We start from the raw sequence: 57,671 nt of genomic DNA, 5'->3' as shown, positions 1-57,671 counted from the left end.
TGTGCTCGGCATGCACGTCAAGACGCTGGATACGCTGATCGCGCTTGGCGCAGCGCAGCGCAATGCCGAGCCGGCCAGCAAGCTGAATATCGATGACCTGCGCAACAAGGTGACCAAGCGAATTGGACAGTTCAACAGCCGTTAGGAACTTTGGCGACCCCAAGACCAAGACGGCAGAGGAACTGGAGACTTTTTACTGCAACTGGGACATCTGGGCGCTCGACAAGCAGCAGCCGCCCGAGGGGGACTGGACCACATGGCTGCTGCTGGGCGGCCGCGGATCCGGCAAGACGCGCGCCGGTGCCGAATGGGTGCGCAAGCTGGCGAAACAGAAGATCGGCCCGATTGCCCTGGTCGGGGAGACGATGACCGAGGCTATTGCCATCATGGTGCGCGGCGAGAGCGGCATCCTGAATGTGCATCCCGATGAAGAACGGCCGGTGCTCAAGGGGCAGCGGCTGATCTGGCCCAATGGCGTCGAGGCCATGGTGATGTCGGCCTCCGATCCGGACCGGTTTCGCGGGCCGCAATTCGCTGCTGCCTGGTGTGACGAGCTGGAGCTGCTGACAGCAGAAAATGCCGGCGCCAAGGGCATGTCGGGGCCGCAGGAAGAGGTGGTAGGCGCGAGCTTTGCCGTGGCGTTCTGCGAGGGCACGGTCAGCCATTTCGGGCGCATCCGGGCCGACGGGCAATTGCTCGATACCGAGGGGCTGACGCTGCGGTTTTATCGCGGCACTGAGGACCAATTGCCGGACGGGCTGATCGAGGCGACGCAGGGCTTTGCGCCGGCCTATCGGGGGCTGTGTTATCTGGTGGTCGAGCAGTTGCCGCTCAACCGATTTGGCAATCGCATTCCGCATCTGAGCGTCGAACTCTGCCGCGTGGTGGGGGATCTGGAGCCCAATATCCGCGCGGTGACGGTGATCCCCGGGGCGACGGAATTTGGTTATGATCCGACCCCGCGCGTGCGGCTGGCCGGACCGGGGCAGACGCTGGGCGAGAATACCCATGTCTCGGCGACGGTCAGCGACTGGACGCTGTCGATGGACGAGTTGGCGGCGCTTTGCCCCAATCTCGAACATGTGGCGCTGGTGGTGAGCTGGTTCGGCAATGACCTGCGCTGCGGGTCGTGCCAGATCGGGCCGCGGGTGGAGGCGGCATCACGCGATGTGCTTGATGTCGACTGGCGGGTGATGGGGCTGGGGCGCGGCGAGGTGCCGGTAGTCTCCTATATCGGTGGCGGTGCGGCCTATGGCGGCACGCCGAGCGATGCCTCGGTTTTGGCGGCGATTGCCGATCTCAAGGCGCGCGGATTGAGCGTCACGCTTTATCCGCTGCTGATGATGGATGTGCCGGCGGGCAATGGCCTGCCCGATCCGCATGGCGGGGCGCAGCAGGCGGCCTATCCGTGGCGAGGACGGATCACCTGCCATCCAGCGCCGGGATTGGCTGGCTCGCCCGACAAGACGGCGGCGGCTGCGGCGCAGGTGGCGAGCTTTGTGCCCTTCTATCGCCAGATGGTGCTGCATTATGCGGCGTTGGCGGTAACGGCGGGCGGGGTCAATACGCTGGTGATCGGCTCGGAAATGGTCGGGCTGAGCACGGTGCGCGGCGCCGGCAATAGTTTTCCGTTTGTGTCGGCGCTGGTGAACCTGGCGGCAGATGTGCGAGCTGTGGTGGGCGCGGCGACCAGGCTGACCTACGCGGCGGATTGGAGTGAGTATTCAGGCTGCCAGTCGGCGGGGGAGAAGTTCTTCCACCTCGATCCACTGTGGGCGTCGCCCAATATCGACGCCGTCGGGATCGACAATTACATGCCGCTGGCCGATTGGCGCGATGGGCAGGGGCATGACGATGCCGCGCTGTCGGCTTCGGGATATGACCTGGATTACCTCAAGGGCAATATTGCCGGGGGCGAGGGGTTTGACTGGTATTATGCCAGTGCTGCCGATCGGGCGGCGCAGCTGCGGACGCCGATCAACGACGGAGCTTATAGTGAGCCCTGGGTGTGGCGGTTCAAGGATATCCGCAACTGGTGGAGCCAGGCGCATCATGACCGGCCCGGTGGGGTGCGCAATGCCGGTGCCACGGCCTGGGTGCCGGGGTCGAAGCCAATCTGGTTTTCGGAACTCGGCTGCGGCGCGGTCGACAAGGGGGCCAACCAGCCTAATATTTTTGGCGATCCGAAAAGCGCCGAAAGCGGGCGGCCGCATTTTTCCAGCGAGCTGCCCGACCCGCTGATCCAGCGGCAGGTGCTGCGGGCGTACCAGAGTTTCTGGCGTGACCCGGCCAATAATCCCCCGGGCATGGTGGATGTGAGCCGGATCTATCACTGGACCTGGGACGCGCGGCCCTATCCGGCCTTTCCGGCGCTGAGCGAGGTCTGGGCCGATGGCCCCAATCATCGCAACGGGCATTGGCTGACCGGGCGGCTCGGCGGCATGGCCAGCGATGAACTGGCGGTTGCGGTGGCGGCCGACCATGATGTGGCGCTGACGGCGGAACCGGCGACGCCGTTTGTTGGCGGCTATGTGCTGGGCAGTGCCGGCACGGCGCGCGAGGCGCTGGAACCGCTGCTGGCGGCGACGGGTCTTGGCCTGCGCAATCGGGTGGACGGGCTGCATCTGGGTGTGGCGCGGCGGGTGGCGGCGCTGACGTTGGAGGCCGAAGCGCTGGTGGCGGGCGAGGAGCCGGTGCTGGCGCGTAAGCGCGGCGATCCGGCCGAGGCGCCGGGGCGGCTGGCGCTGAGCTATCTCGATCGCGAGCGGGACTATCTGACCGGTACGGTGACGGCGCTGGTACGGGCGGATGGTCTGCTGGCGGGCGAGAGCACGGCACTGACGCTGGATGCTTCCAATGCCCGGCGCGCGGCGGAGCGCATGTTGGATCAGCGCTCGGCGCGGCGCGAGGTGTTGAACCTGGCGCTGCCACCGGGCGCATTGGCGCTGGAGCCGGGGGATGTGATCGAGATTGCCGGTCTGGCCGAGGGGCCGTTTGAGATCGCCGAAATCCGGGATGGGTTGGCGCGGCGGGTTACGGCGCAGACACTGCCGGCTGATGTGGCGCAGGTGACGGAGGTGGATCGCCCGGTGGCGGGCGGCAGTGGCGTCGCGGTGCGGGCGTTGCCGCTGGTCGCCGTAGCGCATCTGCCGCCGCTGCCGGAGGATTTTGGTCAATCGCGACTGGTGGTCGGCGCCTATGCGCAGCCGTGGCCGGGATCAGTGCAGGTGGTGGATGACGCGACGGGGGCGTCGGTCGCCGAGCTGACGCGGCGGGGGCCGCTGGGCAGCCTGGCGGCGCCGGTCGGGATGGGGCCGCTGGGTGTTTGGGACCTGGGCAATGTGCTTGAGGCCGAGATGTTGGCCGGGCATCTGGCGTCGGGCGAAGCGCTGGCGGTGCTGGGCGGCAGCAATCGATTGGCGCTGGAGACCGATGCTGGCGACTGGGAGGTCCTGGGCTTTGCCGAGGCTGCGCTGGTCTCGCCGGGGCGCTATCGGCTGAGCCACCTGCTGCGCGGGCTGCAGGGGACGGGACCGGCCATGGGCGTGGCCTCCGTAGGGCGGCGGGTGATGCTGCTCGACGGGCGGGTGGCGAGCCTGCCACTGCAGGCGCAATGGCTGGGCGAGACGCGGGATTTTCGCCTCTATGCCGGGGCGCGTGATGTGGAGGGCACGAGCCTCAGCGTGGCGACTGATGCGGGGCCGGCCCTGCCGCTGCCGCCGGTGCATCTGCGGGCGGTGCGGAATGGGGGCGATATAGCTTTGAGCTGGCTGCGCTGCAGCCGGGCCGATGGCGATGGTTGGGGCGTGGCGGAAAGCCCGCTGGATCATCTGCCAGAGCTATATCGCTTAAAGATTTTCAATGGGGTGACGCCGGTGCGGGTGCTGTCGCCGGAGACGAGCGCGGCGACTTACACGGCGGCCGAGCAGCTGGCGGACTTCGGGGCGCCGCCCGCAAGCTTCGTGTTCACGGTGGCGCAGGTCAGCCCGGTGCTGGGCGTCGGCCATGCGACGCAGGGGGAATTTCATGGCTAAAAGCCGGTTCGATAGCTGTCTCGACGCGGTGCTCAAGCACGAGGGCGGTTATGTCGATCATCCGTCCGATCCGGGCGGGGCGACCAATCTGGGCATTACCCGCAAGACGCTGGCGCGCTGGCGGCAGGTGTCGCCGTGGTGGAGCCTGTCGAAAACGGCGGTGCGCGATTTGCAGCGGGCCGAGGCGGCGCAGATCTATCACGCGCTGTATTGGGATCGTGTCCGCGGCGGGCAATTGCCGCCGGGGCTCGATTTGGCGCTGTTCGATTTTGCCGTCAATTCCGGTCCTGACCGGGCCGTGCGCATGCTGCAAGCCGAGCTGGGCGTGGTGGTCGATGGGCAGATCGGGCCGTTGACGCTGGCGACGATCGCCGGGCGACCGGCTGCAACGTTGGTCAATGCGCTGTGCGACCGCCGGCTGACCTTCCTCAATCGCCTACCAACTTTCGCTGCCTTTGGCAGGGGCTGGACCGCCCGCGTCGCCGTGGTGCGCAAGACGGCGCTGGCCAGTGCCGGCGCGGTGACGACATCAAGCAAACCCAATCATTGGAGAGAGACCATGGATATTCTGAGCGGCTACAAGACCTATATCGTCGCCCTGTTCATGCTGCTGGCCGGCCTGGCGCAGGTGCTGGGCGTGGACCTGCCGGCGCTGGACGGCGGCTCGGCCGGGCATTTGATCATGGAAGCGCTGGCCGTACTGTTCCTGCGCAAGAGGCTGAAGGGGGATATCGGCCGGGCGTAAGGGCTGGTTGGCAACTTGGAGCGGGCTGACCGATATTACTCGGGTCTTGCTTGAGGTCCGCAATGAAGCATTCGTCCATCGTCGTGCGCGCCTTGTGGGATAGCGAAGCCCAGGTCTGGGTCGCGTCGAGCAACGATATCGACGGGCTCAGTGTCGAGGCGGACACGATCGAAGCTCTCAACGCCAAGGTGCTGGGGGCTATTGCCGATCTGATCGAGCTGAATGGCATCGACTCGGATCTGGCAGAAATTCCGGTTCATTTGCTGGCAGAACAGTTCTCTCGCGTCCTGAACCCGTCGCACTGATTGTGGGCGGCTGTCTGCGCGTTGAAAGCCCTGCTGACCGACGCGGGCCGCTACTTTGTTCGTCAGGGCAAGGGTGACCACGAAGTCTGGTACAGTCCGCTTACCGATCGGCACGTTATCGTGGATGCAGGGACCAAATCCCGACATACTGCAAACGAAACACTGAAGCAGGCCGGTCTGCCCAAAGCGTTTTAGTTCCGTGGTGATGTCCTGCAACCTGGAGGTGACGCATGTCTAAGCGTATTTTCAACGTCACTGCGCATTGGGACAACGATACCATGGTGTTCTATTCCCAAAGCGACATCATCGGACTACATATCGAGGCGAAGTCGATTGAAGAGTTTGAGGCGGTCTTGGTTGACGTCAAGCCGGACTTGTTGATTGCGAACCATGCCTGTACCGCGAACGCCATTCTCCGCGATGCTGGCAGTTCCATCAAACTCTAGGTTTTGCCCGCTTTGCCTCATTCATGTCCCATTCAGCAACCTGGCCCTAAGGTGCTGTCATGAAAACCTTGTTCCTCAAATTGCTGACGTCGGTCGCTGTGGCGCTGATGCTGGGTCTTGCCGCGACGGGCGGTGCCATGGCGCAGGCCTGCATCGACAATTCGGCTGAAATCCAGGCGCTGATCAGTGCCGGACAGATTATCAGCCAGTATGATGCCGTGGCCGCAGCAGGCTATAGTGCCGATCAGATTCTGAATTTTCGCCTTTGCCAGGACGGTGGCGGATATGTCTGGATTGTCGGTATTCTGAGTGCCGACGGCACTGCACAGAATATTACTGTCAGCGCACAATAGAGGAAGCCGCAAGGGCTGGGGGCATCAATGCGCATTCTGGTTGTCGAAGACGATACCAATCTCAATCGCCAGCTCAAGGAAGCGCTGACCGAAGCCGGTTATGCGGTGGACGTGGCATTCGATGGCGAGGAGGGGCACTTCCTCGGCGACACCGAACCCTATGACGCCATCGTGCTTGATATCGGCCTGCCGCGGATGGATGGCCTGTCGGTGCTGGAGGAATGGCGCCGGGCGGGCAAGACGACGCCGGTGCTGCTGCTGACGGCGCGCGATCGCTGGAGCGACAAGGTGCAGGGCATTGATGCCGGCGCCGACGATTATGTGGCCAAGCCTTTCCACATGGAAGAAGTGCTGGCCCGCATTCGCGCCCTGGTGCGGCGGGCGGCTGGGCTGGCCTCCAACGAGATCGTTTCGGGTTCGGTGCGACTGGATTCGCGCTCGGGCAAGGTGACGGTGGATGGCCAGTCGGTGAAGCTGACCAGCCACGAATTGCGCCTGTTGAGCTATCTGATGCATCACAAAGGCAAGGTGATTTCGCGCACCGAGCTGACCGAGCATCTTTACGATCAGGATTTCGACCGCGACAGCAATACGATCGAAGTCTTTGTCGGCCGGCTGCGCAAAAAATTGCCAGATGATTGCATCCAGACCGTCCGGGGATTGGGTTACCAGATCGCCGAGGATTAGGCGTGCGTAAGGGCTCCATTGCCGTCAATCTGTTCTGGCTGTCGGCCGGCTGGCTGGTGGTCGCGCTGGTGGCGACGGGCTTTTTGCTGACCGATCTGTATTCCCGTGCGCTCGATACCTCGCTGGCGGAATCGCTGGATTTTCATGTCGAGAGCCTGACCGGCTCGCTGCTGGAAACCGGCGATCCGACCAGCAGCGCCATTGCCCTCACCGATCCGCGCTTCGACCGCCCGCGCTCGGGCTGGTATTGGGCGATCCGCGGTGCCGATGGTACGCTGTATAATCTTTCGACCTCGGCGGTGGGCATCGACCTGCCGGTGCTGATGGGGCCGCCCGACAGCCGGGCCCGGCGCAGTGCCATCATGGATGACGCCTTCGGCACGCAGATGCGGGTGGTCGAGCGCACGGTGACGGTGGCGCCCAACAGCTACCAGATCGTGGTCACCGGCAATCTCAGCGAAATCCTCGAACTGGTCAGCGACTTCCGTGGCCAGACCTTTATCGTGCTCGGCGCAGTGGGTGTCATGCTGGCCATCATGAGCGCCATCGTCGCCCGCTTCGCCATGCGCCCGATTTCCAAGCTGAGCCGCGCCATCGAAAGCGTGCGCGAGGGCGAGAGTGTCACCGTCGCCGGTACCTATCCGCGCGAAATTGCGCCGCTGGCCGAAGAGGTCAACGAACTGCTGCGCTCCAATGCGCAAATCATCGAGCGGGCGCGTAACCAGGTGGGCAATCTGGCGCATGGGCTGAAAACGCCGATCGCCGTGCTGCGCAATGAGGCCGCCACCAAGAAGGGCGCTCTGGCCGAGGTGGTGCTCAGCGAAAGCGAAAAGATGAGCACCATGGTGGCCACCTATCTCGAACGGGCGCGCCTTGCGGCGCGCACCTCGGTGGTCGGCAAGAAATCCGACGCCACCATGATCATGCTGCGGCTGACCCGGGTGATGCGCAAGATCCATCCCGAGGTGACCGTAGCCTTCCAGCGGCCGGATGCCTCGCTGCCCTGGTTCCGTGGCGACGAGGCCGATCTTGAGGAAATGGCCGGCAACCTCCTCGACAATGCCTGCAAATGGTCCAAGGGGCAGGTCGGCGTGCGGCTCGATGCCGAGCGCAGCGATACCGGCACGCTGTTGCTGATCCGTATTGATGACAATGGTTTGGGTCTTTCCGACAGCGACGCCGAAAAAGTGTTGCGCCGCGGTGTCAGGCTGGACGAGAAAACGCCCGGCAGCGGCTTGGGGCTCGATATCGTCAAGGAACTGGTAGATGTGTATGGCGGCAGCCTGCGGCTCAAGCGTTCGGCGCTGGGCGGCCTGCTGGTGGAGTTGCGCCTGCCGACCGCCCGGTTGGGCAGCATGGCGCGACCCAACGCAACCTGACGCACTTTCGCCGCATTACGACAACAAGAGCCACTCTATCCGCCCAAGAGAACGCACACTCATGAACCGCATCGCCCTTATCGCTACGCCCTTGCTTGCATTGACCCTGGCTGCCTGCTCCAGCACCGGCCCGACCCAGGTGGCGAGTTCGGCACCCATGGTGGCGACCCCGGTGATCGCCCAGCCGCTGGTGCCGACCCCGGCGCAGACGACGCAGCAGGCGCTGCTGACGACCAGCGTCTCGAACGGTTTCGTCGATGCGGCAGCGCTGACCGCGATGACGGCCAATGACTCCGCCCAGGCCAACAGCGCCCAGTTTTATGCGCTGCAGTTCGGCCGCCCCGGCGCTCCGCGTGCCTGGACCGGCGACAAGGGCACCACCGGCTCGGTGGCGGTCGGTCCCTATGTCCGCGTCAACAATCTCGACTGCCGCGACTTCACTCATACGGTGAAGGCAAATGGTTCTGAGTACATAAAAAAAGGCACCGCCTGCCGCGAGCAGAACGGCAATTGGGCGGTCGTCAACGGCGCTGCCTGATCCCACTGATCTGCACGGCAGGAATGGATTGTTTACCTAAGACCTATAGGGTTTTAGGATAGGTCCTCCAATTCTGCCGTGTGTATGTCTCAAGCTGCCACCCAATCCGACACCTCGCTGACCCGCCGCACTGGCCGGACAATCGTTCGGCCATTCGCTGGTGCGCTAGACCTCGTCCTGGTGCAGGATCCGCTGCAGTTTTCCTTTCCAGGCTCAATTTCGCGTAGCCATGCCGAGGCCGCCTGGACTTGGGCAGCGCGCGATCTGGCGCCTGAACTGATTGACGCCGAACGGCTGGCCGATGGCAGCTATACCTCGGCCGAACTCGAAGCCATCATGCCCGAGATGCTGCTGCGCATGAAGGCGGGGATCGAGACCGCTGCCGCCGATCCCGAAAAAGATCGCCGCCTGCGCGCCACCCTAGGCAGTCTGGAAGCCCGCGATGCGCTGCCCGGCATTGTGCTGGCGCTGCGCAGCCGGGCCCTGCTGGGCAAGGCCCAGGCTTTCGGCAAGGCGATCAATGCGATGACCGACGACGCAGCGATTGGCGCCGCGCTGCAGTCCATGCCGCTTAAAGACCCGGCGCTGTCGGCGCTGCTGTTTCATGCCGCGCTGCCGCAGATTGCCAATCCGACGCGGCTGGCCACGGCGATCATCAAGCTCAGCGGCAATGCCACCGAAGCCGCGGTGATCCGCATGGGCTTTACCCCGATCATCGAAGCCATTCTGGCGCATGCGCAGAACCAGCTGTTCGTGCTGCAGCCGATGGGGCCATTTGCCGATATCGACCTGATCTGCCGCAGCCTCGACCGCTTCCACCGGCTGGTGCGCTCGCTGACCGGCTATATCGAATTTGCCCGCGGCAGCCGCTGGGCGATGATCCTTTCGGCCGTCACCAAGCAAGTGTCGGACCGCATCGAGCCGCGCCTCCGCGATGTGGTGTCGGATATCAACCAGTCGCTGCGCAAGGGGCGCGAGGGCAGCGATCGGCTCGACAATGACCGCATACTGGCGGCTATCAACGGCATGTATCTGCTGGTGACCATTCGCGAATGCCGCGACTCGCTGGCGCTAAACGCCCTGTTCGACCAGGCCTGGAGCCAGAGCGGGGAAGCGCTGGAACTGCATGTGCAGCGCAATCTCGACCTGATCCGGCAGAACCCGAGCGACAGCAATACCGGCGCGCGGCTCGATGCCGGGATCAAGATGGCCGAAGTGCGCTTCAACCCCGAATATGCCGAAACGCTAAAGCGGGCTCGCGCTGCCGCCGAGCGCCGCGGCTAAATCCATGCCTTCGCTGTAAGCTGCGACCAGCCGGATCGGGATCACTCGGCCCGGTTCGCGGAGGCTTGCGGTCTGGCCAGTTGTGCCGATGACGAGGGCGATGGCGGCTCCATCCATTATGCGAACCACGACACCGATGGCGTTGAGCGGGTCCGCTGAGTCCGGATCGATGTGGATCAGGCTGCCCGGGCTGAGCAGGCGTTGCTCGCTTGGGGCGACGACGAACAGGCTGGCATTGGCGTAGCGGCCGAGCAGATAGGGTGGCGGCAAGGGCAGGGGGCTCTTGTCCGGCGGCGCAAGTTCTTCGACATCCACGCCGACCATGGCGACGCGCTCCTGGGCCACGATGCCGGCGCTAGTGGCTGGCAAAATACCGAGCTGCACGCCGGCGGCGATTTCGGCGATATCCAGGGGATGCGGTGTATCGGCGAGCGACCAGACCTCGGGTCTCGTTGCGAATGGCAGCCAGTTGGGCCAACGGCTTGGCAGGTGACGAGGCCGGGCGAGATAGCCGCGGCCGCCGTCGAGATAGGCGGGCTGGCTGGTCTCGTCAGGTGGCGTGCCGATCGGCGCGGCGGCGTCGGGCGTCTCGTAGAGCGGATCGATCAGGGTATCGACGACAGGCTTGGTCTCCTTGCCGAGCCGGTGCTGCACGGCCTGGGTGCCGCTGGCGAGGCAGGCGGCGCGTGTGAGCCAGCCGGCGGCGCTGCCGGCGAGAGCGATGCCGGGTGGCGCGGTGGTGGGTTCGAGGCGGGCGCTGGCCGCTTTCCAGAGGCTTTCGCCGCCGGCCATGTGCCAGAGGGTGAGGTCAGGCTGCCAGCCGCCGCTGGCGATCAGGCGGTCGGTTTCAATCGACGTTTCTGCCGACGAAAAGCCGTCCAGCGCCAGTTGTGGCGTCACCGTGAGGCGGCGAGTTTTGGGCGCTGGGGCGACGGAGCCGGTAATCGTGCCGGCGGCCTGGGTGATGCCATAAGCCTTGGCGAATTCGATGAAGCGGGACTGCGGCTGTGGGCGGGAATCGAGGATGCGCTGCAGTGTGATGCCGGCGTCGCGCGCCATCAGGGCGAGGCGATAGGCGGGGCTGGAACTGGTGGCGAGCACAGCGCTCTGGCCGGGCCAGATGCCGTAAAGCTGTGCCAGGTCGAAAGCTTCCAGCGAACCGATGACGCCGGGCATGCGGTTGCCGGAGAACACCGGCAGGCGTTCGAATGCGCCAGTGGCGAGGATGATGTGCGGGGCAGTGACGTCGAGCACGCGGCCGCGCGGCACGCCATCCAACAGTTCGACCTGATGCAGGCGGAGCTTGCCGGGACGGAGGGCAAAGACTTCGGCGCTGGTGAGGGTGGTGATCTTGCTCGATGCGGCGACGGCCTGCGTCAGGCGGGTGATCGCCGCGTCGGGCGTTTCCTCGCCCTCCATGGTGCCGAACAGCCGGGCGTGTCCGCCGAGGCGGGTTGAGGCTTCCAGCAGTAGAACCCGCAGCCCGTTTTTGGTGCCGGCCAGAGCGGCTGACATGCCGGCGACACCGCCGCCGATCACCACCAGGTCGCCGGTGGGGCCGGGGTCGCCCGGCCTGCCGAGCCAGGGGCGGGTGAGGGCGTCGGAGGCACCCAGGTCGAGATGGAGCGAATGACTGTCGCGCTTTAGCAGGCGTGTAGGAAGGTTGCGCTTGAGGCGCGGGGCGAGGGTGACGTAGTCGGCGCCATCATGCGCCTGCGTACGCTCCATCGGCAGGGCGGCGTGTGGGTCTTTGGCCTGTACGGATGGGGCTATGGAGGGGGCGTGGCGGCTGGTGAGGGCGATGGGTTGGCCGTCGCGGTGGCCGGCGGTGTCGATGCCGGAGGCGAGGACGGCGCTGAGGACGGTATCGCCGGCAAAGCCGTGGATGACGCGGCGGTCGAGGCGGAACTGGATGGGACGGCTGCGATCAATGGCGCTGCCAGAGAGCAGATGGCCGGTGCCGAGGCGGGCGGAGTGGAGCTTCATGGGCTGGTCACCTCGGCGACCAGCGATGGCGCGATCTGGCGATCCACCAGCCTTGCGCCGAACCAGGCGTTTTCCGCCGGGTTAGCGACGCCGGACAGCCAGCGGGCAATGGCAGGCGCGAAAAAGGCGCCGGTCGGGCCAAGGCCGGCCAGCACATCCGGGCCGGTGGCGCCGAGCCGTCCAACGGCGGGGGCGCTGTCGCTGGTGGCGATGCGTTCATATTGCAACTGGCCGGCCTGGCGGAAGTCGTGCGCGCGGCCGAGCAGCACGCCGAGGCGGGCGGCGAAAGGGTCGATGCGGCCGGCGCCGATGGCGGTAATGCCGCGGCCGGGCTGTTGCGCCAGCGCGAGCCCCGCATCGAGCTGCAGCATGACCGGCGCGGCCAAGGGTTTTGTCGGTTCGGTGACGATGGTGCTGGTCACCTGCCGCTGCAGCAGGCTGGGCCACTGGGCGATCGGCAGGTGGTGTAGCAGGGCCGTGTCATCGGCCAGCACGGTCTGGGTGATGGCCATGCGCTGGTCGCCGGAGTGTAATTCGGCGCTGCCGTCGGGGTGCATGGTCAGCGTTTCCACAGGTGCCATCCGGTGCACTTCTAGCTTGTCGAGCCAGTGGTCGAGCGCAGCCTCCAACCTTGGCCGGTGCAGCAAGATGGCGTCGCGCAGGATCACGCCTTCGCGGCGGGGCCCAAGCGCCTTTTCGCCGACCGGTTCGGCGCCATGGCGGAAGGCCAGCGCCATGTGGCGGATATGGGCCAGCGCTTCCTTGCCGGCTGCGGCCTCGGCGAACAGCACAGGATCCACGCGCGACCAGCTGCCGCGGGCGCCGATGCGGGGAAGCAGTTTCAGCATCTCGGCCACCAGAGGCTTCAGCAGGTCCCAGGTTTCCGGCCGCGTGATCGGCGCTACTGAGAGATCCATGCCGCGTGGCAGGTGGTAGCCGGCGTGGCTCTCACCGGCAAACACGACTGCCTTGCCATGCACAGAGGCTAGCAGCCCCGCGACCAGCCGGGCCAGCGGCGTTGAGCCGATGATAACAAAGTCGGCGTTTTTCAGGCTCATGACCGGCGGATCGCCTGTGGCAATGCGTCCGGCTGACGATCGCGTGTTTTGGTGGTTTTTCGCCGCATTGCGGCTATAGATGGCAACCTCTTGCCGCAGGGCGGCGTCAAGCATCCAGGGCCCATGCTTTTCTGGTCTATCGCCATCGCCATTACCGCCATTGCCTGCGCTGCACTGTTCTACGCAGCGGGCCGGCGCGTCAACGCGGCTATGCCCCAAACCGAGGATGCCAACAGCCATTTTCGCCTCGTGCTGGCCGGGATCGATGCCGATCTCGCGGCCGGCAAGCTGGGCGAGGGCGAGGCCCAGGCTGCCAAGGGCGAATTGGCGCGAGAAATCCTCCGTCTCAAGGCTGAAGCCGGTCCCGCTATCACCAGCGCCAAGGGTCTGGGCCAGGCGCCATTGCTGATTGGCCTCGCCGGTGTCGCCGCCGTGGCCCTGGGCCTTTATGCGGCGCTCGGCAGTCCGAATCTGCCCAGCCAGCCGCTGGCCAGCCGGCCGGAGCTCGCAGCACAGTCGATCGATCTCGAAGACGCCATCACCCGTATCGAAAGCCAGCTCACCGCCAATCCCGATGACCTGCGCGGCTGGACGGTGATTGCACCCGCCTATCTCGAACTGGCGCGCTATGGCGATGCCGCCCGCGCCTATCGCCGCATCATCGAACTCAGCGGCCCGACGGCGGACCTGCAGACCAGCCTTGCCGAAGCTCTGATGCTGGCCGCCGATGGCGCCGGTTCGCCCGAGGCGATGAGGCTGCTGCGCGCCGCTGCGGCCTCCGATCCCACCCACGTGCTATCGCGGCTCTACATCGCCGCCGAATTGACCCGGGCCGAGGATTATCCGGCGGCGGCCAGCGCCTGGCAGGAAGCCCTGGCCCTGTCCAGGGGTGGCGAGCCCTGGCTGCCAGCGGCACAGCAAGGCCTCGCCGTGGCGCAGAATGGCGGTGTGGCGCCGGCCAATGAGGCCGAGTCGGCTGCGATTGCGCAAATGGTCAGTGGTCTCGCTGAGCGCCTGTCCTCCGATGGCGGCAATGTCGAGGAATGGACCCAGCTGATCCGCGCCTATCTGGTGCTGGGCGAGACGGATAGCGCGCAGGCGGCCTATGATGACGCGGTCACGGCCTACCCCCAGGCCTTCGATCGCGGTGAAATGGATACGCTGGCGCTCGGCGCCGGTCTGACGCTGAATGGAGTTGAGCCATGAGCATGTCCGCAACCGTCCGCAAGAAAGGCTGGTCGCGCAAGCAAAAGCGGCTGGCCACGATTGCCGGGCTCGGTCTCGTGCTGGCGCTGGCCACCACGCTGGTACTGGTGGCCCTGCGCGACCAGATCGTGTTCTTTTATTCGCCGTCGGACGTCATCGCCCGCGAGGTTGCAGCCGGCACGCCGATCCGCCTCGGTGGGCTGGTCAAGGACGGCAGCTGGACCCGCGCGGGCCAGGACAACACGTTCACGGTGACCGATACATCCACCGACATCGTCGCCCATTACACCGGCATCCTGCCCGACCTGTTCCGTGAAGGGCAGGGCGTGGTGGCCGAGGGCCGCATGGAGCCCGATGGCAGCTTCACCGCCACCAATGTGCTGGCCAAGCATGACGAAAATTATATCCCCAAGGAAGTCGTCGATGCGCTGAAGGCGCAGGGCGAATGGCGGCCGGAGACGGCAACGCCGTGAGCATAGAACTCGGTCACTTCGCCCTCATCCTGGCCTTTGCCATTGCCGCTGTCTCGACGGTGGGCGGTTACACCTATTGGCGAAGCGGCCAGCGGATCGCGCTGGTGCTGAGCCAGGGCGCGGTGCTGCAATTCGTGCTAGTGGCAGTGGCTTTCGCTGCGCTGATCCAGGCCTTCGTCACGTCCGACTTCAGCTTGCTGCTGGCGGTCAACAATTCCCATTCGCTGAAGCCGTTGATCTTCAAGATCTCCGGCGTCTGGGGCAATCATGAGGGCTCGCTGGTCCTCTGGATCTTCATCCTGGTGTCCTTCGGCGCCATGGTCGCGGCCTTTGGCCGGCGCCTGCCCGATGATCTGCTGGCGCTGGTTCTGGCGACGCAGAGCCTGCTCACGGCGGCTTTTTCCGGCTTTACCCTCTTTACGTCGAACCCCTTTGAGCGGGTTTTCCCGGCGCCGATGCAGGGCAATGACCTCAATCCGGTGCTGCAGGATATCGGCCTCGCCATCCATCCGCCGCTGCTCTACGCCGGCTATGTCGGCTTTTCGATCTGCTTTTCCTTCGCCATTGCCGCGCTGATCTCCGGTCGTATCGACCAGGCCTGGGCGCGCTGGGTGCGGCCCTGGACCATGCTGAGCTGGATCTTTCTCACCCTCGGCATCGCCATGGGCTCCTACTGGGCCTATTACGAACTCGGCTGGGGCGGCTGGTGGTTCTGGGATCCGGTGGAAAACGCCAGCTTCATGCCCTGGCTAGCCGGCACGGCGCTGCTGCATTCGGCGCTGGTGATGGAAAAGCGCAATGCGCTGAAAATCTGGACGATCTTTCTGTCCATCATCACCTTTAGCCTGTCGCTGCTCGGCACCTTCCTTGTTCGCTCCGGAATCCTGACCTCGGTGCATACTTTCGCCAGCGATCCGACGCGCGGCATGGTCATTCTGGCGCTGTTGGCGCTGGTGATCGGCGGCGCCTTTGCGCTGTTCGCCTTCCGGGCCTCCTCGCTGCGGCAGGGCGGCCTGTTTGCGCCGGTCAGCCGCGAAGGCGCGCTGATCCTCAACAACCTGTTCCTCGCCACGGCGGTTGGCGCGGTGCTGGTCGGCACGCTCTATCCGCTGCTGCTCGATGCACTGACCGGCACGACGATTTCGGTGGGTGCACCCTTTTTTGACCTGACCTTCGGAGCCCTGATGGCGCCGCTGCTGCTGGTGCTGCCCTTCGGGCCGCTGCTGGCCTGGAAGCGGGCGGATGTGATCGGTGCGGCGCAACGGCTGATCGGTGCTGCGGCTCTGGCTATCTTTGCTACCATCCTGATCTCGGCGCTGGGCGGCGTCTCGATCTCGCTCGCGCCGCTCGGCCTGCTGCTCGGCTTCTGGGTGGCCTTCGGCGCCATTGCCGAACTGGTCGATCGCTCCAGGCTGGGCAAGATCCCGCTGCGCGAAAGCTGGCGCCGGCTGGTCGGCCTGCCGCGCACGGCCTTCTCGACCGCTCTCGCGCATTTCGGCATGGGCGTCACGGTGCTGGGCATTGTCGCCACCACGGCATGGGAGACAGAGCTGGTCACCACGCTCAACCCGGGCGAGACGGCTGAGCTCTCTGGCTATGTCGTGGCCTTTGACGACTTCCAGCAGGTGCCGGGGCCGAACTATCTGTCCGATGAGGGCCATTTCACCGTGACTGCGCCCGATGGCGGCACGCGACAGATGTTGGCCGATCGCCGCACCTATGTGGCCAGCGGCATGCCGACCACCGAGGCGGCGATCGAGACCTATGGCTTTTCCCAGCTCTATCTGCAGCTCGGCGAACCGCTCGACGACACTCATGTCGTGCGCATCTGGCACAAGCCCTACATCACGCTGATCTGGCTCGGCGCCATCCTGATGGCCTTGGCCGGCGTGGTCTCGCTGACCGACCGCAAGCTGCGCGTCGGCGCCCCGCAACGCGCTCGCAAACCCGTCGCGAGCCCGGCCGAATGACCTGGCTCCGCGCGCTCCTGCTGGTCCTCTGCCTGGTCTCGCCCGTCGCGGCGCTAAGCCCCGACGAAGTGCTGCCCGATCCGGTACTGGAACAGCGCGCCCGCCATATTTCAGCCGGCCTGCGGTGTCTGGTCTGCCAGAACCAGTCGATCGACGACAGCGATGCGGACCTGGCCAAAGACCTGCGCGTGCTGGTGCGGGAACGGCTGGTGGCGGGGGACAGCGACGAGGCGGTGCGGCAGTTCCTCGTCGACCGCTACGGCGAATATGTCCTGCTCAATCCACGGCTGAACAATCATACGCTGCTGCTGTGGATCGCCGCGCCGGGGCTGTTGCTGGTCGGGCTGGGGACGCTGTTAGTATTGGCCCGCAAGAAGCGCGTGGTGACGGCTGGCCTGAGTGCGGAAGAGCAGGCGGCGTTGGACGAGCTGAAGTAGGCCTCCGGAGACAGCACTTGCATCGGGGCTCTCATACCCCCACCCGACCCCTTCGGGGCCACCCTCCCCACAAGGGGGAGGAATAAGAGGCATCGAGTACGCGGAGCGCGGGCTTCCCTCCCCTGAATAGGGAGCGATTGAGGGTGGGGTGATGGTTAGCCACCATTCTCCCATTTGAGCGCTGCCGGCCTTGGGCCTGCCATCCCAATCGCACCACAATCCCCGCCGCAATCGCGCCACCAACATTGCCAAGGTTTAATGTTGGCGCAACTTCCTAGAAAGGCGGCGCATTCCATACCTAGGCCCACAAGCTGTTGAGGGCTTGCCGAAGGAGATCCTCTTAATGCGCCCATCCATTCTGAAGCGTACCAGAAGCCTGCTCGGGGCATCCGCCCTGGCGCTGCTGGTGGGTATCGGCGGTGTTTCGACCGCTTTCGTCATGACCGGCCAGGCGGCCAATGCCCAGGTGCAGAACGCCGCGCAGATCATCGTGCCCGAAACCGTCCAGCCGCATGCCGGCTTTGGCGACCTCGTCGAGGCTGTCAAGCCCGCCGTGGTCTCCATCCTGGTCGAAGCCGAGGAGAGCGCCGAACAGGTGCAGCGCCGCGGCGGTGACTTCAATTTCAATTTCCCCGATCTGCCTGAAGGTCATCCCTTCCAGGACTTCTTCAACCAGTTCGGCAATCGCGGTGGCCCCGGCGCACCCGGCGGCGCTGAGCGTGAAGCCCCACCACCGCGCCAGTTCATGGCAGCCGGCTCGGGCTTCGTGATTTCGGCTGACGGCTATATCGTCACCAATAATCACGTCGTCGAAAACGCCACCAAGGTAACGGTGGTGTTCGATGACGGCACCGAAAAGGTCGCTACCATCGTTGGCACCGACGAACGCACCGATCTCGCCGTGGTCAAGATCGAAGGCGAGAACCTGCCCTTCGTCAATTTCGAAACCGAGCAGAGCCGTGTTGGTGACTGGGTCGTTGCCGTCGGCAATCCATTCGGCCTCGGCGGCACCGTAACCGTCGGCGTCATCTCCGGCCAGGGCCGCAATATCGGCGGTTCCAACTACGGCGATTTCCTGCAGATCGACGCGGCCGTCAACACCGGCAATTCGGGTGGTCCGGCCTTCAACACCAAGGGTGAAGTGGTCGGCGTCAATACCGCCATCTACTCGCCCAACGGCGGCAATGTTGGCATCGCCTTTGCTATCCCGGCTGCCACGGTCAAGGGCATCGTCAACCAGCTGATCGACTCGGGCACCGTGACCCGCGGCTATCTCGGCGTCGGTATCCAGGACGTGTCGCGTGACATCGCCGATGGCGTTGGCCTTGCCGATGCCAAGGGCGCCATCATCAGCAATATCGCTGAAGACGGTCCTGCTGGCCCAGCCGGCATCAAGTCTGGCGATATCGTCACCGCCGTCGATGGCGACAAGATCGACGACGCGCTCGACCTCAGCCGCACCATTGCCGGCAAGTCGCCGGACTCGACGGTGGAACTGACCATCTGGCGCGATGGCGCCGAGACCAAGGTGTCGGTCAAGCTCGGTACGCTGAATGAAGCCGCCGTGGCGCAGAATGACGAGCCTGCCGCACCGACCCCGCCAGCTCCGCTGCCGGCTGAATCCTCGGTCGGCCTGAGCCTCGTGCCGAATTCGGATGGCAACGGTGGCCTGCTGATCCAGGACGTCAAGCCGGACTCGGCTGCGGCTGAAAAGGGTCTCGCCGTTGGCGACGCGATCCTCGAGGTCAACAATACGCCGGTGAACTCGCTCGAAGAGTTCGAAGCAGCGCTTGACGCGGTCAAGGCCCAGGGGCGCAATACCGCCCTGGTCAAGGCCAGCCGCAATGGCAATGATACGTTCATCGGCCTGCCGCTGAGCGAGTAAACCGAAGCCTGGTCAGGCTAGGTCACTGACTTGGCCGCGGCTCACCTCGCCCCTGAGGGGAGAGGTCGATGCGAAGCATGGGGTGAGGGGTTCAGACTCGGGGCTTGAGCCGAGAGGCTGAACCCCTCACCCTGTCCCTCTCCCCTCAGGGAGAGGGGACGATGGACCGGACTTCCGCGCCAAGCGGCGTCCGTCTGTGTAAAGAGTGATGGGAGCGCGGCGTTGAAAATCCTGCTGATCGAAGACGACCGCGAGGCTGCCAGCTACCTAATCCAGGCGCTCGATGAGGCCGGCCACATCACCCACCACGCCGCCGATGGCGAAACCGGTTATGCCATGGCTTCGGGCATGGATTACGAAGTTCTCATCGTCGACCGCATGCTGCCGCGCCGCGATGGCCTCTCCATCGTCGAATCCTTACGGGCCGAAGGCGACAAAACCCCCGTTCTCATTCTCTCGGCGCTCGGCGAAGTCGATGACCGCGTGACTGGCTTGCGCGCCGGCGGCGACGACTATCTGACCAAGCCCTACGCTTTCACCGAGCTTTTGGCCCGCGTCGAAGTGCTGGCGCGACGCTCCAGCCCTTCGGAAGCCGCGACCGCCTATGAGGTCGCCGGACTTTCGCTCGACCGGCTCTCCCGCAAGGTCGAGCGCGATGGCGAGACTATCCTCTTGCAGCCGCGCGAATTCCGCCTGCTCGAATATCTGATGAAGAATGCCGGCAAGGTGGTGACCCGCACCATGCTGCTCGAAAACGTCTGGGACTATCATTTCGACCCCCAGACCAATGTGATTGACGTGCATATGTCGCGCCTGCGCTCCAAGATCGACAAGGGCCACGCCACCCCTTTGCTGCAGACCGTGCGTGGCGCCGGCTATATGATCCGTGAGTAGGGCGTGAACCGCTTCCTGCAACTCTGGCGCACCTCCACGGTCAGGCTGACGGCAACGTTCATCCTGATCTTCGGCCTCTTCGCCATCCTGCTGCTGGCCTTCATCACCTGGCAGTCCTCGGTGCAGATCCAGCGCCAGCAGGCCAATGACATCGACCGCGAAGTGCGCGTCTTCCAGCGTATCGATGCCAACCAGGGCGTGCGTGCGCTGGCCTTTGCCGTGCAGCGCGTCGCCTCCTCGCCGGGGCCCGGCGTCTATTATCTCGGCGATGCCTCGGGACAGTTCCTGCTCGGCAATGTGACCGACGTGCCGGCCAATGTGCTCATCGAGCCCGGCATCTATAGCTTCGACTATGAGCGCGCCAATCCCTTCATCGACCCGCCCGAGGATGGCCCGCAGGGCGGCCCGCCCCGGCCGGAAAAAACCGGCTATGCCGTAGTCCGCTCGGTGGAGCTGAGCAATGGCATGCGCCTGGTCGTCGGTCGCGACGTGGTCGAGCGCCGCGGCTTTTCTGCCATTATCGTGCAGAGCTTCCTGTTCGGCGTGCTCGGCATCATGCTGTTTTCCATCATTGCCGGCGGCGTCACCGCCCGCCGCGTGCTGCAGCGCATCGACACCATACGCGACACCTCCACCAAGATCATGTCCGGCAATCTCAGCGAGCGCGTGCCGGTCACCAAGCGCAATGACGAATTCGACGGCCTCGCCACCAATCTCAACGCCATGCTCGACCGCATCGAGCAGCTGCTGCAGGGGCTGAAGGAAGTCACCGACAATGTTGCCCACGACCTCAAGACGCCGCTGACCCGCCTGCGCAACCAGGCCGAGAGCGCCCTGCGCGAAGGGGCGGGTGAGGAAACCCGCGAGCGGGCTCTCGAGGCGACCATTGCCGAAAGCGACCGGCTGATCCAGACCTTCAACGCGCTACTGATGATCGCCCGCGCCGAGGCCGGTGCCCCATCGGGCGCGCTGACCGATGTCGACGTCAGCGCCGTGGTCGCCGATGTGGCCGAGCTCTATGGCCCGGTGGCCGAGGACGAAGGCATCGTGGTCGAGACGGCGATCGCCGAGGGCGTGCATCTGCATGCCAATCGCGAGCTGATCGGCCAGGCCATGGTCAACCTGCTGGAAAACGCCGTGAAATACGCCAAGCCGGAAGGCGACGGGCAGGGGCGCATCATGGTCGGCCTGCGCCGCCATGAGGGCAGGGTCCTTATCGAAGTCGCCGACAACGGCCCCGGCATTCCCGCTGAAGAGCGGACCCGCGTGCTGCAGCGCTTCGTCCGGCTGGAAAAGAGCCGGTCAGAACCGGGATCGGGGCTCGGCTTGTCGCTGGTCAATGCGGTTGCAACCTTGCATGGCGGGACGTTTAGGGTCGAAGACAATGCGCCGGGTGTGCGCGCAGTGGTCGACCTGCCGGGGTCCTGACCTTGCTCCGCAGTCGGGGCCACGCTATCCCTCACCCATGACCATCTCGCTCAATGCCCTGCCGTCCATCGACACGCCGCGCTTTGATGCGTGGCTGGCCGAATTGTCCCCTGAGCAGCAGGCGACGCTGACCGCCTCGCGCGCAACGCTCGGCCCGCTGCTGGAATCCGCGCCCTATCTGCTTGACCTAGCGCGCACCAACGCCGAATGGCTGGTCGCCACCTTGGCCGATACGGCCGATGGCGCCTTCACCGACATTATCGATATCGTCGATACGCTGGGCGGTACCGCCACCAGCGAGGAGGCCTTGGCGCCGGTACTGCGCATCGCCAAAGGCCGCACGGCGCTGCTGGCGGCCGTGGCAGAAACCGGCGGCGCCTGGACCACGGCGCAGTCGACCGCCGCCCTTTCCGACCTCGCCGATGCAGCGCTCGACGCCGCGCTCAACCTTTTGATGCGCCAGGCCGCTGAAAAGGGCCAACTCGCCATTCCCGCCAGCGAGGCCACTGCGGCCAATTCGGGCCTTGCCATCTTTGCCCTTGGCAAGCATGGCGGGCAGGAGCTCAACTATTCCTCCGATATCGACATCGTGGCCTTCTACGATCTCGAAAAGCAGGTGCTGGCCGACCCGTCGGAAGCCACGAAAATCTATTCACGCATGGTGCAGAAGCTAGTCACCCTGATGGAGGACCGCCAGCAATATGGCTATGTCTTCCGCACCGACCTGCGCCTACGCCCCGATCCCGGTTCCACGCCGGTCGCCATCTCCTTTGAGGCCGCGCTGGCCTATTACGAAAGCCGCGGCCAGAACTGGGAGCGCGCCGCCTGGATCAAGGCCCGCGCCTGCGCTGGCGACAAGCGCGTCGGCGAGGCCTTCCTGCGCGAACTGGCGCCTTATGTCTGGCGCAAGCATCTCGACTTCGCCACCATCGCCGATATCCAGGCGATGAAGCGCCAGATCAATATTTCGAAGAATGTCGGTGACATCCGCGTCGAGGGCCACAACGTCAAGCTCGGCCGCGGCGGCATTCGCGAGATCGAATTCTTTACCCAGACCCAGCAGTTGATCGCCGGCGGTCGCGACAAAACGCTTCGCGTCAAGCCAACTGCCCATGCTTTGGCCGCCCTGGCTGACGCCAACTGGATCACGCCACGCGCGGCAACCGAGTTGACCCAGACCTACTGGTTCCTGCGCGCCGTCGAAAACCGCCTGCAGATGCTGCGCGACGAGCAGACCCATGTCATGCCCGCCTCATCTGCCGAAGTGGCCGTCATCGGCCGCCTGATGGGCGAAGACGACCTGCGACAGTTCGAGCGCGACTATCGCGCTGCCCTCGAACGCGTCGTCGGCTATTATTCCGAGCTGTTCACCGAAGGCGAAAGCCTCGGCTCTGGCGAGGGCAATCTGGTGTTTACCGGCAGCGACGACGATCCGGGCACGGTTGAAACGCTTTCGACCATGGGCTTTGCCGATCCGTCCAAGACCATCGAGACGGTGCGCAAGTGGCACTATGGCAGCTATCCGGCCACCCGCGCCGCCGCCGCCCGTGCCCATCTCACCGAATTGCTGCCGGCGCTATTGACCACGCTGAGCACAGCCGGCAATGCCGACGAAGCGCTGCAAAAATTCGACGATTTCCTGTCGCGCCTGCCCACCGGCGTGCAGCTTTTCGCTTTGCTGCGCAGCCACGCCAACCTGCGCACTCTCCTGGTACAACTGATGGCCTCGGCACCGCGCATGTCGGAAGCGGTGATCCACCGTGCCCATGTCATGGACGGGCTGATCGACCCCGCCTTTGCCAATGACGTCACCCATCGCGACGTGCTGATCGCCAAGGTCGACGCCTTCCTCGCCGAAGCGCGCTCCTATGAGGAAATCATCGACCGCGCCCGCATCATCGGCCAGGAGCAGAAATTCCTCATCGCCGCCGGTCTGCTCTCCGGCACGGTCAGCGCCACCGGGGCAGGGGAGCAGTTCACCGCCCTGGCCGAGACGCTGGTCAACCGCCTGTTCGACAGCGTTCGCGCCGAATTCGTCCGCCGCCATGGCAGACTGGGCGGCGGCAAGGTGGCATTGCTGGCCTTCGGCAAGATGGCCAGCCGCGAGATGACGGTCACCTCCGACTTGGATTTCATCCTGCTCTATGACGCCCCGGACACCGAGTCCGACGGCGACAAGCCGCTGACCACCAATCACTATTATACCCGCCTGACCCAGCGCCTCGTTGCCGCCGTCACTTCGCCGACCGGCGAAGGCGTGCTTTACGAGGCCGACATGCGGCTGCGCCCCTCGGGCAATGCCGGGCCGCTGGCCACCAGCATCACCGGCTTCCGCGCCTATCACCGCGACAATGCCTGGACCTGGGAACATCTGGCGCTGAGCCGCGCCCGCGTCATCGCCGCCGATGGTGCCTTCGGCCATGAAGTGGATGCCGCCATTGCCGAGGTGATGCAGCGCCATCGCGAGGCCGGCAAGATCGTCGACGACGTCGTCTCGATGCGCGGCCTGATGGCCAGGGAACGCCCGGCGCGGCATCCGTTTGATTTGAAGCTCGCCGAAGGTGGCCTGGTCGATCTCGAATTCATCGCCCAGTCGGCTCAATTGCTGGCCGGCAAGACCGTCGGCCTGCCACAGGCTTTGACCGCCCGCGTGCTGTCCCGCCTGGCCGAGACAAAGCTCGTGCCGGAAGGAGCCCGCCTCGCCGAGATCCACGAAATCTATTCCACGGTGCTGCAAGTGATGAGCTCGGCCTTGGTCAGCCCGTTCAAGGACGAAGCCTGGACCGATGCTTTCAAGGAATTGCTGGCCGGCTTGACGCATTACCCGAGCTTCGAGCTGCTGGAGCTGGACCTCAGGACCATGCGGGCCGAGGTGAGTGCGGCATCGGCAAAATGGTACGAGACGGCGCGGGGGCTGTAACCAGTATAGCTGGTGCTTAGCCATCACCCCACCCGACCCCTTCGGGGCCACCCTCCCCATTCAAGGGAGGGAATTGAGAGATTAGCGATCTCGGTCTTTCTTATCCCTCCCCCTTGTGGGGAGGGTGGCCCCGAAGGGGGCGGGTGGGGGTAGGTTTAGGCACAATGCCAGAAAGCCTACTCGCTTCTTCTCGGCGGCACGGGAGTGCCGCGTTGTTCCAGCGCCCGCTTCACGCTGTCCGGAATCTCGCGGCAGCCGCAGTGTTCGGCATGTTCGATATGCCATTCCACCCGCTGTTCGAGATTGGCATTTTTGGGCATCCGGTGTGCCTCATGCCAGTCCCGGTTGATCATTCTGCGGCCTGCATGCCCAACACGCCAGCCAGCGGCAGCGAGATCGCCACCGTGGTGCCGATCATCGGCGTTGAATCGATGGCCAGGTGCCCGCCGCTGAGTTCGGCAATGGCGCGCGAGATGGAAATGCCCAGCCCCGGGCCAATGCCCTCGCGGGTAAAGGTGGCGTCGCCCAGGGCAAACGGCTGCGACAGGCTGGCGAGGCGTTCCTCGGTCATGCCGAGGCCGGTATCGGTGACCTCGATCACCACGCCATCGCGCGCCGCAAAAGCCGCCAGCTTGACCTGTCCACCAGACGGGGTGAAGCGCAGGGCGTTTTCGACGATATTGGAAACCATGCGGCCGAGGCCGAGCTGGTCGCCCTGCACGATCGCGTCGGAATGCTCGCCCAGCACGAACAGCACGCCGGCGCGATTGGCCTGGCCCTTGAAGCGCTGCACCACGCCATCGAGCAGCGCGTCCAGATCGACGGGATCGCTGCGCAGTGGCTTCTGGCCGCCTTCCAGTTCGGCGAGATCGAGAATGGTGGCAAAGCTGGCCAGCAGATGTTCGCCCGATTGCTTGATCGACTGTACATAATCGGCATAGCGCGCATCGCCCAGCGGTCCATAGGTCTGGTGCCGCATCAGCTCGGCAAAGCCGATGATGTGGTTGAGTGGGGTGCGGATGTCATGGCTGAGATGGGCGAGGAAATTGGTCTTGGAGCGGCTGGCAGCCTCGGCCTTGAGCTTTTCCTCGTGATAGCGGCGGGCCAGCAGGCGCTGCTCCTGGCGGATTGTATGCAGCATGGTGTCGGTGCGCTTGGCCTCGGTCACGTCGCTGATCAACGTCATGAAGGCACCATCGCCCAAAGGCCGCTCATCGATCAACAGGCACGAGCCGTCCTCGCGATGCAGTTCCAACACCCGGCTGCCGTCATCATCGTTGAGCAGCTTGATATAGCCGCCCATGCTGAGTTTTTTGACCGCATCCTGATAGGTCATATTGCCTTTGCCGAGATGCAGCCGGTCGCGATATTGCTCGTTGCAGACGATCAGCTTGCCGCTGCGCGTCCAGCAGGCCACGCCGAGCGGAATGGCGGCGGCCAGCGTGCTGTAATTATGCCTTTGCACGAGGTCCGGCATGTCGTCGCGGCGCTTGCGCGCTGCCATCAGCGTAACGAGGCCGGCCAGCACGATGGCGATGCCACCGCGCAAAAGGATGCCCGACCAGACATTGGCTTGGTGGCTTTCTAGCGCCAGCACGCCATGCGGCTGAGCCGGCAGGGTCAGCCCGGTCAGCATTGGCCCCTGCGGCGCGACTTCTGCCGGAATGATGCTGGCCCGGCCGACGGTGATAAACTGGCGATTGCTGGTGTCCAGCACGGCATCGGCCTGCTCCGGCGACAGCGCAGCGATATCGCGCGCCAGGCTCGAGCCGATGATGGCCAGCTCGCGCCGGGCATCGTCGAAGCTGCGGGCGGCGTCATGCAGGATGAAGAGGGTGGCGGCGATGACGGCCGTCAGCGCGACGGCCTGGGTGAGCGGGGTAATAGTGAACTGGAAGTGCCGGTTGCGGGCCGTGGCCCGGACCTTGGAATGCCTATCTGCCTTGACCTGGCCAGCACCGAATCCGGTAACGCTGGCGCCGGATATCTCCGCCGACCGCATAAAAGTCTCCAGTGTTGAAAAAGGGGTGATTTGCCCGTCGATTTGCCCTTAACAAACAATGAATCATGGCGACTCTACTGTCCATCCCCCTAACGGGAGGGCAGGGCGCGTCAGCCGGAATTGCCGAGTCAAAAGAGTCACTTAGCGGCGAAGAAAAAATTCTTCCACAGACCCGCTGATTTCCGGGTGCCCTTGCGCCGGCACTGCAGAATTCTGTGGGCCGGCGCGAGGTTGCGTATGGTCTTTGAAGGCCCTAGCTGGCCAGCATTCGGGTCAGGATATCACTCACATTGCGGCTGAGGCTCTGGCCCTGCAATCCGCTCAACGCCGCCTTGGCCGCCTCGCGCCGTGGGGCATCGAGCATCGGCCAGATGCGGAAGCCGGTCAAAACGCGCGACGCCACTTGCGGATTGATCTTGTCCACCTCGGCCACGAACTCCGTCACGAAGCGGAAGCCGGCGCCATCGGCCCGTGCGAACTGGGTGATGTTGTTCATGGCAAAAGTCGCCACCAGCGAGCGCAGCCGGTTCGGATTGGTCTTGGGGAAACTGGGATCGGCGAGGATCGCCTTCATCTCATCGATCACCCCGTCGCGCGGCGCCGCAGCAGTGACCGCCAGCCACTTGTCGAGCACCAGCGGATCGCCGCCAAAGCGGGCACGGAAATCGGCCAGCATGCCGAGCGATTCCGGCGTATTGGCATAGGTGGAACTGGCCAGCGCCGCCATCCGGTCGGTCATATTGCCGGCACCGGCATATTGCTGCGCTGCCAGAACCTGCGCCCCGGCAGCCTCGCCTGCCAGCAGAAGACCCAGCGTCCGGTTGCGCAGGGCACGGCGGCCCGTGCTGGCCGCATCCGGCGAATAGGGGGCCGTACTGGCCAGCGCGTTGTAGGTCGCCAGCAATTGCGTCGCCAGCGGCTCGAACACCGCCCGCAACAGCGCGTTGCGGACCAGGTGAATAGCATCCGGATCGATATCCCGCCCGATCTCGCGGCCGATCGACTGTTCATCGGGAATGTTCAGGGCGAGCGCCTTGAAGGCATCGTCCAGCGTCTCGCTGCCGAGCGTATCGCCCATCGCCTGGCTCAGCGCCGTCACCGACGCATCGCTCCACGGCGTGCCCTTGACCGCCGCAACAGCCAGCGCCATGCCGACATCCTGCAGTGCCTGCCAGCGGTTGAACGGATCGCTGTCGTGACGGGCGAGGAACAGCTGATCCTCCTGGCTTGACTGGCTGTCCAGCACCACCGGCGCCGAGAAACCGCGCAGCAGCGAGGCCACCGGCCGATTGGCAATGCCTGTGAAGGTCACCTCGGCCGTCGCGCCATCCAGCACGATCAGCTCGCCGCGCACTTCGGCGCCGGACACACCGCTCCAGCCCATCGGGCTTCCATTGGGGCCCAGCAAGCCGAACTTGATCGGCAGAACCAATGCCTGCTTGGTCGCCTGGCCCGGCGTCGGCAGCGTCTCCTGCTTCAGCTTGAGCGTATAGGTCTGCTTCTCCGCATCGTAGCTTTCGTCAACGCTGAGCTTGGGCGTGCCGGCCTGCAGATACCAGGTCTTGAACTGGTCGAGATTGACGCCATTGGCATCGGCAAAGGCAGCGAGGAACGCCTCGATCGTCGTGGCCGAGCCGTCATGCCGTTCGAAATAGAGGTCCATCCCCTTGCGGAAACCGGCTTCGCCGAGCAGCGTTGCCAGCATGCGGACGATCTCGGCGCCCTTTTCGTAGACCGTGGTCGTGTAGAAGTTATTGATCTCGCGATACTGGTCCGGCCGCGGCGGATGGGCCAGCGGGCCGCCATCCTCGGGGAATTGCGCGCGGCGCAGCGTCACCACGTCGGAAATGCGCTTCACCGCACGCGAACGCTCGTCCGACGTGAACTCCTGGTCGCGATAGACCGTCAGCCCTTCCTTGAGGCAAAGCTGGAACCAGTCGCGGCAGGTGACACGATTGCCGGTCCAATTGTGGAAATATTCATGCGCAATGACGCGCTCGATGCCGTCATAGTCGCCATCGGTGGCCGTGTCCGGCTTGGCGAAGACCAGCCGGTCATTGAAGATATTGAGCCCCTTGTTCTCCATCGCGCCGAAGTTGAAATCACTCACGGCGACGATGTTGAACACGTCGAGATCATATTCCAGCCCGAAGCGGCGCTCGTCCCAGGCCATCGAGCGCTTGAGGCTGTCCATGGCCCAGAGGCACTGCGCTTCCTTGCCATGGCTGCAATAGATGGCAAGGTCCACCTTGCGGCCCGAGCCGGTGGTAAAGCTGTCGGTGATCGAACCCAGATCGCCCGCCACCAGCGCGAAGAGATAGGCCGGCTTGGGGAAGGGGTCTTCCCACACCGCATAATGCAGCCCGTCGCCGGCATCGCCCGTATCGACCAGATTGCCATTGGCCAACAGCACCGGTGCCACGTCCAACGGCGCGGTCATCCGCACCTTGAACACCGCCAGATTATCCGGTCGGTCGAGATAATAGGTGATGCGGCGGAAACCCTCGGGCTCGCATTGCGTGCACCAGGTGCCGCTCGAGCGGTACAGCCCCATCAGCTTGGTATTGTTCTCGGGCTGGAGCGTCACTTCGGTTTCCAGCACGAATTTCCGCAGCGGCGGCTCGAACAGCGTCAGTCCGTCATCATTGGCGGCATAGTCCGACAGCATCAATGGCGCCCCGTCGATGGCGATCGACCCCAGCACCAGCCCGTCGCCATCCAGCACCAGCGGCGTACCGGGGGCCGTGCCCTCGATCGGCTCCACCGTCAGCAGCGCCCGCACCCGCGTGTTCTCGACTAGGATCTTGAAGTCGAGATCGACCGAAACAATCCGGTAGGGGCTGGGTGCATAGTCCTTGAGATAGATGGTATGCTCGGTTTCGGTGCGCATGAACGGGTCCGTCAAATCGTCGGTCTGAAAATTACTGTGGCTGCGCCGCAACAGCAGACTCGGCGCTTTCGTGTATCCTAACGAGCCTGCACCCGTTTCGGTCCACTTTTCTACGCCAATTCACGCCGGCGTGGCGAAGCGGGCCGACCAAGGCTTTATCGAGCGTTCCTCTGCGCCAATCTGGGCGTATCGAACGCCACTCCAAATTTCCGGTCGGCACCGCCACGACCCTGTCGCAACTGCCCCTTGGAGGATCGGGCAGCGGCGATGTTTCGGCGATGCGATCGGCACACTCTCGGTGACTTTTATGCTGCGTTGGTTTGAACAGCGTCTCAATCCCTATCCGGCCGGCGATCCGGTCGAGCCCCCCAAGGGCCTCTTGGCCTTCTGCCTTTATTACAGCCATGGCGCCAAGAAATGGCTCGGGCTGATGGCCTTTGCCGCGGCAGCTGTTGCCATTGGCGAAATCGTCGTCTTCGGCTTCATCGGCGATGTGGTGAACTGGCTGGCTGCGGCAGATCCAAAGACCTTTCTCGCCACCGACGGCTGGAAGCTGGCGCTGATGGGCGCCATGGTGGTCTTCATCCTGCCCGGCTTTGCCCTGCTCTCGACGCTCACCATGCACCAGACGCTGCTGAGCAATTTCCCCCAGCGCATCCGCTGGATGAGCCATCGCTACCTGATCCGGCAGTCGATGAGCTATTTCCAGGACGAATTCGCCGGCCGCATCGGCGCCAAGCTGATGCAGACCTCGCTCGCCGTGCGCGAAGTGGTGATGAAGCTGCTCGACATGCTGGTCTATGTCGTCGTCTATTTCACCGGGGCGGTGGTTTTGGCGGCTTCGGCAGACTGGCGCCTGGCCATTCCCTTCCTCGCCTGGCTCGTCGCCTATGTCTCGCTGATGGTCTATTTCATCCCGCGCATGGGCAAGATTTCCGAGGCCCAGGCCGATGCCCGCTCGCTGATGACCGGCCGCATCGTCGACAGCTATACCAATATCGCCACGGTCAAACTCTTCTCGCATTCCAATCGCGAGGAGACCTATGCCAAGGAGGCGATGGACCAGTTCCTCGACACCGCCTACCGGCAGATGCGGCTGTTCACCGTGCTCAACATGCTGGTGCTGTGGTCCAACGCGCTGCTGCTGTTTGCCACTGGCGCCACCGGCATCTGGCTCTGGCTCAACGGTCTGATGAGCCCCGGCGCGCTGGCCGTCTCGCTCGGCCTTGTCATGCGCTTCCAGGGCATGAGCCAGTGGGTGATGTGGGAAATGTCCTCGCTGTTCGAAAATATCGGCACGGTGCGCGACGGCATTTCCTCGCTCTCGGTCTCCCGCGTGGTATCCGACCACAAGGAGGCCAAGCCGATCGGCACGGTCAAGGGTGACATCAAGTTCGAGAATGTCAGCTTCCACTACGGCAAGAAGTCCGGCGTCATCGACAACCTGAACCTCCACATCAAGCCGGGCGAAAAGATCGGTCTTGTCGGCCGCTCCGGCGCCGGCAAGTCGACGCTAGTCAACCTGATGCTGCGCTTCTACGACCGCGCCGACGGCCATGTCCTCATCGACGGGCATGACATTGCCAAGGTCACGCAGGATAGCCTACGCGCCAATATTGGTGTCGTGACGCAGGATACCTCCCTGCTGCACCGCTCGGTGCGCGACAACATCATCTATGGCCGCCCCGATGCGACCGAAGAGATGATGCGCGAAGCCGCCGATCTCGCCGAAGCCACCGACTTCATCCTCGGCCTCAGCGACCTGCAGGGCCGCAAGGGTTTTGACGCCCATGTCGGCGAGCGTGGGGTGAAGCTCTCCGGCGGCCAGCGCCAGCGCATTGCCATTGCCCGCGTGTTGCTCAAGAACGCGCCAATCCTGGTGCTTGACGAAGCGACCTCGGCACTGGATTCCGAGGTCGAAGCCGCCATCCAGGGGCAACTGCAATTGCTGATGAAGGGCAAGACGGTCATCGCCATTGCGCACCGGCTTTCCACCATCGCCATGATGGATCGGCTGGTGGTGCTCGATCAGGGCAGGGTGGTCGAACAGGGCACCCATGCCGAACTGCTCGACACCGATGGCATCTACGCCAGCCTGTGGAACCGGCAGTCCGGCGGCTTCATCGACGCCGATGCGCCCGAAGAGGCCGCACAGTAGCTTTCTTTCTACCCGGACGCCGCCGGCGTCCGGCCAACAACCAAAGGAGACCCCAGATGGGTGACAATATCGAAACGGCCATTCTCGCGAGCACCAGCCGACCCGCGCTTGCCTTTGCCCTCCGCAAACCCATGGACCGATTCCGAACCTGACCTGAGCGTTTCAACGCATCGCCCGGAAAAGTGGCTTCCGGTTTTCCGACAAGGCGATGCGCAGAAGTGTCTCGGTCAGGCGCGGCTCAAGATAACGAGCTCAACAATGTTCAACCGCGTCATCACCTATTTCGACCATCTCTATTCGCCCACCGCACTGGCCAAGAACCGCCAGCCGCCGATGGGCCTCCGGCCTTTCGTCAACTATTTCATCACCCAGTTCCGCGCGGCCTTCATCGTCCGCATCGTGCTGGTCGCCATCGGCTCCGTCGCCGATGCGCTGATGCCGGTCTTTGTCGGCCTCGTCGTCGGCATGCTGGCCACCACCAATCCCGGCGATATCTTCACGGTCCACGGCCAGACCTTCCTCTGGATGATCGTCGTCGTCGTGCTGGTTCGTCCTCTCACCTTTCTGATGGATACGCTGATCCGCAACCACGGCATCGTCCCCAATCTGGTCGACTTGGTCCGCTGGCAGAGCCACTATCACGTCATCCGCCAGAGCTGGACCTTCTTCCAGAACGACTTTGCCGGCCGTGTTGCCAACAAGATCATCCAGGCCGGCGAAGCCATCGAAATCGGCGTCAACCTGACCATCGACGCCGCCTGGTATGCCTTGGTCTTTGTGGTGGTCGCCATTATCGTTCTGGCCCAGCTCGATCCGCTGCTGCTGGTGCCGATCGGTGTCTGGCTGCTGCTCTATGCGGTGTTGTTCTCTATCACCATGCCGCTGATCGCCCGCTATTCCGAGGAGCTCTCGGAGAGCAAATCGGTGATGACCGGCCGCATTGTCGACAGCTACACCAATATCCAGACGCTCAAGACCTTCTCGACCGGCGAGCACGAGGACCTGTATGTCTCGGACTCGATCAATGACCACGCCGTCAGCTTCCGCAAGCTGATGCGGGTGTTCACCTACATGTGGTCGACCCTGTTCCTGCTCAATGCGGGGCTGGTGGTCTCGGTCACCTGGCTGGCACTGATGGGCTGGAACAATGGCACGCTGACCGCCGCCGCGGTGGCCACAGCCATTCCCTTCGCCTTGCAGATCATGAACATGAGCGGCTGGATCCTTGAAATCGGCTCCAACATCTTCCGGCAGATCGGCAATATTCGCGATTCCATGGATACCATTGCCCAGCCACTGACCATGCTGGACAAGCCGGAAGCCAAGCACCTGACCGTCAGCAAGGGCGAGCTGAAGTATGACAATGTCAGCTTCAACTACTGGCGCGGCAAAGAGGGGAGCGTGATCGACGAGTTCAGCCTCACCGTGGCGCCGGGCGAAAAGATCGGCCTCGTCGGCCGTTCCGGCTCGGGCAAGTCGACGCTGGTGAACCTGGCCCTGCGCATGTTCGACGTGCAGGACGGCGGCATCCGCATCGACGAGCAGGACGTTCGCGACGTGACGCAGGAAAGCGTGCGCGCCGCCATCGGCCTCGTCAGCCAGGACACGTCCCTGCTGCATCGCTCGGTCCGCGAAAACCTCAAATATGGCCGCCAGTCGGCTACCGACGAGGAAATGATGCGGGCCGCAGAGCAGGCCAAGGTGCATGACGTGATCATGTCGCTGGTCGATCCCAAGGGTAATCGGGGCTATGACGCCCATGTCGGCGAGCGGGGCGTCAAGCTTTCCGGCGGCCAGCGCCAGCGCGTCGCCATCGCCCGTGTCCTGCTCAAGAATGCCCCGATCCTGGTGCTCGACGAAGCCACCTCGGCCCTCGATAGCGAGGTCGAGGCGGCGATCCAGGAACAGCTGACCACGCTGATGCAGGGCAAGACGGTGATCGCCATCGCCCACCGTCTCTCCACCATCGCCGCCATGGATCGCTTGGTCGTGCTGGAACAGGGCAAGATCGTCGAAGAAGGCACCCACGCCCAGCTGCTGGCTTCAGGCGGCCACTACGCCCATCTCTGGGAACGTCAGTCGGGTGGCTTCCTCGATTTGGATGCAGCTGCGGAATGAACTGAACCTCTCCCGGTTGCGGGGGAGGACCTATCCAAAGCGTTTTCCCACACTCGATGTCATCCCGGCCTTGAGCCGGGATCCATCTCGAGATGATTCCGCAGCCGCAAGGTCGAACGATCTGGCGGCGTAAGACGAGATCTCAGGATGGGCCCCGGCTCAAGGCCGGGGTGACACCGTGGGTGTGGGCAGTGCAATTGCCAAAAAAATTAGCTCGCGGCGCCGAACATCCGGCTGCGATGGAATTGCCAGGTCTTGTTCTGGCCAGCCAACCGCTCCAGCATGTCGGCCTCACTCATCGGCCGCCCGAACAGATAGCCCTGCATCACCGTGCCGCCGAGGCCCAGCAGCACGTCGAGCTGTTCCTCGGTCTCGATGCCCTCGAAGACGCAGGAAATCCCGAGGTTCCGGCACAACTCCACCATGGTCTTGATGATGGCACGGCTGGTCGCGTCACTGGTCACGTCCTTGACGAAGCTGCGGTCAATCTTGATCCGGTCGAGCGGCAGTTTCTGCACATAGGTCAGGCTCGAATGACCAGTGCCGAAATCGTCCAATGCAATTCGCGAGCCCAGCGCCAGCAGCGCCACCAAGCCATCGCTGGCCTGCTTCATGTCGCGCATCATCGCCGTCTCGGTAATCTCGAAATCCACCCGGCAGGGCGTGCCATAGCTTTCCACCAGATCGACGATCGCTTCGACCGCGGTGGTGGATGCCAGGTCATTGGCCGAGAGATTGACCGATAGCCGCAGCGATCGCGGCAGCTTGGCCGACACTAGCAGCGCCTTGCGCAGCACGGTCTGGGTGATCTTGCTGATCATGCCGATCCGCTCGGCCATCGGGATGAATTCGACCGGAGAAACCACGCCCAGAACCGGGCTGGTCCAGCGTGCCAGCACTTCATAGCCCGTGGTACGACCCAGCGAGACATCGAACTGCGGCTGGAACAGGATATGCATCTCGGCATCGAGATCGGCCGTATGCAACGCATGTTCCAGCTTGCGCACGCGGCTCAATTCATCGGCATGGCGTTCGGTGAACACCACGGCCTTGCCACGCGCCTCGCGCTTGGCCACCCAGGTCGCATAATCGGCCCGGTCATAAAGCGTGTCGGCTGTGTCGCCCGGCCGCGATGCGGCAAAGCCCGCCGAGGCCGACAGATGCACGATACCGAGGTCGGTCTCGAAACTGGGCCGCATCGCCGCCGTCAGCAGGTCGCCGCAGCCCTGCATTGCCACTTCGCTGGTCTTTTCCAGCATGATCAGCGCAAAATTGTCATTGCCGAGCCGCGCCACCATCGTCGACGGACGGCGCAAGCTATTAATGCGCTGGGCCACCTCAGCCAGCACACGATCGCCGGTGATCTGTCCGAAAATGTCATTGACCGATTTGAAGCTGTCGAGGTCCAGCCGCGCCACGGCAATCTGCCGTCCCTCGGCCTTCGCCGTCTCCAGCGCCTCTGCCAGATGGCGATCGAACCAGCGCCGGTTTGGCAATCCGGTCAGGCTATCCATATTGGCCAGCCGGTTATTCTCGTCCGACAACCGCTGGGTTTCCTGCTGCTTGCGCTCCATTTCGGCGCGTGAGGCGACCAGCTCGGCAAAATCGCGATAATTGCCGAGCAGGATCCACATCAGGGCTGTAATAACCACGGCAAAATTGAACGCCAGCGCCACGAACACCGGATTGCCACTCATCACGAACACTAGCGTAAACGGCGTCACCACGCAGAGCGCCACGATCATCGCCGCGCCGCGCAAATGCATCAGGCAGAACACACAGCAGATACCAGTAATCGCCATGTAAAAGGCGACATGCGACCGCTGGAACGCATCGCCATAGTTATAGAGGCTGAGCGCCCAGAGCGGAAAGCCGATGCCCAGCAGGCCGGCGACCTGCACCGTGCTTCGCAGCATGCGCCGCGCCTGGTCATTGGAGATCGGCTTGTTGCGGTTATGCAGCCACATGACAATGCGGAAAATGCAGGTCAGTGCCAGCAGTCCGGGAATATAGAGCCGCAGCAGATCGGGCGCCGTATCATGCGTTGCCGCCAGCACCAGCGTGTTGACCAGCAGGATGCCGTACATCAACGGGACTTGCCGAGTGAAGGCGCGCGCCTGTGCCTGCACCAGATGCGGATCATCCGGAACAGCAAAAAATCGCGCGATGGTCTTCAGACCTGACATTGCCTTCTGGCGTCCTCGATTATCGCTCAACTAACCGCATAAACCCTAATAGACCGGTAAAGAGCGCCATTTGATGGTAGCCACCATCGATTGTACCAAATAGTACAAAATACATACAAATATTGTCTCGGATTTACTTGTTGAAGCGGCGCCGGTGCCTCCCAGAATTTTGGCCGTCCCGCAGATGCAATCGATTGCACGTTGTTGCGAACACTGTAAAATTCATGACGACCGCGGTCCAAACCGCGCCGTGAGGAGACCGCTATCGCTATGCCTGCCACCTATTCTGCTCTCGACCTCTCGGGCCAGTTCACCCTGACTTCACCCACTCGCGACATCACCGCGCCAATCGCCCTGCCGGGCGACGTCCACACGGCCCTGCTGGCCGGCAACCACATTCCCGATCCCTATTTCGGCGAAAACGAAAAGCAGGTGATGTGGGTCAACGAGACCGCCTGGTCGGTCGAGCGCAGCTTCACAGCCAGCGCCGCCGACCTCGATGGCTACCTGACGCTGACCCTTTCCGAGGTCGATTGCATCGCCACCATTCGGCTCAATGGCGAAGTCGTGGCCCAGACCCAGAACAGCTTCCTGCGCCATGATATCGACGTCACCGGCAAGGTCCGCGAAGGCGACAATACGCTGCGCGTCGACTTCGCCATCGCGCCGGATGTCGCCAAGGCCCGCGCCGACGCCCATCCTTTCCCGATCCCCTTCACCAAGAATTACCAGACCAATGGCTTGAAGGGCATCCACATGAACTTCATCCGCAAGGCGGCCTGCCATGCCGGATGGGACTGGGGCATCTGCCTGATGCCCGTGGGCATTTATGGCACCATGAGCCTGCGCAAGTCGCGGCTGGCCCGCCAGGACAGTGTCCAGGTCGATCAGGCCCATGGCGAGACTTCGGTCGAACTCTCGATAAAGACTCGCCTTTTCGCCTTTGCTCACGGCGAAGTGGAACTTGAACACGTGATCGACGGCCAGGTCATCACCGACAAGGTCTCGGTGCAAAAGGGCGAGAATGTCTTCACCCACAACATCACCATCCACAACCCAAAGTTGTGGTGGCCGGCAGGGCAGGGGGAGCAGCCGCTTTATGAACTGACCACAAATCTCGAGGGCGAAAAAACCACCCGCCAGATCGGCCTACGCAAGCTGGAGTGGATCGTCGAAAAGGACGAGATCGACCACAGCTTCAAGTGCCGCATCAACGGTCGCGACATTTCCATGCTGGGCGCCAACTGGATCCCGGCCGACGCCATCCCCTCGCGCATCACCCCCGCCGTTATCCGCGACCTGCTGGAGAGCGCGAAGGCCGCCAATATGAACATGCTGCGCATCTGGGGCGGCGGCCAATATGAGCCCGATTATTTCTACGAGCTCTGCGACGAACTGGGCATCCTGATCTGGCATGACTTCATGTTCGCCTGCATGAGCTACCCGTCTGATCGCCCATTCCTCGACAATGTCCGCCAAGAAATCACCCAGCAGGTCCGGCGCCTCAGCCACCACGCCTGCATTGCGCTCTGGTGTGGCGACAATGAAGTGATCGGCTCGCTGCACTGGTATCCCGAAACCAAGGCCGCGCCCGAGCGCTATGTCGCCAACTACGACCGGCTCAATTCCATGCTCGGCAATATCGTCGAGGACGAAGACCCGATCCGCCGCTTCTGGCCGTCCTCGCCCTCTCAGGGCTATCTCGATTTTTCCGACGGCTGGCAGTCCGATACTCGCGGCGACACCCATTATTGGGACGTCTGGCACTCGGCAAAACCCTTCGAAGCATATCGCACGGTCAATCCGCGCTTTGCCTCCGAATTCGGCTTCCAGAGCTTCACCTCGATGAATGTCATCGAAACCTTCGCCGACAAAAAGGACCGCAATCCATCCTCCCCGGTGATGGAAAACCACCAGCGCAATGCCGGCGGCAATGCCCGTATCCTTGAAACCATGACGCGCTACTTCCGCTTCCCGCGCGACTTCGACCAGATGGTGTTTCTGTCCCAGATCCAGCAGGGTCTCGCCATCAAGACCGCCATCGAATATTGGCGCTCTACTAAGCCGCGCTGCATGGGCACGCTGTTCTGGCAGATCAACGACATCTGGCCGGTCGCTAGCTGGTCTAGCCTCGACTACGGCGGGCAGTGGAAGCTGCTGCAATATATGGCCAAGCGCTTCTTCCTGCCCGTCAATGTCGTCGCCGTGCCGCAGCATGACGAAGTGCCGACCAATTCGCGCGGCACGCCGGTCGAAAATGCGCCGCCAACATCGATCAACTTCCGTGGCATCAACGATAGCGGCCGTCCTGCCAGCATTGCGCTCGAAATCCGTGCGGTAAAGATCGCCGGTGGTGACCGCGTGGTCTTCTCCGGCAACTGCGCGATCGGCCCCGATGGCGCCATCACCGTCGCCACCATCGCCTATGCAGACTTGGCAGAAGACGAATTCCTGTTCTTCTCCTGGCGCGACGCCAAGGGCAATCTGCTCGGCGAAAACGACTTCTTGCCGAAACCCTACAAGGCCTATGAACTTGTCGAGCCCAAGGTCCGCGCCGCCTGGTCTGACAGGGACGGGACATTCGTCTTGACCCTCACCGCCGACCAGCCGGCGCTCTTCGTCACCGCCTCGGTCGATATCCCCGGCTACTTCTCCGACAATGCCGTGACGCTGCTGCCGGGCCGCCAAACCGAACTGATCTTCACCCCACGGCATGGAGCAACACCATCGGCAGCGGAACTGGTTCAGTCGCTCAAGGTGAGGAATTTGAGCGAGACGTTTTGAACGACCAACGCAAGCAAGAATACCCCCTCCTAACCTCCCCCTGAAAAGGCCATGAGGGCTATGCCCGAATAGCCCAGATGCGCCACAAACTCGATCTGTTCCTCCCCCTATCAGGGGGAGGCTAGGTGGGGGTCTCCAACAAGGACTCTTCCAGCCACCTCCAATAAATCCCCACCCTTCGCATTGACTCCGCCCCCCGCATCCCCCAACCCTAAACGCATCCCGCCGCATTCTCCCGCGCGCCCTCTCGGAACTGCCATGTCGACCACCACCGCGCCCATCATGGAGCGCCGCCTTCTCGGCATCGGCCTCGCGCTCGCGGCCTACTTCCTGTTCGTCTGCCTCGACAGCTCCGCAAAATGGCTGGGTCTTGTCGGCATTCCGGCACTGCAAGTGATCTTCGTTCGCTATGCGGTGCATCTGGGAATTGCGGCAGGCATCAACCTGCCGCGCAAGGGCCTTGGCCTGCTGCAGACTAACAGTTTCAAGTTGGAAATGTTGCGCGCGGCCGGGCTGATTGGCGCCACGTTGTGCAATTTTACCGCTGTGCGCTACCTGCCCCTCACCGTTACCGGCGCCATCGGCTTCACCGTGCCGCTGATCATCACTGCCCTCTCGGTTGTCTTCCTCAAGGAACAGGTCGGCTGGCGCCGCTGGACGGCCATCGCCGTCGGCTTCATCGGTGTGCTGATCATCGTCCGTCCCGGCACCGAAGTGTTCAACCCAGCGACCCTGCTTTCGCTTGGCGGCGCCTGCTCCTATGCCGTTTACGCCATGATGACCCGCCGCCTGGCAGGCGTGGATTCCGCTGCCACGCAGCAGTTCTTTGGCGCCGCCGTGCCCACCGTCATTCTCGCGCCTTTCGCTCTGGCCAATTGGGTCTGGCCGACCACGCCGATCGACTGGACAGTGCTGTCGCTGATCGGTGTCATCGGCTTTTGCGGCCACCAGTTCATCACGGTCGCGCACCGTTTTGCGCCCGCTTCGACGCTGGCCCCCTTCGCCTATGTGCAGATCGTGTTCTTCGCCGCGGTGAGCTGGCTGATCTTCAACCAGCCCCCCGACATCTTCCTGTTCATCGGCGCGCCCATCGTCATGGCCAGCGGCCTCTATATCTGGCTGCGTGAGCGCAGACTGGCCAAGCCGGTCACGCCCATCACCGAGGAAACCTGATGGCTCGCCTCGTCGCTGCCGTGGAGCACAATGCCAATCGCGCCATCCTCATCCTGATCCTCGCGCAATCGGTGCTGATCTTCCTCGATGTCTCGGCCAAATGGCTGGCCATCACCGGCATGCCGACCGGCGAGATCATGTTCGCCCGCTATGGCGTGCATGTGTCGCTGCTGCTGGTCTTTGTCCTGCCCCTGCGCGGCTGGAGCCTGTTCGCCACCGGTAATTGGAAACTCGAAGTGGCGCGCGGCTTTTGCCTTCTGGCTTCGACCGGTGGCAATTTCCTCTCCATGCGCTATCTGCCGCTGACCATCACCGGCGCTTTGCTGTTCACCTCGCCGCTGATGATCTGCGCCCTGTCCGGCCCGCTGCTTGGCGAAACTGTCGGCTGGCGCCGCTGGCTGGCTATCGCGGTTGGCTTTGTCGGCATTCTGATCATCATTCGCCCCGGCACCGAGGCCTTCCATCCGGCGGCCCTGCTCAGCCTGATGGCGGCCTTTTTCGCGGCGCTGTTTTCCATCGTCACGCGGAAGCTGGCCGGCGTCGATGGCGCCATGACGCAACAGATCTATGCCGGCGGCATCGCCTTGATCGTGGTGACGCCCTTCGCCTTCACCGACTTCGCCTGGCCGAGCCAGCCGATTTCCTGGGTCGCCTTCTTCACTCTCGGCACTGCGGGCGTGCTCGGGCACCTGTTGATCTCGGTAGCGCATCGCTACGCCACGCCGGCAACGCTGGCCCCGTTCAACTATCTGCAATTGCTCTATCTGGCGCTCGCCAGCTGGCTGGTGTTCAACCAGCCGCCCGACAACTGGTTCGCCCTGGGCGCCAGCATCATCATCCTCAGCGGCCTCTACATCTGGCTCCGCGAAAGGGCTCTGCACAAGGCCACGACCTCGGTCGATGAAGCGGTGGAACGCTAAAAGCCGTAGAGGAGGTAGTCGATGGCCCGAGAAATTTGGTCGCCTTGTCTCAACAGAAGCCACCCGTCGGCCAAGTATAGTGCTACGAACGGCTGACATTTGCTGCGCCATCAGCACGTAGGTATAGCCGCCGACCTCAAATGTGGGATTGAGACCCTCAACTGTGCGGGCCGCAAGAGGTGCTTCCGTGAGTGGAATAACAAGCCGCGTTGCCAGAGGTGGCAGCAGGTCGGACTGGACGTCTACGACCAGCCACTGCCGCCGAACTGATAGACGTCAAAACGCCCCATTAAAATGTTCGACACTTCTCGATCGGTAGTCCGTGCTCTTCAACATGACGATTGTAGTCAGCGATCGCTTCGGCAAATTCTTCTTGATAGAGCCGGTTTAGTTCCTGCTGCTCTGCCTCGCTACGTTTCGCCCGTGCAGCGCGAAATTCCTCTAGCGGCAGATCCATGATCCGCAGCAGTTCTGCACGATCGATCACCGGCTTGTCTTGCTTCTGCAATGGTGTCGCTATCCGGGCCTCCTAGGCACACGCACCCTACGCCCAGAACAACCCGCCATCAACTGTCCGCGCTCTCCGTCACATCCTTGATCGGAGCCCTCTTCTCGGCATTGCCCTGGGTGATCAGTCGCGCGCTGCGGCGTCCGCTGAGGAAAATCCATAGCCAGCTCAGCGCCACCGCCAGCCGATTCTTGGTGTCGATCAAGAAATAGATATGGGCAATGCCCCAGACCCACCAGGCCACCCAGCCCTTGAGCTGCAGCCAGCCGAAATCGATCACCGCCGCCCGCTTGCCGATCGTCGCCAGATCCCCGGCATGCTTGTACTGGAAGGGTAGGGGCGTCGTGTCTCCCGCCAGCCGCGCCTTGATCACCGCCGCTGCATGCTTGCCGCCTTGCTTGGCCGCATCGCCTACGCCCGGCACTGGCTTGCCATCCGGCTTGGCAATCGTCGCCGTATCGCCGACGACAAAAATCTCTGGATGTCCAGCAACGCTGAGATCGGCCTCGACCTTCACGCGCCCGGCCCGGTCCGGCTCGACGCCGAGCCATTTCGCTGCCGGCGAGGCCTGCACGCCTGCCGCCCAGATGATGCATTCGGCATCCAGCCGCTTGCCGCCATAAACCAGCCCATCGGCATCGATCGCTTCCACCGGCTCGCCGAGTATTACTTCCACCCCCAGATCGCGCAGCGCCTTGAGGCTGTATTCCGACAGCTCCGGTCGGAAATTGCCCAGCACCTTATTGGCGGCCTCGATCAGCATCACCCGGGCGCTGGCCGGATCGGAGCGCCTGAATTCGCCCTTCAGCGTTTCCCGAGCCAGCTCGACGATGGCGCCGGCCAGTTCCACGCCGGTCGGGCCAGCGCCGATGATGACAAAGGTCAGCAGCGCGCGGCGCTTGTCTGCATCGGGTTCACGCTCGGCGGCTTCGAAGGCCAGCAGCAGCTTGCGGCGAATGGTGGTGGCGTCCTCGAGCGTCTTGAGGCCGGGCGCAAACTGCTCCCAGTCGTCATGGCCGAAATAGGCATGCCGCGCGCCAGTGGCGAGGATCAGGCTATCATAGGGGACTGGCGCGCCATCGGCCAGTTGCACGGTCTTGCCGGCGACATCGACACCGGTCACGGTCGCCAGCAGCGTCGTGACATCATCGCGCTTGCGCAAAATATGCCGGATCGGCCAGGCGATTTCCGACGTGCTGAGCGAGGCCGTCGCCACCTGGTAGAGCAGCGGCTGGAACAGGTGGTGATTGCGCCGGTCGATCAGCGTCACCTCGACATCGGCGCCCGCCAAAGCCTGTGCTGCCGACAATCCGCCAAAGCCGCTGCCCACGATGACGACGCGATGCTTTTGCCCAGCCATTTCGGTCTCCTATGCACTGCCCTGCACTAGGCCCGCACGGACTCCACGGCAATCGCCCTTCGTGCAGGGCTCCAATGTCTAGTCAATTTGGCTGCGCCAGGCTGTCGCATAGGCATCAAAGCCGGGGACGTCGAGCGCTTGCACCGGCTCTCCACCCGCCGCATGCCCATCGCCCGCGCCAAACAGCATGCTGGCCCCCAGGCTTGTCCCCGTCGCATCGCCCGATACCGTTACCTTGACGCCGGTCAACCGTGCCAGCGCCTGAGCAAACAAGGCGTTGCGCGCCAGCGGTCCCTCGATGATGATCTCCTTGCCCAGCCCGCACAGGCCGAGGCAAGCCTCGGTCACCAGCGCCAGATAGAGCGACACCGCCGCCGTCCGCTCGCCAGCCGACAGGTCCTCCGGCGCCCGCGTCCAGCGCCCCTTGGCATTGGGGAACGGCCCGACGCCCGGATTGAAGTTCGGCTGCACGCGGATGTCGTCACCAATCACCCGCGCAATATCGGCGTGGCTCGGCGTCTGGATTTCCGGCACCAACTGGTCGAACTCCCGCCCACCCATGAAACGCGCCGTCGGCACCGCGCGGCCGAAGGCATCCACATTGGCCAGACTATCCCGCGCCGGATCGAGATGGCTCACATCCCCGCCCACCGTCATGGCAATGGTCCAGGTGCCGGTCGAAATGATGGTGAACGGCGCCTCATGCGCCCCCAGATGCGGCAGCAGCGACGCATTGGAATCATGAATGCCGCAGGTGACCGGAATATCCGTCGTCAGGCCCGTCTCTTCGGCAGCCTCCGGCGTCAGGTAACCGATTACCGAAGCGGCCGGCTTCACCGCTGGAAACAGTTTCGCCCAGCCCTGCGCCGCCACCATGCCGGAAAAATCCGACCGTGGCGGCGCCCAGAGGTCGGTGTGGCAGCCCAGCGACGTCACTTCGCTGGCCAGAGCGCCGGTTAGCCGCCAGGCCCAATATTGCGGATAGGTCAGGATCGCGGTGACCCCGGCAAATTCCGGGAAAGTCTGCGCCTGCCAGAAAATTTGCGCCCCTAGGTTCAACCCGTTCGGCAGCCGCGGCGACAGCGTCTCGGCAAAATCCGGCCGCGCCTTGGCATATTCCGCAGCCGTCTGCTCCGGCCCATTATGCTCATAATCCAGCACCGGCAGCGCCAACGCATCGCCCGCCATCAGCGCCGCCGTCGCGCCATGCGTGGTGATGGAAATCCCCTCCACCCGATGCTCGGCATGCAGCGTGGTCAGGCTGTCGAGAATGAAGCGCCACAGCATCTCGACATCGGCATGCGGATAGACGCCCTCGCGCCGCACCACGTTAGGCGTAGACCGCACCGCCACCTGCTGCCGCGTGCCCGAGTCAATGAGAACCACCTTGGCATTGGTCTTGCCAATGTCGATGACGGCGATATGGCGGGGCAGGGACATGGCGGACGCTCGCGATGGATGACCCAGCGCAAATACTGCAAAACCCGCCGGTAAGCTAGGCTAACATGTTACAAACCGGCCGCAGGCAAAATAGCCCCGGCGGGGCGATTTTAGGTTTGGAAGCCATGAGGCCTGTGGCCGAATGGCCCAGACGCTCCACAGCCCCGATCTTACTTTACCACCAACACCGGCGTCGTCGATCGCGCCAACACTTCCGCCGCCTGGCTGCCCAGCAACAGGCGCCCCAGCCCGCGCCGCCCGTGCGAACCCATCACGATCAGGTCGGCGCCGCGCTCCTTGGCAGTATCGACGATGGCATCCGCCGCAATGCTGGACGAAACGTGCACCGTCTCAAGCATCACGCCGTCCGCCTCGGCCACCATGCGCCCCGCGTCCAGCGTCTCCTGCGCCGCCTTGGCCTGGATTTCCTCGAGGTCGGCAATCCAGCTGGTCGAATCCATCGCCCCCATGAATTCCGAGCCGGGCGTGATCAGCACGGCCGGTTCGGTCGCCGTCACCGCTGTCAGCGTGGCGCCCATTTCTCTGGCCAGCACCAGCGCATGGCGCAGCGCCTTGCTGGAGAGTTCCGATCCATCAATCCCGACGACAATGCTCTTGTACATGGCGACTCTCTTCCTGTTCAGAACCTATTCTATGCGCTCTGTGCGACACTGCAATTGACCTGGATCATGCCGCACGCATTGCCCAAATGCCCGTTCGGCACTATTTAGGCCGCATGCAGCAGCCCATTCCCGACCCCATTCAGCGCTCCCGCCGCTTCAGCGTTGCCCCGATGATCGATTGGACCGACCGGCACTGTCGCCAGCTCCATCGTCTGCTGACGCGCGACGCGCTGCTGTACACCGAAATGATCACCACCGGCGCCGTGGTGCATGGCGATGCGCAGCGCCACCTGCGCCTCAATCCCGATGAAGGCCTCGTCGCGCTGCAGCTCGGCGGCTCCGATCCGGCCGAACTGGCCCAGGCGGTGCGCCTCGCCGAGGCCCATGCCTATGCCGAGATCAACCTAAACGTCGGCTGCCCCTCAGATCGCGTACAGTCGGGCAAATTTGGCGCCTGCCTGATGGCCGAGCCCGAGCTCGTCGCCGATTGCGTCCGCGCCATGAAGGCCGCCACCGACCGCCCTGTCACCGTCAAATGCCGCATCGGCATCGATGACCAGGACGTCGAGGAAAGCCTCGATCGCTTTGCCGATGCCGTGGTCGCGGCTGGCGTCGATGCGCTCTATGTCCATGCCCGCAAGGCCTGGCTCAAGGGCCTCAGCCCCAAGGAAAACCGCACCATTCCCCCGCTCGACTACGACCGGGTGCATCGCCTCAAGGCGCGGCTTGCCTCGCTGCAGATGATGATCAATGGCGGCCTCGAAACGCTGGAGATGGCCGAAGCCGAAATGGCCCATATGGACGGCGTGATGCTCGGCCGCGCCGCCTATCACACGCCGATGCTGCTCGGCGAAGTCGACCGCCGCTTCTTCGGCGGGGACCGTGACGCGCCCAGCCTCGAGTCCGTCATGCTGGCCATGGCCGATTATGCCACGGCCGAGCTGGCCCAAGGCACGCGTCTCAACAACATTGCCCGCCATATGCTCGGCCTCGCCAATGGCCTGCCCGGCGCCCGCCAGTTCCGCCAGATCCTCAGCGTCGACGCCTGCAAGCCCGGCGCGGATGCGTCGGTTATGCTGCGCGCGCTGGAAGCCGTGCAACGCCCACGCCTCGCCGAAGCCAGCTAGTCTCTGCTGTTCCAGAAATCGGCTTGCAAGCCTGTCGCTTCAGCCTCCAGCAGCGGTCCCACCACCTCGGTCGGCCGCTGCCCTGCGGCAAACACTACCTCGCAGGGCAGGTCCAGCGTCGGGTTTTCGGGATTGTCGCCGGTCATCGCCTTGAGCCCGCGTTCGGTCTGGCCAAAAACCACCCGGCCGATGCCTGCCCAGTAGATCGCCCCGGCGCACATGGCGCAGGGCTCGGCCGAGGTGTAAAGCGTCGCGCCAGCCAGCACATGTAGGGCATAGGTCTTGCCGGCCCGCGTCGCCAACAGCTTTTCCGCATGCGCCGTCCGGTCATGGCCTTCCGCCGAAAAGCCATTGCCCTGTTCCATCAGCACCATGCCATTGCTGTCGGCCAGCACCGCGCCAAATGGATGGTCGCCCGCCTCGCGCGAACGCTGCGCCACGGCAAAGGAACGCCGCAGCAGATCTTCATCATAGGGACGGCTGGGCATGGGAATATCCTCGCAGCGTGATGCCATCAGGCTAGCGTCACCAGCAGCCTAGTCCAGCGCCATTCTTCGACGGCAAAACCTAGTCCGCCAGCTCCAGCGAATTCTGCGTCACCGAATAGCGGCTCAGCGTTTCAAGAAACGTCATGCCGAGCAAGCTCTGGCTCAGCGCATTTTCTTCGGTGACAAAGGCCACCACGCCCTCGCGCACGATGCCGCCGACCTCGATCCGGTCGAGCCGCACCCGCGCCGCGCGGCCCCTACCATTGGCCGTCGAGACGGGGATCGTATAGTTCAGCCGCTTGGTGGAAATTCCCGCCGCCTCGGCATCGGCCACCGTCAGCACCACGGCACTGGCGCCCGTGTCAAAAATCATCGGCGTGGTATGGCCATTGACCGTGGCATTGATCTCGAAATGTCCGCCCACACCGCGCCGGAAGGTCGCCAGCCCTTGGCTGGCATCGACCATGGCGACCCCCGGCTGGAACTCGCCGGCCACGCGCCCGGCCATGCTGGTCAGCTCGTCGCGATAGGCATAGGTCAGCGTCGCCACGCCAAAAATGCCGACCCAGAGCAGCAGGCTCCCCACCAGCTCGCCGAGCTTGCGCCGTCGCGTGAACAGCCCACCCGCAAAGACGATCAGGATCACCAGCAGCGGAATCAGCTGCGCCGTCTGTGCCTGCGTCAGGCCGACCAGCGTGCCCGCATCGGCACTGATCAACAGCGCCAGCCCCACCGCCACCACCAGCGCAATGCCGATAAAGATCATGCCCGCGCCCTCGACTTTCCCAAATCCATCAAGACGATAAAGGCATCATCGAAGTCAATTTCAAGGCTTCTGAATGGCCCGAGGGGACAAATCGCTCCTGTGGAGCAATTTGAGTGAAGAAGGCTATTAGAGCTACGCTCGCATGGCGGTAGCCATCCTTTTGGCTCTACCTTCCTGCTGTGGTCATTCATCACCCCACCCTCAATCCCTCCCCATTCAGGGGAGGGAAGCCCTCGCTCAGCGAACGCGATCTTTCTTATCCCTCCCCCTTGTGGGGAGGGTGGCCCCGAAGGGGTCGGATGGGGGTATTGGAGGCTCCCGTTCAGGCTAAGGGCAACAACACCGCCAGCACCGCAATCTCCACCAGCGCCCCCAGCGCCCCGATCAGATCCCCGGTTTGCCCGCCGACCATGCGCCGGCACAGCGCCGTCCAGCCGGCAATCACCATCACAGCCGCCAGCAGCGCCGCACCCAGTCCCAAAACACTCGTCGCCGGTCCCGCCAGCAGAAACAGCAGCACCACAGCAAACACCGCCCCCACGGCAAAGCTCCGCCCTGGCACCTGTCCCGCCGTCGCCGACGCCCCATCGCGCCGCACCGGCGGCAGCGCCACCGCCAGCCACAGCGCGCCCGATCGTCCGGCAATGTTCGCCGCCAGCCAGATCGCCCCCGCCGTCAGCGGATTGATCGCCGCAATCGCCCCGAGGCCCGTCACTCGCAACAGGACGAAAAGGCACAGCGCCGCCACGCCATAGGTGCCATGCCGGCTGTCCTTCATGATCTCCAGCCGCCGTTCGATTGTGTGCCCGCCAAACAGCCCATCCGCCGCATCCGCCAGCGCGTCCTCGGCCATTGCCCCGCTGGCAACAACCATGGCCCCCACCGCCAGCGCCGCCGCAAAATAGGCCGGCAGCCCGACCAGCGCCCCGCCGATCAGCAGCAAGACCGGCCCAAGACCGATCAGCACGCTGGCCAGCGGCAGCGCCATCGCGATCCGCCCCAGATCGGGCACCTGATGGGTCGAATCCCCCGTCGGCAGCCGCGAGAAAAACCGCAGCGCCATGATGACATCGGCCTTGAGGCCCAGGCCTTCGGTCACCGCGCGCTGGCGGGTCGGTTCCGCGGGTTCGACGGAAGGGTCTTCGGGGTTCAATTGCTTTTCATCCTGCAATCGGCAACAAGTCGGCCAACTCCTATCCCGAACCTCCGTGACACGCCATGCCCACGCTCAACCCTGCCTATGCCGATGTGATCGAGCTCCTGACGCTGCCCCCCGATGGCGACGAATCGGCCGTTGCCGCCGTCCGCGCGCGCGACGCACAGCTCACCAAACCGGCCGGCTCGCTCGGCGCTTTGGAAGGTCTCGTCGAATTTCTCGCCCGCTGGCAGGGCAGGGCAAAACCCCGTCTAGACAATCCCATGGTCACGATTTTCGCCGCCAATCACGGCGTCACCGATCAGGGCGTCTCGGCCTTCCCGCGCGAAGTCACCGCCCAGATGGTCGCCAATTTCACCAATGGCGGCGCTGCCATTTCCCAGATTTGCGCCCTGCATGAAATCAACCTGCGCGTCTTCGAACTAGCGCTGGAACTGCCCACCGGCGACATTACCCTCGAAGCCGCGCTCGACGACAAGATGTGCGCCGCCACCATTGCCTATGGCATGGAAGCCATTGCCGGTAAGCCCGACCTGATCTGCCTCGGCGAAATGGGTATCGGCAATACCACCGTCGCCGCCGCCATCTATGCCGCTCTTTATGGCGGCACCGGCGCCGACTGGGTCGGTCGCGGCACCGGCGTCGACGACCACGGTCTCGCCCGCAAGGCCGATGCCGTCGACCGCGCCCTGGCCCGCCACAAGGGCGAACTCGACCACCCGCTGTCCATTCTGGCTCGACTCGGCGGCCGCGAAATCGCCGCCATGCTCGGCGCCCTGATCGCCGCCCGCCACCAGAAGGTCCCGGTCATCATCGACGGCTTCGTCGCCACCGCTGCAGCCGCCATCGCTCACGCCGTCAACCCGGCCAGCATCGACCACTGCCTCTTCGCCCACGTCTCCGCCGAAACCGGCCACGCCCGCGCCCTTGAAGCCATGGGCCAGAAAGGCCTCCTCGACCTCGGCATGCGTCTCGGCGAAGGCTCCGGCGCCGCCCTGGCCGCCGTCCTCGCCAAGACAGCGCTCCACCTCCACAACAACATGGCGACCTTCGAAAGTGCAGCGGTGAGCGGCAAGGAAGGCTGACGCTGCAAGGCACGACCATGGCCGAGACCGACCTCTACCTCCCGCTGAAAGCCTTCATGGAAGGCGCCGGCTATGCCGTCAAAGGCGAGGTCAATGGCTGCGACCTCGTCGGCGTTAGGGATGGCGAGCCGCCGGCGGTCGTCGTCTGCGAGATGAAGCTGAGCTTTAATCTCGAACTGGTCATGCAAGGCGTCCAGCGCGCCGCCTATTGCGATGAGGTCTGGTTGGCGGCCCGCCTGTCTCGGTCCGGCAAGGGACGCGAACAGGATGCCCGCTTCCGCAATCTCTGCCGCCGGCTTGGATTCGGTCTCATCACCGTCGCCGAATCCGGCGATGTGGAAGTGGTGGTTGCCCCCTTTGCCGCCACGCCCCGCCGCGATGCCAAGCGCCGCTCCCGCCTGCTCGACGAACACAAGCGGCGGGTCGGGGATCCGCAGAAGGGCGGCGGTCGCGGCAAGCCCATCATGACTGCCTACCGGCAGGACTGCATTCTCTGCGCCACCGCGCTGCTCTCCGGATCACAAAGTCCCAGCCAGCTCAAAGCCATCGTCACGCGAGCGCCGACCATCCTGCGCAGCAATGTCCATGGCTGGTTCCAGCGCGAAAGCCGGGGCATCTACGGATTGACGGAACTGGGCCGGACAGCGGTGACGCCGCCAGCCGGAGGCGCCGCCTAGCCCGCTTCCGAGAAGATCTCGAGCCGATTGCGCTTTTCCACTACCGGTGCCAGCGCATCCATCACGCGTGCGCGGGGGAAGGTTGCGATCACTTCCGTGCCGAAGCGCAACTTGCTGAACAGGTCGAACCGCCCCTGATGCAGTTCCATGATCTTCTGGACGATCGGCAGGCCGAGGCCCGCGCCCTGTTCGGCTGTCTTCTGGGCCAGCGAGCCCTGACCGAACGAGGAGAGCACTGTCTCGATCTCGTCCTCCGGGATGCCCGGGCCATTGTCCTTGACCGACACCATCTGCCCGCCGTCGCCGCTGCGCGTGACCACCAACGTCACTTTGCCGGCCTGCGGCGTGAACTTGATGGCATTGCTCAAAAGGTTCAGCACCACCTGGCGGATGGCGCGCTCGTCGCCCCATAGCCGCGGCAGGTTGTTGCCCACATTATAGACCAGCTCGATGCCCTTGGCCTTGGCGCGCAATTCCATCATACGGCGGCAGTCTTCAGCGATATCGACCAGCGACACCACTTCTTCGTTCAGCTCATACTTGCCCGCCTCGATGCGGCTGAGGTCGAGCAGTTCGTTGATCAGGTTCAGCAGATGCTGGCCGCTGCCATGGATATCCCCGGCATATTCCTTGTACTGCGGCACATGATGCGGCCCCAACAGTTCCGATTTCAGCACTTCGGAAAAGCCGATGATGGCGTTCAGCGGCGTGCGCAGCTCATGGCTCATCGTGGCAAGGAACTGGCTCTTGGCGATATTGGCCTGCTCGGCATGGCGCCGCGCCTCGTCCGACATCTGCCGCGCTTCTTCCAGCTCGCCGATCAGCGCATCTTTTTCCGACTGGTGCGAAATGGTCTCGAGCTCTGCCGCATGCATCTGCCGCGCCAGATAGACAAAGAAGATCTCGCCGAACAGCACCACGGCGCCCAGAGTGTAATTGAGCGTACCGCCCAGGGCGATCAGATTGCCCGAAACGGTTAGCGTCACCGGCAGCGTGCTCATCAGCGTCGCGCTGGGCAGGGCGTGGCTCGCCACCGAATTGGCCGCCACCGAGACCAGCACCATGGCAAACATCACCGGTGTCAGCGTCTGTGCATCAGTCACCAGGGTAAACAGCGCCAGCGTCGACCAGGCCATGCCATAGACGGTCTCGCCGATGATGAAGGTCGTGGTCCATTGCCGCGCATTGAACTTGGTGGGGTCGCTGTTGCGGAAACGCTGCGCCATCAACACGACGATGAGCAGGCTCAGCACCACCAGCCCGGCCCACAGCGTGGTGAACACCACCGGCACCCAGAAGCTGGCCACCACGGCAAGAATGGAGACGATGCCGGCGATCGGCAGCGCGGCATTGAGCCGGCCCTGCGCATAATCCTGCATCAATTCGAAATCGAAATCGGCGCGCGTACCCGTGCTGGACGTCAGGCGCTGGCGCGCATCCAGCACAGTTTTCTGTGCAGCGCGCTTGCTGTCCCGTCCCATCTGAGAACGGACGTCATCGATGACAGCCGGCTGGGACGTCATGTACTCGTTACTCATTACTAACAATGCGAACTTAGGACGCGTCCGCTACTCTGGTTGTGACACTAGCGAGCGCGTAGTTAACGGGCGGTGAAATCCTGGCGCGACAATTCCGACGCATTGGTCTTTTCCGCACCCGCTTCGGTGCCCTGCTGGTCATCCTGCTGCTCGCCGGCATAGCCGTGCTGGTCGCGGCACTTGAGCCGGCTTCGCCGCCGCTGATCGGTCAGGCCCGTGCCAGCGACGGCGACAGTTTCCGCATGGGTGACATCCGCATCCGCCTGCTCGGTATCGACGCGCCCGAACTTGCCCAGCTCTGCGATGATGCCAAAGGCCAGTCAAGGCCCTGCGGCCGCACCGCCCGCGATCGCCTGGCGGGTCTGCTGGCGGCAGCGTCGGTGGATTGCCAGTCCGACGGCCACGACCAATATGGCCGCACCCTCGCCACCTGTTCGGTGCAGGGCCGCGACCTCGGCAGCATCATGGTCAGCGAGGGCCTCGCCATCTCATCCGGCGGCTATTGGCACGAAGAGGGCGAAGCACGGGCAGAGGGCAGGGGCATCTGGGCCGGCGGCTTTGACACGCCCAGTCAATGGCGCCGCGACAACGCCCGGCCGTCTGGTCTGTTCGACTGGTTGGGCAGCTTCTGGCGATGATATGGTTCACCGATGGTGAATCCGGTCGCATCACATAATCTGCGCAAGATTATTGCTAGTTCACCGCGGGTGTGGCAGGTATTCGTTCGAATTATCGGCGAATTAAGCCGAAAAGAGAAATCTGATTTCACGGGGGCATGATGGCACTGGACAAGATCGACCGCAAGATTCTCACCCTTCTGCAGAAGGATGCGACCATGCCGGTGGCAGAAATCGGCCGCAAGGTCGGCCTCTCCACCACGCCCTGCTGGCGCCGTATCCAGAAGATGGAAGAGGATGGCGTCATCCAGCGCCGCGTCGCCGTGCTCGACCCGGTCAAGGTCAATGTCGGCGTCACCGTCTTCGTCTCGGTCAAGACCAACGAGCACAATGAAGCCTGGATGCGCAAGTTCGCGGGCGTGATCGACGAATTCCCGGAAGTCGTTGAATTCTATCGCATGAGCGGCGATGTCGACTACCTGATGCGCGTCGTGGTGCCCGATATCCATGCCTATGACACCTTCTACAAGCGCCTGATCAGCAAGATCAATCTGACCGATGTGAGTTCGGCTTTCGCCATGGGCCAGATCAAATACACCACCGCCCTGCCGCTCGATTTCGCCATCGTCGTCGACGACGACAAGTAGCATTTCGAGGCGAACGTGCTGCTCGGTTTCGAACATATCGGCATGACCTCCGGTAATCTCGACCGGACCGTGGACTTCTATTGCGGTCTGCTCGGGCTGACCCTGGCCCTGCGCCAGAAAAGCCCGCGCGGCGAAGTCGCCTTCCTTGATACCGGCAGCGGCATGCTCGAAATATCGTGTCCGGTGGCCAACATAGCCCGCTCCCGCGACGTGCCGCCCCACGAAGCCGGCATGCGCCACCTGACCTTCGCCTTCGACGACATCGACGCCATGGTGGAAAAACTCGCCGCCGCCGGCATCGACATCGTCGAAGCCCCACGCCCCGCCATCTTCACCGACATGCTCCGCCGCGTCGCCTTCGTGCGTGATCCCGACGGGATCATCGTGGAACTGGTGGAGCGCGCCGACGGCCGGTAGCTAGAGCCCCGCCATCGCCTCCGCGACAATCGCCAGCATAGCCCGCCGCGTTCCGTCTGACGCCACCACCGTCAGCCGCTGCACGCTGTGGTCATTGTAGAGGCTGACCATGAAGTCCTCCACGGCCAACGCGCCATAGTCGGCGATCGGCACTTCGACTGCCTCCGTCACCAACCGCGCCCGCCCGGAACACAGGTCCATGATCTGCCCCAGGGCAGGGGACGCCTCTGCAACATCCGCCCGATAGGCCAGGATATCCTCGGCGGCTGGATCATTGGCAAAATTTCGATCCACATAGGCATCCAGCAGAGCCGCAACCAGCATGGCCTTGCGCGCCGAGAGTGGCGCGGCCTGCAGGGCGCGCCACTCGGCGTCGAGATAGTCCCGATGCTGTCGAAGGTTATCCAAGATGCTGGCTGAAGAAGGCGAGCGTACGCGCCTGGGCCTTTTCGCAGGCCGCGGCATTAAAGCTCGCCGGGCGGCCGCTGTTGCAGAAGCCGTGGCCGGCTGGATAGGTGTATATGTCAGCTTCGGGATGCCGGGCCTTCAGCGCCTCGATCTGCTCCAGCGGAATACCGCTGTCCTGATCGCCGAAATGCATCTCGGTCGGAATGCGCGGCGCCAGCTCGACATAGTTCGGCACGCCACCGCCATAATAGCCCGAGGCCGCGCTCAGCCCCATGCCCTCATGCGCGGCAGCACGCCAGCTAACGGCGCCACCAAAGCAATAGCCCGTGATGCCGACCTTACCGCCTTCGGAGGCTTTGCCAATCGCTGCGGCCACGTCGAGCAGCGCCGTCTTGTGGTCGAACTTCTTCATCAGCTCGCCGATCACGGCGAACTGTTCCGGTCCATAATTATTGCTCTCATAGCCAAACTCGACCCGGTCGAACATGGCCGGCGCCACCGTGAGAAAGCCCTCGCTCGCATAGCGGTCGACTTCGCTGCGGATCCAGTCGTTAAGACCCCAGACCTCCTGGATCAGCACGACGGCGCCGCGCGGCTTGCCCTCGGGTTTGGCCACATAGGCATTGAGCGTAAAGCCATCGCTGGCCGTAATCGTCGTCCGTTCGCCCATTCTAGCCTCCTGTAACACTCATATGCCGCCCCAGCGCCGGCTCAGTCCGGCTGCGGTCGATAACAAAATCATGCCCCTTGGGCTTGATAGCCATGGCATGGTCCATCGCGGCGTCCAGCGCCTCCGGGCCACCATCGCGCAAAGCGTCGCGCAGGTTGACCTGGTCTTCCTGGCCCAGGCACAGGAACAGCTGGCCCGTCGCCGTCAGGCGCACACGGTTGCAGCTTTCGCAGAAATTATGGCTCATCGGGGTGATGAAGCCCAAAACGCCGCCGGTTTCGGCGACATGGGAATAGCGCGCCGGTCCGCCGGTCTTCTTGTCCAGCCGGGTCAGCGTATAGCGCCGCGAAAGCGTGTCATGCAGCTCGCGCAGCGGCAAATAGCTGTCCACCCGGTCGATGCCCACTTCGCCCAGCGGCATGCCCTCGATCAGCGTCAGGCCCATGCTCCGCCCATGTGCCCAGGCCATCATGGGCTCGATCTCGTCGTCATTGACGCCGCGCATCGCCACCATGTTGATCTTGATCGCCAGGCCTGCGTCCTGCGCCGCGTCGATCCCGTCGAGTACATCGGCAATCCGCCCGCGCCGCGTGATGTCCTTGAAGCGCTGCTCGTCCAGCGTATCCAGCGACACATTGAGCCGCCGCACACCGGCGTGGAACAGGCCCTGCGCATGCTTGCGCAACTGGCTGCCATTGGTGGTGAGCGTCAGCTCATCCAGCCCATGGCCGATACGCTGTCCCAGCGTGTCTACCAGCTTCATGATATCTCGCCGCACTAGCGGCTCGCCGCCGGTCAGCCTGATCTTGGTCGTGCCCCGCGCGATGAAGGCGCCGGCGATCGCCTCGATCTCCTCAAAGCTCAGCACGTCCCGTTTGGGCAGGAAGGTCATGTCTTCGGCCATGCAATAGACGCAGCGGAAATCGCAGCGATCCGTCACCGAAATGCGCAAATAGGAAATCTGTCGCCCGAAACGGTCGATCAGCGGTCGGGCAGGGGTGGCGGCAGCGGTCATCGGACAAATCTATAGCCTGCCGTTCGGCTTTCAAAGCCCGGCACAAACAAAAAGGACCACCCGAAGGTGGTCCTCTCTAAATTTTGCACGAATGCAGAAGGGCTTAGTGGTTGACGACGATGCGGGCGCCGACCGCGACACGTTCGTAGAGGTCGGTGACGTCTTCATTGGTCAGACGGATGCAGCCCGAGGAAACGGCCTGGCCGATCGACCAGGGCTCGGACGTGCCATGCACGCGATACAGCGTCGAGCCGATATAGAGGGCACGCGCGCCGAGCGGATTGTCCGGGCCGCCTTCCATATAGGCGGGCAGGTCCGGAACGCGCTTGCGCATCTGTGCCGGCGGGGTCCAGCCGGGCCATTCCGCTTTGCGGGTGATGCGGTGGGTGCCGGCCCAGGTAAAGCCGTCGCGGCCGACGCCGATGCCGTATTTCAGCGCCTTGCCGTCTTCCAACACCAGATAGAGCCGGCGCTCGCCGGTCTCGATCACGATCGTGCCGGGTGCCTGGCTGGTCTCGTACTCGACGATTTCCTTCTGGATCGGGCTGCCGGCGCGCGGGCTGCGCTTGGGCAGCTGGCTCGAATCAATCCAGTTGGCATTGAGCGGATCGTACACCAGCGCTGCCGTGGCAGGCATCACGCTGGTTGCCGACAGGAGTATCGACAGCCCGAGTGCTGCCACTGACTTGATATTGAGCATCTGACGACTTGGCCTCTGAAGTAGAACGGGGAATCGTTTCGCCCGCTCCAAGAATTTCGGTTGCTTACGCGTATTGCAGTGGTGCGGAAAGGCCACCCTGCCTCTGAATCGCCACACTCTGAGCACCTTCACTAAAATGTGTTGCTAGCCGGTTACACTCCGCGGTCACCAATCCGTGATCTTGCGCCCAAGGCAGCATTGACAGGCCCGGCGCACCCTGCAATTTCCAGCCCAACACCAGCGAGAGGGCAATCATGAGCGAGGATCTAAAACGGCAGGCGGCCGCCATGGCGCTGACCCAGGTCAAGCCAGGCATGCGCCTCGGCCTCGGCACCGGCTCCACCGCCCGCCATTTCGTTGATCTGCTCGGCCAGCAAGTTGCCCAGGGCTTTGATTGCCTCTGCGTGCCCACCTCCGAGGCCACGGCGGAGCAGGCCCGCTCGCTCAACATTCCGCTGTCCGACCTCGACGCACTTGATCGGCTCGACCTGACCATCGACGGCGCCGACGAGATCGATCCCCAGCTCAACCTGATCAAGGGCGGTGGCGGCGCGCTGCTGCGCGAAAAGATCGTCGCTGCAGCGTCAGACGCGATGATCGTCATCGCCGACGTCTCCAAGCTGGTCGAGACGCTCGGCCGCTTCCCTCTGCCCATCGAGGTCAACCGTTTCGGCCTCGGCGCGACGCATCACGCGGTGGCCGAAACCATCGCCCGCCATGGCGCCGAAGGCGGCTTGAAGCTGCGTGAAACCGCCCCCGGCATGCCCTTGATCACCGACGGTGGACACCTGATCCTTGATGCATTTTTTGGCCGCATTTCGCAGCCAGAAGCGCTATCACGCGACTTGCTCGATATCGCGGGGGTAGTGCAGCACGGCCTGTTCCTCAAAATGTGCAAGACGGCTTATGTGGCGACCCCGGATGGCGTAAGAACGCTGGCGGCTGATTGATTGATGGATCGGGACAAGATGGCTTTTTCGACGATGACCTCTGTTATGACGCGCGCCAAGGCGCTGCTGGCTATGGCCCTGGGCGTGGCGATGCTCGCTGTTGCCGCCCCTGCCATGGCGCAGGAAGTGCCGCCCGAGCAGCTGGCTCTCGCCCGCAAGTATATCGACCTGACCGACCGCGCCTCGGTCTATGAAATCACCCTGGTCGAAATCGGCATCGGCACCATGCGCCAGATCGTGACGCAGAACCCAGAAATCGTCGACGAGACCGATGAAGCCGTCGGCAAGATCCTCGAGGAATATCGCGACCGCAAGGGCGAGCTGCTCGACCAGTTTGCCCGTATCTATGCTGTCCGCTTTACCGTCGAAGAGCTGCAGCAGATCGTCGCCTTCTACGAGACCCCGACCGGCCAGAAGCTGGCCCAGGCCAATACCGAGGTCAATTCGGACCTCCAGGCCGTGTTGCAGGTTTTTACCAACAACACCCGCCCGGAATTTTTCGCCAAGGTCCGCGCCGAACTGCGCGCCAAGGGCTTCGAACTCTAGTATTTGTGCCAAACGCATGGCAGCTATCGGACCCCGCCTTGTGCGGGGTCTTTTTTTATGCGACGCCCATGCCGATATCCATCGTCATATACCGATGAAGCAACAGGAGCCCTGCCATGACCTATGATTATGATCTTGTCGTCATCGGCGCCGGCTCCGGCGGTGTCCGCGCCGCGCGCATGGCCGCTACCTATGGCGCCAAGGTTGCCATCGTCGAAGAATTCCGCGTCGGCGGCACCTGCGTCATCCGCGGCTGCGTCCCCAAGAAGCTCTATGTTTATGCCAGCCGCTTCAAGGACCTGTTTGACGTTGCCGGCAGCTTTGGCTGGCAGGTCGGCGCCAGTTTCGACTGGCTGACCCTGGTTGCGGCCAAGGAAAAAGAGATCACTCGGCTCGAGAATGGCTATACCGCCAATCTCGAAAAGCCCGGCGTCGAGATCATTAAGGACCGCGCGGTCGTGACGGGCCCCAATTCCGTGCATCTGGTCAGAGGCGACCGTGACCTCAGTGCAAAATACCTTCTCATAGCCACCGGCGCCCATCCCAATATCCCGCATATTCCCGGCGCCGAACTTGCCATCACCTCCAACGAGGCCTTCGATCTGCCAGAGCTGCCGCATTCCATCCTCATCGAGGGCGGTGGCTATATCGCCGTGGAATTCGCCACCATTTTC

The 57,671-nt window shown here is 63.7% G+C and carries 51 protein-coding genes (2 of these 51 only partly in view); 33 read left to right on the top strand and 18 right to left on the bottom strand.

Annotated features, from left to right (window positions below; genetic code table 11):
* From BM045_RS04060 to BM045_RS04010, 11 genes are all read left to right on the top strand, one after another.
* A protein-coding gene (locus BM045_RS04060; protein ID WP_092179877.1) for a hypothetical protein crosses the window boundary here: on the top strand, nucleotides 1-145 show its end. Its footprint begins 266 nt before the window's first position; 145 of the gene's 411 nt are visible here — the last part of the coding sequence; its start codon lies off the left edge, out of view; it ends in the stop codon at nucleotides 143-145.
* Entirely contained in the window at nucleotides 123-4,034 is a 3,912-nt protein-coding gene (locus BM045_RS04055) for a baseplate multidomain protein megatron (RefSeq protein ID WP_092179875.1), read from the top strand. Before BM045_RS04060 ends, BM045_RS04055 begins: the two co-directional genes overlap by 23 nt.
* Nucleotides 4,027-4,779 (top strand): glycoside hydrolase family 108 protein, encoded by a 753-nt coding sequence (locus tag BM045_RS04050; protein WP_092179873.1) that lies wholly within the window; start codon nucleotides 4,027-4,029, stop codon nucleotides 4,777-4,779. Before BM045_RS04055 ends, BM045_RS04050 begins: the two co-directional genes overlap by 8 nt.
* A gap of 62 nt (nucleotides 4,780-4,841) precedes the next feature.
* Entirely contained in the window at nucleotides 4,842-5,084 is a 243-nt protein-coding gene (locus tag BM045_RS04045; protein WP_092179871.1) for a DUF1902 domain-containing protein, read from the top strand.
* A complete protein-coding gene (locus BM045_RS19140; protein WP_092179869.1) occupies nucleotides 5,085-5,279 on the top strand; it encodes a type II toxin-antitoxin system HicA family toxin in 195 nt (64 codons plus the stop codon).
* A 35-nt stretch (nucleotides 5,280-5,314) separates the two neighbouring features.
* Nucleotides 5,315-5,530: a DUF1902 domain-containing protein gene (locus BM045_RS04035; protein ID WP_092179867.1), complete on the top strand. Its 216-nt coding sequence runs from the start codon at nucleotides 5,315-5,317 to the stop codon at nucleotides 5,528-5,530.
* Between the two features lie 59 nt (nucleotides 5,531-5,589).
* Nucleotides 5,590-5,883, top strand: coding sequence for a hypothetical protein (locus BM045_RS04030; protein ID WP_092179865.1), 294 nt, complete (start codon nucleotides 5,590-5,592; stop codon nucleotides 5,881-5,883).
* A gap of 27 nt (nucleotides 5,884-5,910) precedes the next feature.
* A complete protein-coding gene (locus BM045_RS04025) occupies nucleotides 5,911-6,570 on the top strand; it encodes a response regulator transcription factor (protein ID WP_092179863.1) in 660 nt (219 codons plus the stop codon).
* A 2-nt stretch (nucleotides 6,571-6,572) separates the two neighbouring features.
* Entirely contained in the window at nucleotides 6,573-7,949 is a 1,377-nt protein-coding gene (locus BM045_RS04020; RefSeq protein ID WP_092179861.1) for a sensor histidine kinase, read from the top strand.
* 61 nt (nucleotides 7,950-8,010) lie between these two features.
* A complete protein-coding gene (locus BM045_RS04015) occupies nucleotides 8,011-8,487 on the top strand; it encodes an RT0821/Lpp0805 family surface protein (RefSeq protein ID WP_092179859.1) in 477 nt (158 codons plus the stop codon).
* 84 nt (nucleotides 8,488-8,571) lie between these two features.
* Nucleotides 8,572-9,771 carry a hypothetical protein gene (locus BM045_RS04010; protein ID WP_092179857.1) on the top strand — a complete coding sequence of 400 codons (1,200 nt, stop codon included), beginning with the start codon at nucleotides 8,572-8,574 and terminating at the stop codon, nucleotides 9,769-9,771.
* On the opposite strand, the gene BM045_RS04005 is transcribed toward BM045_RS04010, so the two are convergent.
* Together BM045_RS04005 and BM045_RS04000 are read right to left on the bottom strand one after the other, a co-directional pair.
* The gene (locus BM045_RS04005) at nucleotides 9,733-11,757 is read right to left on the bottom strand and encodes an FAD-dependent oxidoreductase (protein WP_092179855.1); all 2,025 of its coding nucleotides are present in this window, start codon (nucleotides 11,755-11,757) and stop codon (nucleotides 9,733-9,735) included. The two genes, BM045_RS04010 and BM045_RS04005, sit on opposite strands and share 39 nt — an antisense overlap.
* A complete protein-coding gene (locus BM045_RS04000; protein WP_092179853.1) occupies nucleotides 11,754-12,815 on the bottom strand; it encodes a hypothetical protein in 1,062 nt (353 codons plus the stop codon). Before BM045_RS04000 ends, BM045_RS04005 begins: the two co-directional genes overlap by 4 nt.
* A gap of 123 nt (nucleotides 12,816-12,938) precedes the next feature.
* On the opposite strand from BM045_RS04000, the gene ccmI reads away from it, so the two are divergent.
* From ccmI to BM045_RS03960, 8 genes are all read left to right on the top strand, one after another.
* A complete protein-coding gene (gene ccmI, locus BM045_RS03995; RefSeq protein WP_139198693.1) occupies nucleotides 12,939-14,021 on the top strand; it encodes a c-type cytochrome biogenesis protein CcmI in 1,083 nt (360 codons plus the stop codon).
* Nucleotides 14,018-14,494 carry a cytochrome c maturation protein CcmE gene (ccmE, locus tag BM045_RS03990; RefSeq protein ID WP_092179849.1) on the top strand — a complete coding sequence of 159 codons (477 nt, stop codon included), beginning with the start codon at nucleotides 14,018-14,020 and terminating at the stop codon, nucleotides 14,492-14,494. The genes ccmI and ccmE overlap by 4 nt, the downstream gene beginning before the upstream one ends.
* Nucleotides 14,491-16,464, top strand: coding sequence for a heme lyase CcmF/NrfE family subunit (locus BM045_RS03985; RefSeq protein WP_092180921.1), 1,974 nt, complete (start codon nucleotides 14,491-14,493; stop codon nucleotides 16,462-16,464). The genes ccmE and BM045_RS03985 overlap by 4 nt, the downstream gene beginning before the upstream one ends.
* Entirely contained in the window at nucleotides 16,461-16,901 is a 441-nt protein-coding gene (locus BM045_RS03980; protein ID WP_092179847.1) for a cytochrome c-type biogenesis protein, read from the top strand. The genes BM045_RS03985 and BM045_RS03980 overlap by 4 nt, the downstream gene beginning before the upstream one ends.
* Before the next feature lie 343 nt (nucleotides 16,902-17,244).
* Nucleotides 17,245-18,786 (top strand): Do family serine endopeptidase, encoded by a 1,542-nt coding sequence (locus BM045_RS03975; protein ID WP_092179845.1) that lies wholly within the window; start codon nucleotides 17,245-17,247, stop codon nucleotides 18,784-18,786.
* A gap of 222 nt (nucleotides 18,787-19,008) precedes the next feature.
* A complete protein-coding gene (locus BM045_RS03970) occupies nucleotides 19,009-19,680 on the top strand; it encodes a response regulator transcription factor (protein ID WP_092179843.1) in 672 nt (223 codons plus the stop codon).
* Nucleotides 19,681-19,683: 3 nt separating this feature from the next.
* Entirely contained in the window at nucleotides 19,684-21,108 is a 1,425-nt protein-coding gene (locus tag BM045_RS03965) for a sensor histidine kinase (RefSeq protein WP_092179841.1), read from the top strand.
* 37 nt (nucleotides 21,109-21,145) lie between these two features.
* On the top strand, nucleotides 21,146-24,028 hold the full coding sequence (locus BM045_RS03960) for a bifunctional [glutamine synthetase] adenylyltransferase/[glutamine synthetase]-adenylyl-L-tyrosine phosphorylase (protein ID WP_170848359.1): 2,883 nt from the start codon (nucleotides 21,146-21,148) through the stop codon (nucleotides 24,026-24,028).
* Between the two features lie 176 nt (nucleotides 24,029-24,204).
* On the opposite strand, the gene BM045_RS18830 is transcribed toward BM045_RS03960, so the two are convergent.
* From BM045_RS18830 to pepN, 3 genes are all read right to left on the bottom strand, one after another.
* Nucleotides 24,205-24,381, bottom strand: coding sequence for a hypothetical protein (locus BM045_RS18830; protein WP_170848358.1), 177 nt, complete (start codon nucleotides 24,379-24,381; stop codon nucleotides 24,205-24,207).
* On the bottom strand, nucleotides 24,378-26,030 hold the full coding sequence (locus tag BM045_RS03955; protein WP_092179837.1) for a sensor histidine kinase: 1,653 nt from the start codon (nucleotides 26,028-26,030) through the stop codon (nucleotides 24,378-24,380). The genes BM045_RS18830 and BM045_RS03955 overlap by 4 nt, the downstream gene beginning before the upstream one ends.
* Nucleotides 26,031-26,283: 253 nt before the next feature.
* A complete protein-coding gene (gene pepN / locus BM045_RS03950) occupies nucleotides 26,284-28,920 on the bottom strand; it encodes an aminopeptidase N (RefSeq protein WP_092179835.1) in 2,637 nt (878 codons plus the stop codon).
* A gap of 307 nt (nucleotides 28,921-29,227) precedes the next feature.
* On the opposite strand from pepN, the gene BM045_RS03945 reads away from it, so the two are divergent.
* Both BM045_RS03945 and BM045_RS03940 read left to right on the top strand, forming a co-directional pair.
* Entirely contained in the window at nucleotides 29,228-31,078 is a 1,851-nt protein-coding gene (locus BM045_RS03945; RefSeq protein ID WP_092179833.1) for an ABC transporter ATP-binding protein, read from the top strand.
* 258 nt (nucleotides 31,079-31,336) lie between these two features.
* A complete protein-coding gene (locus BM045_RS03940) occupies nucleotides 31,337-33,196 on the top strand; it encodes an ABC transporter ATP-binding protein (RefSeq protein WP_092179831.1) in 1,860 nt (619 codons plus the stop codon).
* Nucleotides 33,197-33,405: 209 nt separating this feature from the next.
* Here BM045_RS03940 and BM045_RS03935 read toward each other — a convergent pair whose 3' ends face one another.
* Nucleotides 33,406-35,382, bottom strand: coding sequence for a putative bifunctional diguanylate cyclase/phosphodiesterase (locus BM045_RS03935; protein WP_092179829.1), 1,977 nt, complete (start codon nucleotides 35,380-35,382; stop codon nucleotides 33,406-33,408).
* 270 nt (nucleotides 35,383-35,652) lie between these two features.
* Between BM045_RS03935 and BM045_RS03930 the strand changes: the two genes are divergently transcribed.
* From BM045_RS03930 to BM045_RS03920, 3 genes are all read left to right on the top strand, one after another.
* On the top strand, nucleotides 35,653-38,166 hold the full coding sequence (locus BM045_RS03930) for a beta-mannosidase (protein WP_092179827.1): 2,514 nt from the start codon (nucleotides 35,653-35,655) through the stop codon (nucleotides 38,164-38,166).
* A gap of 258 nt (nucleotides 38,167-38,424) precedes the next feature.
* The gene (locus tag BM045_RS03925; RefSeq protein ID WP_092179825.1) at nucleotides 38,425-39,339 is read left to right on the top strand and encodes a DMT family transporter; all 915 of its coding nucleotides are present in this window, start codon (nucleotides 38,425-38,427) and stop codon (nucleotides 39,337-39,339) included.
* Nucleotides 39,339-40,259, top strand: coding sequence for a DMT family transporter (locus BM045_RS03920; protein ID WP_092179823.1), 921 nt, complete (start codon nucleotides 39,339-39,341; stop codon nucleotides 40,257-40,259). The genes BM045_RS03925 and BM045_RS03920 overlap by 1 nt, the downstream gene beginning before the upstream one ends.
* A 289-nt stretch (nucleotides 40,260-40,548) precedes the next feature.
* Here BM045_RS03920 and BM045_RS03910 read toward each other — a convergent pair whose 3' ends face one another.
* From BM045_RS03910 to BM045_RS03895, 4 genes are all read right to left on the bottom strand, one after another.
* On the bottom strand, nucleotides 40,549-40,767 hold the full coding sequence (locus tag BM045_RS03910; protein WP_092179821.1) for a type II toxin-antitoxin system CcdA family antitoxin: 219 nt from the start codon (nucleotides 40,765-40,767) through the stop codon (nucleotides 40,549-40,551).
* 58 nt (nucleotides 40,768-40,825) lie between these two features.
* A complete protein-coding gene (locus tag BM045_RS03905; protein WP_092179819.1) occupies nucleotides 40,826-42,127 on the bottom strand; it encodes an NAD(P)/FAD-dependent oxidoreductase in 1,302 nt (433 codons plus the stop codon).
* Between the two features lie 78 nt (nucleotides 42,128-42,205).
* A complete protein-coding gene (locus BM045_RS03900; protein ID WP_170848357.1) occupies nucleotides 42,206-43,567 on the bottom strand; it encodes an FGGY-family carbohydrate kinase in 1,362 nt (453 codons plus the stop codon).
* 170 nt (nucleotides 43,568-43,737) lie between these two features.
* Complete coding sequence (locus BM045_RS03895; protein WP_092179817.1) at nucleotides 43,738-44,190, bottom strand: universal stress protein; 453 nt, start codon at nucleotides 44,188-44,190, stop codon at nucleotides 43,738-43,740.
* A gap of 113 nt (nucleotides 44,191-44,303) precedes the next feature.
* Between BM045_RS03895 and dusA the strand changes: the two genes are divergently transcribed.
* On the top strand, nucleotides 44,304-45,317 hold the full coding sequence (dusA, locus tag BM045_RS03890) for a tRNA dihydrouridine(20/20a) synthase DusA (protein WP_092179815.1): 1,014 nt from the start codon (nucleotides 44,304-44,306) through the stop codon (nucleotides 45,315-45,317).
* Here the strand turns inward: dusA and BM045_RS03885 are convergent.
* The 3 genes from BM045_RS03885 to BM045_RS03875 all read right to left on the bottom strand — a co-directional run bounded on the left by BM045_RS03885 (nucleotide 45,314) and on the right by BM045_RS03875 (nucleotide 47,724).
* The gene (locus tag BM045_RS03885; protein ID WP_092179813.1) at nucleotides 45,314-45,805 is read right to left on the bottom strand and encodes a nucleoside deaminase; all 492 of its coding nucleotides are present in this window, start codon (nucleotides 45,803-45,805) and stop codon (nucleotides 45,314-45,316) included. The two genes, dusA and BM045_RS03885, sit on opposite strands and share 4 nt — an antisense overlap.
* A gap of 79 nt (nucleotides 45,806-45,884) precedes the next feature.
* On the bottom strand, nucleotides 45,885-46,571 hold the full coding sequence (locus BM045_RS03880; protein ID WP_092179811.1) for a retropepsin-like aspartic protease family protein: 687 nt from the start codon (nucleotides 46,569-46,571) through the stop codon (nucleotides 45,885-45,887).
* Between the two features lie 322 nt (nucleotides 46,572-46,893).
* A complete protein-coding gene (locus BM045_RS03875) occupies nucleotides 46,894-47,724 on the bottom strand; it encodes an adenosylcobinamide-GDP ribazoletransferase (protein ID WP_139198692.1) in 831 nt (276 codons plus the stop codon).
* A gap of 65 nt (nucleotides 47,725-47,789) precedes the next feature.
* Here BM045_RS03875 and cobT point away from each other — a divergent pair, with 65 nt between their 5' ends.
* Both cobT and BM045_RS03865 read left to right on the top strand, forming a co-directional pair.
* Complete coding sequence (gene cobT / locus BM045_RS03870) at nucleotides 47,790-48,812, top strand: nicotinate-nucleotide--dimethylbenzimidazole phosphoribosyltransferase (protein ID WP_092179807.1); 1,023 nt, start codon at nucleotides 47,790-47,792, stop codon at nucleotides 48,810-48,812.
* 17 nt (nucleotides 48,813-48,829) lie between these two features.
* Nucleotides 48,830-49,489: a DUF2161 domain-containing phosphodiesterase gene (locus BM045_RS03865; protein ID WP_092179805.1), complete on the top strand. Its 660-nt coding sequence runs from the start codon at nucleotides 48,830-48,832 to the stop codon at nucleotides 49,487-49,489.
* Here the strand turns inward: BM045_RS03865 and BM045_RS03860 are convergent.
* Nucleotides 49,486-51,012, bottom strand: a complete 1,527-nt coding sequence (locus tag BM045_RS03860; protein WP_092179803.1) for a sensor histidine kinase — start codon at nucleotides 51,010-51,012, stop codon at nucleotides 49,486-49,488. The genes BM045_RS03865 and BM045_RS03860 overlap by 4 nt on opposite strands.
* A gap of 179 nt (nucleotides 51,013-51,191) precedes the next feature.
* On the opposite strand from BM045_RS03860, the gene BM045_RS03855 reads away from it, so the two are divergent.
* The 3 genes from BM045_RS03855 to BM045_RS03845 all read left to right on the top strand — a co-directional run bounded on the left by BM045_RS03855 (nucleotide 51,192) and on the right by BM045_RS03845 (nucleotide 52,708).
* The gene (locus BM045_RS03855) at nucleotides 51,192-51,665 is read left to right on the top strand and encodes a thermonuclease family protein (protein ID WP_092179802.1); all 474 of its coding nucleotides are present in this window, start codon (nucleotides 51,192-51,194) and stop codon (nucleotides 51,663-51,665) included.
* Nucleotides 51,666-51,811: 146 nt separating this feature from the next.
* Nucleotides 51,812-52,291, top strand: coding sequence for an Lrp/AsnC family transcriptional regulator (locus BM045_RS03850; protein ID WP_092180915.1), 480 nt, complete (start codon nucleotides 51,812-51,814; stop codon nucleotides 52,289-52,291).
* Between the two features lie 15 nt (nucleotides 52,292-52,306).
* Nucleotides 52,307-52,708, top strand: coding sequence for a VOC family protein (locus tag BM045_RS03845; RefSeq protein ID WP_092179800.1), 402 nt, complete (start codon nucleotides 52,307-52,309; stop codon nucleotides 52,706-52,708).
* Here the strand turns inward: BM045_RS03845 and BM045_RS03840 are convergent, their stop codons facing one another.
* The 4 genes from BM045_RS03840 to BM045_RS03825 all read right to left on the bottom strand — a co-directional run bounded on the left by BM045_RS03840 (nucleotide 52,709) and on the right by BM045_RS03825 (nucleotide 55,501).
* A complete protein-coding gene (locus tag BM045_RS03840; protein ID WP_092179798.1) occupies nucleotides 52,709-53,116 on the bottom strand; it encodes a hypothetical protein in 408 nt (135 codons plus the stop codon). It lies immediately after the preceding gene.
* On the bottom strand, nucleotides 53,109-53,786 hold the full coding sequence (locus BM045_RS03835; RefSeq protein ID WP_092179796.1) for a dienelactone hydrolase family protein: 678 nt from the start codon (nucleotides 53,784-53,786) through the stop codon (nucleotides 53,109-53,111). The genes BM045_RS03840 and BM045_RS03835 overlap by 8 nt, the downstream gene beginning before the upstream one ends.
* Nucleotide 53,787: 1 nt before the next feature.
* Nucleotides 53,788-54,801, bottom strand: a complete 1,014-nt coding sequence (gene moaA, locus BM045_RS03830; protein ID WP_092179794.1) for a GTP 3',8-cyclase MoaA — start codon at nucleotides 54,799-54,801, stop codon at nucleotides 53,788-53,790.
* 103 nt (nucleotides 54,802-54,904) lie between these two features.
* Nucleotides 54,905-55,501, bottom strand: a complete 597-nt coding sequence (locus BM045_RS03825) for a L,D-transpeptidase (protein ID WP_244522869.1) — start codon at nucleotides 55,499-55,501, stop codon at nucleotides 54,905-54,907.
* Nucleotides 55,502-55,752: 251 nt separating this feature from the next.
* Here BM045_RS03825 and rpiA point away from each other — a divergent pair, with 251 nt between their 5' ends.
* From rpiA to gor, 3 genes are all read left to right on the top strand, one after another.
* A complete protein-coding gene (gene rpiA, locus BM045_RS03820; RefSeq protein ID WP_092179793.1) occupies nucleotides 55,753-56,451 on the top strand; it encodes a ribose-5-phosphate isomerase RpiA in 699 nt (232 codons plus the stop codon).
* Nucleotides 56,452-56,469: 18 nt separating this feature from the next.
* Complete coding sequence (locus BM045_RS03815; protein WP_170848356.1) at nucleotides 56,470-56,997, top strand: DUF2059 domain-containing protein; 528 nt, start codon at nucleotides 56,470-56,472, stop codon at nucleotides 56,995-56,997.
* 116 nt (nucleotides 56,998-57,113) lie between these two features.
* A protein-coding gene (gene gor / locus BM045_RS03810) for a glutathione-disulfide reductase (RefSeq protein WP_092179791.1) crosses the window boundary here: on the top strand, nucleotides 57,114-57,671 show its 5' portion. The gene runs 822 nt beyond the window's last position; only the first 558 of its 1,380 coding nucleotides appear in the window; the start codon lies at nucleotides 57,114-57,116; the stop codon falls past the right edge of the window.

The organism is Devosia sp. YR412, assembly GCF_900110945.1.
Taxonomy (GTDB): domain Bacteria; phylum Pseudomonadota; class Alphaproteobacteria; order Rhizobiales; family Devosiaceae; genus Devosia.
The sequence above is the reverse complement of the archived record's forward strand: the minus strand, read 5'-3'. Positions and strand labels throughout refer to the sequence as shown.

What these genes read in the sequence shown, in the direction of transcription:
- BM045_RS03880 (WP_092179811.1), bottom strand. Translation starts at nt 46,571, where the DNA reads ATGATCTTTATCGGCATTGCGCTGGTGGTGGCGGTGGGGCTGGCGCTG.
- BM045_RS04010 (WP_092179857.1), top strand. Translation starts at nt 8,572, where the DNA reads ATGTCTCAAGCTGCCACCCAATCCGACACCTCGCTGACCCGCCGCACT.
- BM045_RS03955 (WP_092179837.1), bottom strand. Translation starts at nt 26,030, where the DNA reads ATGCGGTCGGCGGAGATATCCGGCGCCAGCGTTACCGGATTCGGTGCT.
- ccmE (WP_092179849.1), top strand. Translation starts at nt 14,018, where the DNA reads ATGAGCATGTCCGCAACCGTCCGCAAGAAAGGCTGGTCGCGCAAGCAA.
- BM045_RS03905 (WP_092179819.1), bottom strand. Translation starts at nt 42,127, where the DNA reads ATGGCTGGGCAAAAGCATCGCGTCGTCATCGTGGGCAGCGGCTTTGGC.
- BM045_RS18830 (WP_170848358.1), bottom strand. Translation starts at nt 24,381, where the DNA reads ATGATCAACCGGGACTGGCATGAGGCACACCGGATGCCCAAAAATGCC.
- pepN (WP_092179835.1), bottom strand. Translation starts at nt 28,920, where the DNA reads ATGCGCACCGAAACCGAGCATACCATCTATCTCAAGGACTATGCACCC.
- BM045_RS03935 (WP_092179829.1), bottom strand. Translation starts at nt 35,382, where the DNA reads ATGTCAGGTCTGAAGACCATCGCGCGATTTTTTGCTGTTCCGGATGAT.
- BM045_RS04030 (WP_092179865.1), top strand. Translation starts at nt 5,590, where the DNA reads ATGAAAACCTTGTTCCTCAAATTGCTGACGTCGGTCGCTGTGGCGCTG.
- BM045_RS03885 (WP_092179813.1), bottom strand. Translation starts at nt 45,805, where the DNA reads ATGCCCAGCCGTCCCTATGATGAAGATCTGCTGCGGCGTTCCTTTGCC.
- BM045_RS03930 (WP_092179827.1), top strand. Translation starts at nt 35,653, where the DNA reads ATGCCTGCCACCTATTCTGCTCTCGACCTCTCGGGCCAGTTCACCCTG.
- BM045_RS04025 (WP_092179863.1), top strand. Translation starts at nt 5,911, where the DNA reads ATGCGCATTCTGGTTGTCGAAGACGATACCAATCTCAATCGCCAGCTC.
- BM045_RS03975 (WP_092179845.1), top strand. Translation starts at nt 17,245, where the DNA reads ATGCGCCCATCCATTCTGAAGCGTACCAGAAGCCTGCTCGGGGCATCC.
- ccmI (WP_139198693.1), top strand. Translation starts at nt 12,939, where the DNA reads ATGCTTTTCTGGTCTATCGCCATCGCCATTACCGCCATTGCCTGCGCT.
- BM045_RS03900 (WP_170848357.1), bottom strand. Translation starts at nt 43,567, where the DNA reads ATGTCCCTGCCCCGCCATATCGCCGTCATCGACATTGGCAAGACCAAT.
- BM045_RS04045 (WP_092179871.1), top strand. Translation starts at nt 4,842, where the DNA reads ATGAAGCATTCGTCCATCGTCGTGCGCGCCTTGTGGGATAGCGAAGCC.
- BM045_RS03895 (WP_092179817.1), bottom strand. Translation starts at nt 44,190, where the DNA reads ATGTACAAGAGCATTGTCGTCGGGATTGATGGATCGGAACTCTCCAGC.
- BM045_RS03815 (WP_170848356.1), top strand. Translation starts at nt 56,470, where the DNA reads ATGGCTTTTTCGACGATGACCTCTGTTATGACGCGCGCCAAGGCGCTG.
- BM045_RS03865 (WP_092179805.1), top strand. Translation starts at nt 48,830, where the DNA reads ATGGCCGAGACCGACCTCTACCTCCCGCTGAAAGCCTTCATGGAAGGC.
- BM045_RS04050 (WP_092179873.1), top strand. Translation starts at nt 4,027, where the DNA reads ATGGCTAAAAGCCGGTTCGATAGCTGTCTCGACGCGGTGCTCAAGCAC.
- BM045_RS03945 (WP_092179833.1), top strand. Translation starts at nt 29,228, where the DNA reads ATGCTGCGTTGGTTTGAACAGCGTCTCAATCCCTATCCGGCCGGCGAT.
- BM045_RS03980 (WP_092179847.1), top strand. Translation starts at nt 16,461, where the DNA reads ATGACCTGGCTCCGCGCGCTCCTGCTGGTCCTCTGCCTGGTCTCGCCC.
- BM045_RS03835 (WP_092179796.1), bottom strand. Translation starts at nt 53,786, where the DNA reads ATGGGCGAACGGACGACGATTACGGCCAGCGATGGCTTTACGCTCAAT.
- BM045_RS03920 (WP_092179823.1), top strand. Translation starts at nt 39,339, where the DNA reads ATGGCTCGCCTCGTCGCTGCCGTGGAGCACAATGCCAATCGCGCCATC.
- BM045_RS03925 (WP_092179825.1), top strand. Translation starts at nt 38,425, where the DNA reads ATGTCGACCACCACCGCGCCCATCATGGAGCGCCGCCTTCTCGGCATC.
- dusA (WP_092179815.1), top strand. Translation starts at nt 44,304, where the DNA reads ATGCAGCAGCCCATTCCCGACCCCATTCAGCGCTCCCGCCGCTTCAGC.
- BM045_RS04005 (WP_092179855.1), bottom strand. Translation starts at nt 11,757, where the DNA reads ATGAAGCTCCACTCCGCCCGCCTCGGCACCGGCCATCTGCTCTCTGGC.
- BM045_RS04035 (WP_092179867.1), top strand. Translation starts at nt 5,315, where the DNA reads ATGTCTAAGCGTATTTTCAACGTCACTGCGCATTGGGACAACGATACC.
- BM045_RS03825 (WP_244522869.1), bottom strand. Translation starts at nt 55,501, where the DNA reads ATGCTCAATATCAAGTCAGTGGCAGCACTCGGGCTGTCGATACTCCTG.
- BM045_RS04015 (WP_092179859.1), top strand. Translation starts at nt 8,011, where the DNA reads ATGAACCGCATCGCCCTTATCGCTACGCCCTTGCTTGCATTGACCCTG.
- BM045_RS03860 (WP_092179803.1), bottom strand. Translation starts at nt 51,012, where the DNA reads ATGACGTCCCAGCCGGCTGTCATCGATGACGTCCGTTCTCAGATGGGA.
- BM045_RS03960 (WP_170848359.1), top strand. Translation starts at nt 21,146, where the DNA reads ATGACCATCTCGCTCAATGCCCTGCCGTCCATCGACACGCCGCGCTTT.
- BM045_RS03940 (WP_092179831.1), top strand. Translation starts at nt 31,337, where the DNA reads ATGTTCAACCGCGTCATCACCTATTTCGACCATCTCTATTCGCCCACC.
- cobT (WP_092179807.1), top strand. Translation starts at nt 47,790, where the DNA reads ATGCCCACGCTCAACCCTGCCTATGCCGATGTGATCGAGCTCCTGACG.
- BM045_RS04000 (WP_092179853.1), bottom strand. Translation starts at nt 12,815, where the DNA reads ATGAGCCTGAAAAACGCCGACTTTGTTATCATCGGCTCAACGCCGCTG.
- moaA (WP_092179794.1), bottom strand. Translation starts at nt 54,801, where the DNA reads ATGACCGCTGCCGCCACCCCTGCCCGACCGCTGATCGACCGTTTCGGG.